General features: G+C 58.0%; 54 protein-coding genes, 1 tRNA gene and 2 pseudogenes (1 of these 57 cut by a window edge). 28 read left to right on the forward strand and 29 right to left on the reverse strand.

Annotation, left to right across the window (positions count from 1 at the left end; translation table 11 throughout):
• Together FYB76_RS14110 and FYB76_RS14115 are read right to left on the reverse strand one after the other, a co-directional pair.
• A protein-coding gene (locus tag FYB76_RS14110; protein WP_154134045.1) for a DUF2461 domain-containing protein crosses the window boundary here: on the reverse strand, positions 1-229 show its 5' portion. Its footprint begins 461 nt before the window's first position; only the first 229 of its 690 coding nucleotides appear in the window; the start codon lies at positions 227-229; its stop codon lies off the left edge, out of view.
• Positions 230-247: 18 nt separating this feature from the next.
• Complete coding sequence (locus tag FYB76_RS14115) at positions 248-1,429, reverse strand: Do family serine endopeptidase (RefSeq protein WP_034330798.1); 1,182 nt, start codon at positions 1,427-1,429, stop codon at positions 248-250.
• A gap of 49 nt (positions 1,430-1,478) precedes the next feature.
• Here FYB76_RS14115 and FYB76_RS14120 point away from each other — a divergent pair, with 49 nt between their 5' ends.
• Positions 1,479-2,243 (forward strand): Nif3-like dinuclear metal center hexameric protein, encoded by a 765-nt coding sequence (locus FYB76_RS14120; protein ID WP_154134046.1) that lies wholly within the window; start codon positions 1,479-1,481, stop codon positions 2,241-2,243.
• A 73-nt stretch (positions 2,244-2,316) separates the two neighbouring features.
• Here the strand turns inward: FYB76_RS14120 and mscL are convergent, their stop codons facing one another.
• Positions 2,317-2,754: a large conductance mechanosensitive channel protein MscL gene (gene mscL / locus FYB76_RS14125; protein ID WP_088756894.1), complete on the reverse strand. Its 438-nt coding sequence runs from the start codon at positions 2,752-2,754 to the stop codon at positions 2,317-2,319.
• Positions 2,755-3,046: 292 nt separating this feature from the next.
• Here mscL and petA point away from each other — a divergent pair, with 292 nt between their 5' ends.
• From petA to FYB76_RS14160, 7 genes are all read left to right on the forward strand, one after another.
• Positions 3,047-3,655 (forward strand): ubiquinol-cytochrome c reductase iron-sulfur subunit, encoded by a 609-nt coding sequence (gene petA, locus FYB76_RS14130; protein WP_034330802.1) that lies wholly within the window; start codon positions 3,047-3,049, stop codon positions 3,653-3,655.
• Between the two features lie 2 nt (positions 3,656-3,657).
• A complete protein-coding gene (locus FYB76_RS14135; RefSeq protein WP_154134048.1) occupies positions 3,658-5,064 on the forward strand; it encodes a cytochrome bc complex cytochrome b subunit in 1,407 nt (468 codons plus the stop codon).
• A gap of 23 nt (positions 5,065-5,087) precedes the next feature.
• Positions 5,088-5,852, forward strand: coding sequence for a cytochrome c1 (locus FYB76_RS14140; RefSeq protein WP_034330805.1), 765 nt, complete (start codon positions 5,088-5,090; stop codon positions 5,850-5,852).
• A 98-nt stretch (positions 5,853-5,950) separates the two neighbouring features.
• On the forward strand, positions 5,951-6,562 hold the full coding sequence (locus tag FYB76_RS14145) for a glutathione S-transferase N-terminal domain-containing protein (protein ID WP_017453790.1): 612 nt from the start codon (positions 5,951-5,953) through the stop codon (positions 6,560-6,562).
• A 120-nt stretch (positions 6,563-6,682) separates the two neighbouring features.
• On the forward strand, positions 6,683-7,171 hold the full coding sequence (locus tag FYB76_RS14150; RefSeq protein WP_088756896.1) for a ClpXP protease specificity-enhancing factor: 489 nt from the start codon (positions 6,683-6,685) through the stop codon (positions 7,169-7,171).
• Positions 7,172-7,196: 25 nt separating this feature from the next.
• A tRNA-Thr gene (locus tag FYB76_RS14155) sits at positions 7,197-7,272 on the forward strand.
• A gap of 209 nt (positions 7,273-7,481) precedes the next feature.
• Positions 7,482-8,084: a hypothetical protein gene (locus FYB76_RS14160; protein WP_154134050.1), complete on the forward strand. Its 603-nt coding sequence runs from the start codon at positions 7,482-7,484 to the stop codon at positions 8,082-8,084.
• A gap of 27 nt (positions 8,085-8,111) precedes the next feature.
• On the opposite strand, the gene FYB76_RS14165 is transcribed toward FYB76_RS14160, so the two are convergent.
• The 11 genes from FYB76_RS14165 to FYB76_RS14210 all read right to left on the reverse strand — a co-directional run bounded on the left by FYB76_RS14165 (position 8,112) and on the right by FYB76_RS14210 (position 13,673).
• Positions 8,112-9,128 (reverse strand): tyrosine-type recombinase/integrase, encoded by a 1,017-nt coding sequence (locus FYB76_RS14165; RefSeq protein ID WP_370516350.1) that lies wholly within the window; start codon positions 9,126-9,128, stop codon positions 8,112-8,114.
• 70 nt (positions 9,129-9,198) lie between these two features.
• A complete protein-coding gene (locus FYB76_RS14170; protein WP_154134052.1) occupies positions 9,199-9,441 on the reverse strand; it encodes a DUF4224 domain-containing protein in 243 nt (80 codons plus the stop codon).
• On the reverse strand, positions 9,438-9,836 hold the full coding sequence (locus tag FYB76_RS14175; RefSeq protein ID WP_370516351.1) for a hypothetical protein: 399 nt from the start codon (positions 9,834-9,836) through the stop codon (positions 9,438-9,440). The genes FYB76_RS14170 and FYB76_RS14175 overlap by 4 nt, the downstream gene beginning before the upstream one ends.
• Positions 9,833-9,979: a hypothetical protein gene (locus FYB76_RS26650; protein WP_008331387.1), complete on the reverse strand. Its 147-nt coding sequence runs from the start codon at positions 9,977-9,979 to the stop codon at positions 9,833-9,835. Before FYB76_RS26650 ends, FYB76_RS14175 begins: the two co-directional genes overlap by 4 nt.
• A complete protein-coding gene (locus FYB76_RS14180) occupies positions 9,976-12,027 on the reverse strand; it encodes a replication endonuclease (protein WP_154134053.1) in 2,052 nt (683 codons plus the stop codon). The genes FYB76_RS26650 and FYB76_RS14180 overlap by 4 nt, the downstream gene beginning before the upstream one ends.
• Positions 12,017-12,373, reverse strand: a complete 357-nt coding sequence (locus FYB76_RS14185) for a hypothetical protein (RefSeq protein WP_229296969.1) — start codon at positions 12,371-12,373, stop codon at positions 12,017-12,019. Before FYB76_RS14185 ends, FYB76_RS14180 begins: the two co-directional genes overlap by 11 nt.
• A gap of 85 nt (positions 12,374-12,458) precedes the next feature.
• Positions 12,459-12,680 (reverse strand): hypothetical protein, encoded by a 222-nt coding sequence (locus FYB76_RS14190; RefSeq protein WP_154134054.1) that lies wholly within the window; start codon positions 12,678-12,680, stop codon positions 12,459-12,461.
• Positions 12,681-12,785: 105 nt separating this feature from the next.
• On the reverse strand, positions 12,786-13,031 hold the full coding sequence (locus tag FYB76_RS14195; protein ID WP_006465440.1) for an ogr/Delta-like zinc finger family protein: 246 nt from the start codon (positions 13,029-13,031) through the stop codon (positions 12,786-12,788).
• Entirely contained in the window at positions 13,022-13,222 is a 201-nt protein-coding gene (locus FYB76_RS14200) for a hypothetical protein (protein ID WP_154134055.1), read from the reverse strand. The genes FYB76_RS14195 and FYB76_RS14200 overlap by 10 nt, the downstream gene beginning before the upstream one ends.
• Entirely contained in the window at positions 13,215-13,457 is a 243-nt protein-coding gene (locus tag FYB76_RS14205) for a hypothetical protein (RefSeq protein ID WP_154134056.1), read from the reverse strand. Before FYB76_RS14205 ends, FYB76_RS14200 begins: the two co-directional genes overlap by 8 nt.
• A 15-nt stretch (positions 13,458-13,472) precedes the next feature.
• The gene (locus tag FYB76_RS14210) at positions 13,473-13,673 is read right to left on the reverse strand and encodes a hypothetical protein (protein WP_154134057.1); all 201 of its coding nucleotides are present in this window, start codon (positions 13,671-13,673) and stop codon (positions 13,473-13,475) included.
• Positions 13,674-13,759: 86 nt separating this feature from the next.
• On the opposite strand from FYB76_RS14210, the gene FYB76_RS14215 reads away from it, so the two are divergent.
• A complete protein-coding gene (locus tag FYB76_RS14215; protein WP_006461602.1) occupies positions 13,760-14,200 on the forward strand; it encodes a helix-turn-helix domain-containing protein in 441 nt (146 codons plus the stop codon).
• An 88-nt stretch (positions 14,201-14,288) separates the two neighbouring features.
• Positions 14,289-14,411 (forward strand): annotated as a pseudogene (locus FYB76_RS27100) (IS3 family transposase); the annotation flags it as partial.
• A gap of 90 nt (positions 14,412-14,501) precedes the next feature.
• On the opposite strand, the gene FYB76_RS14225 reads toward FYB76_RS27100, so the two are convergent.
• Both FYB76_RS14225 and FYB76_RS14230 read right to left on the reverse strand, forming a co-directional pair.
• Positions 14,502-14,750 (reverse strand): DUF1272 domain-containing protein, encoded by a 249-nt coding sequence (locus FYB76_RS14225; RefSeq protein WP_154134163.1) that lies wholly within the window; start codon positions 14,748-14,750, stop codon positions 14,502-14,504.
• A gap of 143 nt (positions 14,751-14,893) precedes the next feature.
• Positions 14,894-15,043: an Lrp/AsnC ligand binding domain-containing protein gene (locus FYB76_RS14230; RefSeq protein ID WP_154134164.1), complete on the reverse strand. Its 150-nt coding sequence runs from the start codon at positions 15,041-15,043 to the stop codon at positions 14,894-14,896.
• Between the two features lie 162 nt (positions 15,044-15,205).
• Between FYB76_RS14230 and FYB76_RS14235 the strand changes: the two genes are divergently transcribed.
• Genes FYB76_RS14235 through arsH form a run of 4 tightly spaced genes read left to right on the forward strand, consistent with a single transcriptional unit; the run spans position 15,206 to position 17,993 of the window.
• Positions 15,206-15,541 carry a helix-turn-helix transcriptional regulator gene (locus FYB76_RS14235; protein ID WP_174616829.1) on the forward strand — a complete coding sequence of 112 codons (336 nt, stop codon included), beginning with the start codon at positions 15,206-15,208 and terminating at the stop codon, positions 15,539-15,541.
• Between the two features lie 12 nt (positions 15,542-15,553).
• Positions 15,554-16,834 (forward strand): arsenic transporter, encoded by a 1,281-nt coding sequence (locus FYB76_RS14240; protein WP_154134058.1) that lies wholly within the window; start codon positions 15,554-15,556, stop codon positions 16,832-16,834.
• A gap of 27 nt (positions 16,835-16,861) precedes the next feature.
• A complete protein-coding gene (gene arsC / locus FYB76_RS14245) occupies positions 16,862-17,290 on the forward strand; it encodes an arsenate reductase (glutaredoxin) (protein WP_154134059.1) in 429 nt (142 codons plus the stop codon).
• Positions 17,271-17,993, forward strand: a complete 723-nt coding sequence (gene arsH, locus FYB76_RS14250) for an arsenical resistance protein ArsH (protein WP_370516352.1) — start codon at positions 17,271-17,273, stop codon at positions 17,991-17,993. Before arsC ends, arsH begins: the two co-directional genes overlap by 20 nt.
• Before the next feature lie 55 nt (positions 17,994-18,048).
• On the opposite strand, the gene FYB76_RS14255 is transcribed toward arsH, so the two are convergent.
• The gene (locus tag FYB76_RS14255) at positions 18,049-18,372 is read right to left on the reverse strand and encodes a hypothetical protein (protein ID WP_077236028.1); all 324 of its coding nucleotides are present in this window, start codon (positions 18,370-18,372) and stop codon (positions 18,049-18,051) included.
• Between the two features lie 816 nt (positions 18,373-19,188).
• Here FYB76_RS14255 and FYB76_RS14260 point away from each other — a divergent pair.
• From FYB76_RS14260 to FYB76_RS14280, 5 genes are all read left to right on the forward strand, one after another.
• Complete coding sequence (locus tag FYB76_RS14260; RefSeq protein ID WP_154134060.1) at positions 19,189-19,566, forward strand: response regulator; 378 nt, start codon at positions 19,189-19,191, stop codon at positions 19,564-19,566.
• Positions 19,567-20,866: 1,300 nt separating this feature from the next.
• On the forward strand, positions 20,867-21,127 hold the full coding sequence (locus tag FYB76_RS14265; RefSeq protein WP_134040408.1) for a hypothetical protein: 261 nt from the start codon (positions 20,867-20,869) through the stop codon (positions 21,125-21,127).
• A gap of 487 nt (positions 21,128-21,614) precedes the next feature.
• Complete coding sequence (locus tag FYB76_RS14270) at positions 21,615-21,812, forward strand: hypothetical protein (RefSeq protein ID WP_154134061.1); 198 nt, start codon at positions 21,615-21,617, stop codon at positions 21,810-21,812.
• A 497-nt stretch (positions 21,813-22,309) separates the two neighbouring features.
• Complete coding sequence (locus FYB76_RS14275; RefSeq protein WP_112067915.1) at positions 22,310-22,615, forward strand: hypothetical protein; 306 nt, start codon at positions 22,310-22,312, stop codon at positions 22,613-22,615.
• 355 nt (positions 22,616-22,970) lie between these two features.
• Entirely contained in the window at positions 22,971-31,532 is an 8,562-nt protein-coding gene (locus FYB76_RS14280; protein WP_154134062.1) for a GH36-type glycosyl hydrolase domain-containing protein, read from the forward strand.
• Positions 31,533-32,029: 497 nt separating this feature from the next.
• Here FYB76_RS14280 and FYB76_RS26815 read toward each other — a convergent pair whose 3' ends face one another.
• From FYB76_RS26815 to FYB76_RS14295, 3 genes are all read right to left on the reverse strand, one after another.
• The gene (locus FYB76_RS26815; RefSeq protein ID WP_154134063.1) at positions 32,030-34,243 is read right to left on the reverse strand and encodes a S8 family peptidase; all 2,214 of its coding nucleotides are present in this window, start codon (positions 34,241-34,243) and stop codon (positions 32,030-32,032) included.
• Between the two features lie 4 nt (positions 34,244-34,247).
• On the reverse strand, positions 34,248-35,333 hold the full coding sequence (locus tag FYB76_RS14290) for an AAA family ATPase (RefSeq protein ID WP_154134064.1): 1,086 nt from the start codon (positions 35,331-35,333) through the stop codon (positions 34,248-34,250).
• 297 nt (positions 35,334-35,630) lie between these two features.
• Positions 35,631-36,203, reverse strand: coding sequence for a hypothetical protein (locus tag FYB76_RS14295; protein ID WP_195724641.1), 573 nt, complete (start codon positions 36,201-36,203; stop codon positions 35,631-35,633).
• A gap of 479 nt (positions 36,204-36,682) precedes the next feature.
• Between FYB76_RS14295 and FYB76_RS14300 the strand changes: the two genes are divergently transcribed.
• Positions 36,683-38,899: an OsmC domain/YcaO domain-containing protein gene (locus FYB76_RS14300; RefSeq protein ID WP_154134065.1), complete on the forward strand. Its 2,217-nt coding sequence runs from the start codon at positions 36,683-36,685 to the stop codon at positions 38,897-38,899.
• 228 nt (positions 38,900-39,127) lie between these two features.
• Here the strand turns inward: FYB76_RS14300 and icmH are convergent, their stop codons facing one another.
• Both icmH and tssK read right to left on the reverse strand, forming a co-directional pair.
• Positions 39,128-39,907: a type IVB secretion system protein IcmH/DotU gene (icmH, locus tag FYB76_RS14305; protein ID WP_154134066.1), complete on the reverse strand. Its 780-nt coding sequence runs from the start codon at positions 39,905-39,907 to the stop codon at positions 39,128-39,130.
• A pseudogene (gene tssK, locus FYB76_RS14310) lies at positions 39,904-40,302 on the reverse strand (type VI secretion system baseplate subunit TssK); the annotation flags it as partial. The pseudogene tssK and the gene icmH, both read right to left, overlap by 4 nt.
• 13 nt (positions 40,303-40,315) lie before the next feature.
• Here tssK and FYB76_RS14315 point away from each other — a divergent pair.
• The 7 genes from FYB76_RS14315 (at position 40,316) to FYB76_RS14345 (ending at position 47,972) form a co-directional block, all read left to right on the forward strand.
• Positions 40,316-41,527, forward strand: coding sequence for a hypothetical protein (locus tag FYB76_RS14315; RefSeq protein WP_229296970.1), 1,212 nt, complete (start codon positions 40,316-40,318; stop codon positions 41,525-41,527).
• An 18-nt stretch (positions 41,528-41,545) separates the two neighbouring features.
• Entirely contained in the window at positions 41,546-42,475 is a 930-nt protein-coding gene (locus FYB76_RS14320; protein WP_154134067.1) for a DUF4123 domain-containing protein, read from the forward strand.
• Positions 42,465-42,908, forward strand: a complete 444-nt coding sequence (locus tag FYB76_RS14325; protein WP_154134068.1) for a hypothetical protein — start codon at positions 42,465-42,467, stop codon at positions 42,906-42,908. The genes FYB76_RS14320 and FYB76_RS14325 overlap by 11 nt, the downstream gene beginning before the upstream one ends.
• Before the next feature lie 63 nt (positions 42,909-42,971).
• Positions 42,972-43,457, forward strand: a complete 486-nt coding sequence (locus FYB76_RS14330) for a DUF3304 domain-containing protein (protein ID WP_154134069.1) — start codon at positions 42,972-42,974, stop codon at positions 43,455-43,457.
• 16 nt (positions 43,458-43,473) lie between these two features.
• Positions 43,474-45,639, forward strand: coding sequence for a DUF2235 domain-containing protein (locus FYB76_RS14335; protein WP_154134070.1), 2,166 nt, complete (start codon positions 43,474-43,476; stop codon positions 45,637-45,639).
• Entirely contained in the window at positions 45,636-46,802 is a 1,167-nt protein-coding gene (locus FYB76_RS14340; RefSeq protein ID WP_229296971.1) for a T6SS immunity protein Tli4 family protein, read from the forward strand. Before FYB76_RS14335 ends, FYB76_RS14340 begins: the two co-directional genes overlap by 4 nt.
• A 75-nt stretch (positions 46,803-46,877) precedes the next feature.
• Complete coding sequence (locus FYB76_RS14345) at positions 46,878-47,972, forward strand: T6SS immunity protein Tli4 family protein (RefSeq protein ID WP_229296972.1); 1,095 nt, start codon at positions 46,878-46,880, stop codon at positions 47,970-47,972.
• A 48-nt stretch (positions 47,973-48,020) separates the two neighbouring features.
• On the opposite strand, the gene FYB76_RS27040 is transcribed toward FYB76_RS14345, so the two are convergent.
• Positions 48,021-49,544 (reverse strand): methyl-accepting chemotaxis protein, encoded by a 1,524-nt coding sequence (locus FYB76_RS27040; RefSeq protein WP_154134071.1) that lies wholly within the window; start codon positions 49,542-49,544, stop codon positions 48,021-48,023.
• Between the two features lie 286 nt (positions 49,545-49,830).
• On the opposite strand from FYB76_RS27040, the gene FYB76_RS14355 reads away from it, so the two are divergent.
• The gene (locus tag FYB76_RS14355; protein WP_154134072.1) at positions 49,831-50,094 is read left to right on the forward strand and encodes a hypothetical protein; all 264 of its coding nucleotides are present in this window, start codon (positions 49,831-49,833) and stop codon (positions 50,092-50,094) included.
• Between the two features lie 22 nt (positions 50,095-50,116).
• Here FYB76_RS14355 and FYB76_RS14360 read toward each other — a convergent pair whose 3' ends face one another.
• The 6 genes from FYB76_RS14360 to FYB76_RS14385 are packed head-to-tail and all read right to left on the reverse strand — an operon-like array spanning position 50,117 to position 56,561.
• The gene (locus FYB76_RS14360) at positions 50,117-50,602 is read right to left on the reverse strand and encodes a MarR family winged helix-turn-helix transcriptional regulator (RefSeq protein WP_154134073.1); all 486 of its coding nucleotides are present in this window, start codon (positions 50,600-50,602) and stop codon (positions 50,117-50,119) included.
• A complete protein-coding gene (locus FYB76_RS14365) occupies positions 50,580-52,355 on the reverse strand; it encodes an acyl-CoA dehydrogenase family protein (protein WP_154134074.1) in 1,776 nt (591 codons plus the stop codon). Before FYB76_RS14365 ends, FYB76_RS14360 begins: the two co-directional genes overlap by 23 nt.
• A gap of 14 nt (positions 52,356-52,369) precedes the next feature.
• Complete coding sequence (locus FYB76_RS14370; RefSeq protein ID WP_088756052.1) at positions 52,370-52,921, reverse strand: DUF3237 domain-containing protein; 552 nt, start codon at positions 52,919-52,921, stop codon at positions 52,370-52,372.
• Positions 52,922-52,978: 57 nt separating this feature from the next.
• Positions 52,979-53,734, reverse strand: coding sequence for an ABC transporter ATP-binding protein (locus tag FYB76_RS14375; protein ID WP_154134075.1), 756 nt, complete (start codon positions 53,732-53,734; stop codon positions 52,979-52,981).
• Positions 53,731-55,524, reverse strand: a complete 1,794-nt coding sequence (locus FYB76_RS14380) for an ATP-binding cassette domain-containing protein (RefSeq protein ID WP_088756054.1) — start codon at positions 55,522-55,524, stop codon at positions 53,731-53,733. The genes FYB76_RS14375 and FYB76_RS14380 overlap by 4 nt, the downstream gene beginning before the upstream one ends.
• Positions 55,521-56,561 carry a branched-chain amino acid ABC transporter permease gene (locus FYB76_RS14385; RefSeq protein WP_034334616.1) on the reverse strand — a complete coding sequence of 347 codons (1,041 nt, stop codon included), beginning with the start codon at positions 56,559-56,561 and terminating at the stop codon, positions 55,521-55,523. Before FYB76_RS14385 ends, FYB76_RS14380 begins: the two co-directional genes overlap by 4 nt.
• Positions 56,562-56,601 lie beyond the last annotated feature (40 nt).

A 56,601-nucleotide genomic window follows, 5' to 3' on the forward strand; every position in this document is an offset into this window, starting at 1 on the left:
GCTTGTCATGCGAGAAGCGCATGTCGCGGTTGATGCGGAACAGCGCCTTCTTCGGATTGCAGCCCGCGATGGCCGGATCGAACTTGCTGATCTCGGCGATGAGCTTGATGGTCAACGCCAGGAATTCCTCGCGCAGGATGTCATAGCGCGGCTTGTTCATGACGAACCAGGCGCGGTTGTTGTTTTCGGACAGTTCCCCGAGGAACTGGATCAGGTCACGCACATGCATGGATCGGGCTCTCCTGGCTCATTCTTCGTCGGCATCATCGTTCTTGGGCGGCGGCGGACGCTTGCCCACGGTGATGTTCAGCTTGGTTTCCTGTGCCTTGCGCAGCACCGTCATGGCGATCTGCTGGCCCGGCGTCAATTGCGCGATGACGTTGAGCATCTCGGTGGTATCGGCCACCGGCTTGTCGTCGATGCTCACCAGGATGTCGCCCGGACGCATGCCCGCGCGGTCAGCCGGACCGCCCTTGAGCACGCCGGCGATGATGGCGCCGGTCTTCTTGCCCAGGCCGAAACTCTCGGCCAGCTCCGGCGTGATGTCCTGCGGTTCCACCCCGATCCAGCCGCGCACCACCTGGCCGTGGCTGATGATGGCTTCCATCACGGTCTTGGCGGTGGACATCGGGATTGCAAAGCCGATCCCCAGGTTGCCGCCGGTGCGGGAATAGATGGCCGTGTTGATGCCCAGCAGGTTGCCATTGGTATCGACCAGCGCACCACCCGAGTTGCCGGGATTGATGGCGGCATCGGTCTGGATGAAGTTCTCGAAGGTATTGATGCCCAGGTGATTGCGGCCCAGCGCCGAGACGATGCCCATGGTCACCGTCTGGCCCACGCCGAAGGGGTTGCCGATGGCCAGCACGACGTCGCCCACCGAGCTGTTTTCCGGATGGCCCAGGGTGATGGCCGGCAGGTTCGGCAGGTCGATCTTGATGACCGCCAGGTCCGTCTCGGGATCGATGCCGACCACCTTGGCACTGGCCTTGCGGCCGTCGGCCAGGGCCACTTCGATCTTGTCGGCGGCTTCCACCACGTGGTTGTTGGTGAGGATGTAGCCTTGCGGGCTGACGATCACGCCCGAACCGAGGCTGGATTGCTTGTCATCCTGCTGCTGTTCGTCGAACTGGTCGCCGAAGAACTTGCGGAAGAACGGATCGTTCTGGAAGGGGCTCTTCTGCGGTCGCGCTTCGGTCGTGGTGAAGATATTGACCACCGAGGGCATGGCCTGGCGCGCGGCATGGCGATAGGAGTCCAGGGCGGGCGCGGCGGGTGTGGCTTCCTGCATCTGGATGGTGGACTGGGCAGGGCGTGCACGCGAAGTGAAGGATCCGGACAGCCAGTCCGGCTTCAAGGTCGCTACAATGAACCACACCGCCAGACCCACTGTCACGGTCTGGGCAAACAACAGCCATAAACGTCGCATAAAAGAATTCTTGGTATTTGGATTGAAAATCTGATCGGATGAGGAAGAGATGACCCGCCACATTAGCAGAAACGAGTTCGCAGTCTATCTGGGGCAGACCCTTAACGCGGCGCAATATCGCGATTATTGCCCAAACGGCTTGCAGGTGGAAGGGCGCGCCACCATTGGGCGCGTGGTCAGCGGCGTCACGGCCAGCCTGGCCCTGATCGAGGCGGCAGTGGAATGGCAGGCCGATGCCATCCTGGTCCATCATGGTTACTTCTGGCGCGGTGAAGACATGCGCGTGATCGGACAGAAGCAGCGGCGCCTGAAGCTGCTGCTGGGGCATGACATCAATCTGTTCGGCTATCACCTGCCGCTGGATTCCCATGCGGAACTGGGCAACAACGCGCAACTGGCCAAGCGACTCGACTTTGACGCCACTGGCCGCTTCGGTGAGAACGACATCGGCTGGCTCGGGCGCTGCCATGCACCCTCCGTCAAGACGGCCGCGGACCTGGCGATGCTGATCGAAAAACGCCTGGGACGCATGCCCCTGCTCATCGGCGATCCGCAGCAGGCCATCGGGCAGGTCGCCTGGTGTACCGGTGCGGCGCACGGCATGCTGGGCGACGCCATTGAAGCCGGTGCCACCGCCTACATCAGCGGCGAGATTTCAGAACCGACCGTGCACCTCGCACGCGAGACCGGCACCGTCTATCTGGCCGCCGGTCACCACGCCACCGAGCGCTATGGCATCCAGGCGCTGGGGGAGCACGTGGCCAGCCACTTCGGTATCGAGCATCGCTTCATCGATATCGACAACCCCGTGTGAGAGGCGGGGCTGCTATGCATGCTGCTTCACTTGCCGTGTGAGGCAAGTGAAGCATTCTTGGGCAGGATGGGCGTCAGGCCTGCTTCTTGAGCGAATCGCGGATTTCACGCAGCAACAGCACGTCTTCCGGCGTTGGTGCCGGCGCAGCCGGTGCGGCTTCTTCATGCTTGGACGCCAGGTCGCGCGCCTTGTTGATGGCACGCACCATCTGGAAGATGATGAAGGCCAGGATCAGGAAGTTGATGAAGATGGTCAGGAAGTTGCCGTAGGCGAAGACTGCGCCGGCCTTCTTGGCTTCCGCCAGGGGCAGGCCATAGGCTTGGCCGTTCAGGGGCAGGTAGTAGTTGGCGAAATCCAGGCCGCCGAAGATCTTGCCGACGATGGGCATGATGATATCCTCGACCAGGGAGCTGACGATCTTGCCGAAGGCCCCGCCGATGATGACACCGACGGCCAGGTCGACCACGTTTCCCTTGATCGCGAAGGCGCGAAAATCCTTGAGCATGCTCATCCCTGGTTTCTCCTTTGAAAGTTGCTGTTTAAACATGAGGCGGGCTTACAACGGGTTATATCCTGCCCGGCAGCAAAAGTAAATCGGACAAGCACTGACGCCGCACTGCAAAAAAACTGAGAACGAGAGCAGATTGACAAGGGGTTGCGCTGCGTCAAATGTTCATTTTCGCAAGCCTGTACCATACCGGCCGTTAGCTACAAAACCCTATTCAGCTTATATATAATCAAAAAGTTGCATGAGGGTCACTTAGAAGGTCCACGCTAACTTACATTTGGAGATTGGGGTCTTTATGACTGACGAGAATCAGGTCGACGCGAGTCGACGAGGTTTGCTTGTTGCGACTTGTGCGGCCGGAGGTGTAGCGGGTTTGGCCACCGCTGGAGCATTCGTCTCCACCCTGCAACCTTCTGAACGCGCCAAGGCAGCAGGCGCACCGGTGGAAGTGGATATTTCTTCACTGGCTCCCGGTGAAATGCGCACCGTTGAGTGGCGCGGCAAGCCGGTCTGGATTCTCAAGCGCACCCCCGAAATGATCGAGTCCCTCAAGAAGACCGATGGCGAGGTGGCCGATCCCAATTCCAAGCGCACCGATTTCTCCGAAACGCCCGATTACGCCCTCAATGAGTGGCGTTCGCTGCGCAAGGACATCCTGGTCGTGGTCGGCATCTGCCCGCACCTCGGCTGCTCCCCCAGTTCCCGCTTCCAGAGCGGCCCGCAGCCCTCGCTGCCGGACGACTGGCATGGCGGCTTCCTGTGCCCCTGCCACGGCTCGACCTTCGACCTGGCCGGCCGCGTGTACAAGAACAAGCCGGCGCCGGACAACCTGCAAGTCCCGCGCTACATGTTTGAAGGCGATAACAAGCTCGTCATCGGCAAGGACGAGAAAGGGGAGGCCTGATCATGGGAGCATTTCACGAAAAGAAGCTGCCGGACGATGCGCCGGTAGCAGCCAAGGCCCTGAACTGGGTCGATTCGCGCTTTCCGCTGACGGCCACCTGGAAAGCCCACCTCTCCGAATACTACGCCCCGAAGAACTTCAACTTCTGGTACATCTTCGGCTCGCTGGCACTGCTGGTGCTGGTGATCCAGATCGTCACCGGCATCTTCCTGGTGATGCACTACAAGCCGGACGCCAACCTGGCCTTCGCCTCGGTCGAATACATCATGCGTGATGTGCCCTGGGGCTGGCTGGTGCGCTATATGCACTCCACCGGCGCTTCGGCCTTCTTCATCGTGGTTTATCTTCACATGGTGCGGGGCCTGCTGTATGGCTCCTACCGCAAGCCGCGCGAACTGGTGTGGCTGTTCGGCGTGGGGATCTTCCTCTGCCTGATGGGTGAAGCTTTCTTCGGTTACCTGCTGCCCTGGGGGCAGATGTCCTATTGGGGCGCACAGGTGATCGTGAACCTTTTCGGCGCCATTCCCTTCATCGGCCCGGACCTGTCGCTGCTCATTCGCGGTGACTATGTCGTTTCCGACGCCACGCTGAACCGCTTCTTCTCCTTCCACGTCATCGCCATTCCGCTGGTGCTCATCGGGCTGGTGGCTGCGCACATCATCGCGCTGCACGAAGTGGGTTCCAACAACCCGGACGGCGTGGAAATCAAGGAAAAGACCGATGATCGTGGCGTGCCGCTGGATGGCGTGCCTTTCCATCCGTATTACACGGTGCATGACATCTTCGGTGTCTCGATCTTCCTGCTGGTGTTTTCGGCCGTGGTGTTCTTCGCGCCGGAAATGGGCGGCTACTTCCTGGAGTACAACAACTTCATCCCGGCCGATTCGCTCAAGACCCCGCCGCACATTGCACCGGTCTGGTACTTCACGCCGTTCTACTCGATCCTGCGTGCGACCACGGCGGACTTCATGGGCTGGCTCATTGCCGGGGTGGCGTGCTATGTCGCCCTGCTGGTGTTCAAGTCGCGCCTGACGGCCAAGATGAAGATCGTGGCCATCGTGATCGGCCTGGCCATCATCGCCGGCATGCTGGTGTTTGATGCCAAGTTCTGGGGCGTGGTCCTGATGGGCCTGTCGGTGGTGATCCTGGGCGGCTTGCCGTGGCTGGATCATTCGCAGGTCAAGTCCATCCGCTATCGTCCCAGCTGGCACAAGTACGTGTACCTGGTCTTTGCCATCGCCTTCGTCATCCTTGGCTACCTCGGCGTGCAACCGCCGACGGCCATCGGCACCACCGTCTCGCAGGTGTGCAGCTTCATCTACCTCGGCTTCTTCCTGCTGATGCCCTGGTGGAGTGCTGCCGGTACCTTCAAGTCGGTGCCCGAGCGCGTCGTCTACCATCCGCACTAAGCCAGCCGCCAAAGGACAAGAACATGACATTGCTCAAGAAAGTGATTGCCGCGCTGGCCTTGCTGCCGGCGCTGGCCTGCGCCAACGAAGGGGGCTTCCCGCTGGATCATGCCCCGGACCGTACCAAGGATGTTTCCTCGCTGCAAAACGGGGCCAAGCTGTTCGTCAACTATTGCCTGAACTGCCACTCCGCCTCGGCCATGCGTTACAACCGCCTGCGCGACATCGGCCTGACCGAAGACCAGATCAAGAACAACCTCTTGTTCAGTGGGGAGAAGGTCGGCGACCTGATGAAGATCTCGATGTCGCCGCAGGACGCCAAGGCCTGGTTTGGCGCAACGCCGCCGGACCTGTCGGTGATCGCCCGGGCCAAGGCATCGGAGGCCGGCAGCGGTCCGGACTGGATTTATACCTACCTGCGCAGTTATTATACGGACGACAGCCGCCCCACCGGCTGGAACAACATGCTCTTCCCCAACGTCGGCATGCCGCACGTGTTGTGGGAATTGCAAGGTATCCGCAAGGCCAAGTTCGTCGAAGAGAAGGATCCTCACGACGCGAACAAGACCATCCACAAGTTTGCCGGCTTCGAGCAAGTCAAGCCGGGCAAGATGAGCGCGGCGGAGTATGACAACAATGTCGCCGATCTCGTTGCCTATTTGCAATGGATGGGCGAGCCGGCGCAGAATACGCGCAAGCGGCTGGGTGTCTGGGTGTTGTTGTTCCTGGGAATCTTCTCGGTATTGGCGTGGCGTTTGAACGCGTCCTATTGGAAGAACATCAAGTAAAAACGTACAATCACGTATCCGCGCAGTTTTTGCGGAATTGCGTATCGGGGTGAGCGTTATGCGTCTCGCCCCCCTTTTGTTTTTAGGGCTCTGAAAAAATGATGGTTCTCTACTCGGGCACGACCTGCCCATTTTCGCAACGTTGCCGCCTTGTCCTGTTCGAAAAGGGCATGGATTTCGAGATCCGCGACGTTGACCTCTTCAATAAGCCGGAAGACATCTCGGTCATGAACCCGTATGGCCAGGTGCCCATCCTGGTGGAGCGTGACCTCGTCTTGTACGAATCGAACATCATCAATGAGTACATCGATGAGCGTTTCCCGCACCCGCAGCTGATGCCGGCCGATCCGCTCATGCGTGCGCGTGCGCGCCTGATGCTGTTCAACTTCGAGAAGGAATTGTTCGTTCACGTGCACACCCTGGAAAATGAAAAGTCCAAGGCTGCCGAGAAGAACCAGGAAAAGGCCCGCCACGAGATCCGTGACCGCCTGACCCAGCTGGCACCGCTGTTCCTGAAGAACAAGTACATGCTGGGCGACGAGTTTTCCATGCTGGACGTGGCCCTGGCCCCGTTGCTGTGGCGCCTGGATCACTATGGCATCGAGCTGTCCAAGACGGCGGCGCCGCTGATGAAGTATGCCGAGCGCATCTTCTCGCGTCCTGCCTACATCGAAGCGCTGACCCCGTCCGAAAAGGTCATGCGCCGTTAAGCAGTACCGGCTGCACCGCCGCCTGGGCGGGGGTGCAGTTCCCGGAAGTTCAGATTGCTTTCCACCCCGGCCTTGCCGGCAGATGCGGTTATTACCGGCGCATCGCACACCACACCAGTCATGCCAGAAGTCTCCACCAAGCCTTACCTGCTGCGCGCCATCTATGAGTGGTGCACCGACAATGGCTACACGCCGCACATCGCCGTGGTCGTCGACAGCAGCACCCGCGTGCCGATGCAATTCGTCAAGAATGGCGAAATCGTCCTCAACATCAGCTTCGAGGCCACCAGCGGCTTGAAGATGGAGAACGACAACATTCACTTCAGTGCCCGCTTTGGTGGTGTTTCGCGCGATATCCTGATCCCTGTGGAAAACGTGATCGCCATTTACGCCCGTGAAAACGGCCAGGGCATGGCGTTTGAAGCTCCCGTGCCGGCCACGGCCGAGGAGGCCCAGCAGGCTCCTGAGCAGGAAAGCAGTGCGCCTGTGCTGTCTTCGGTACCTGTTTCCGAACCTGAAAAGAAGCCCGCCGAGGGTAGCGACAAGGGCGACGATGATCCGGAACCACCGAAAAAGGGTGGCCGTCCTGTACTGACACGCATCAAGTAGGCTATAATCGCCGGCTGAAGTTTTTGCTGGCTTAGCTCATCTGGTAGAGCACCTGACTTGTAATCAGGGGGTGGCGGGTTCAAGTCCTGCAGCCAGCACCAGTATCTAAAAGGCTCTCCGACCGGAGAGCCTTTTTATTTTGCTCCGCAATTCTTCTTTTGCTCCGCAATTCAGACAGTTAGCTGAAATTGCTCAAAATCACTCGTATTCCGCGAATAGCATCCAGACGTATTCGTCCGCTAAGATTTATTGGCATTGCGCTATCATCAGCCAAGCTCAGCTGAGCCGGAAAATAATTCAAAGAGGGGCTATGACATTCGATATTGACGTTGCGGCCAAACTGGTCTCCACGCTGGTAACAGTTGTTTTGGCAGTGGTGAAACTCATCGCCGATAAGAGGCCGCGCCTGGTCGCTTATTTCGGCCATCGGTCAGAACATCATGTGAAGCAGAAGGTTGCAGCAAATGGAGATGTGACGCAGCCACCATTTGAAGTTTATACACACAGCGTTGTCATCGCCAATGTAGGTAAAAAGACCGCGTTTAACATCAGGCTGGGTCATCAATACATGCCGGATTCCGTGACTCTGTATCCCTACAGCACACCGTTTAAGATCGAACATAATGCAGATGGTTTTGCGGAGCTGCTGATTCCAACCCTAGTTGCGAAGGAGGAGGTGACCGTTTCCTATCTCTATTTCCCCCCGATAACGTGGCACAAAATCAATACCTATGTAAAGTCGGATGAAGGATCCGCGAAAGTCTTTGAGCCGGTGAGATACGAACCGCCGTCTAAATCCAAGATACGGGTCGTGATCCTACTCATGCTGATGGGCGCATTCACTCTGACGTATGGGATCATTCGAGTTGCTTACTGGCTCGGTACGTATCTCTACAACCTGCAAGCAACATGACAAAAGGCCGCCTTTGGGGCGGCCTCATTATTCGGTCGGCATTACCTTGCGACCACGGCGCTTGCGGACATAGTTTTCCGTCATCACCACACTCGCGTGGCCGAGCTGCTGCTGAGCCTCGCGGATATCCTTGGTCTTGTCCGTCTTGTCGGTAGCAGCCTTCGCACGCAGGTCGCGGAACTGGAAGTCATCCCCCTCAATGCCAGCAGCATTACGTGCGGCCTCGAAGCGAAAGCGCAGCGCCGCCCGGCCCAGGGGCTGACCTTCCTCATTGACAAGCAACCTTGTTGAGACCACGACACCGGATATGCCGCGCTTTCTCGCCTTGATGCGCTCGATTAGCGCCGCGAGCTTTCCTTCGATAGCAATGCGCAGCTTGTGCCCGGTCTTGTTCTGTCGCACTTCGATGCTGCCTTCACGTAGGTGCGTTTCATCGATCTTCAGCAGGTCCGCCGGCCGGCCGCCGGTGAGATATGCCAGGTCCATTGCCTCACGCGTCGGAACGTCCGCTTTGCCCCACACGGCATGGAAGGCGTCGTCGTAGACATAGGTTTCACGGCCATACTCGCGGAACGACTTGATGCCGGCGCATGGGTTCGGAAGGTCGGTCAGCCCCTCGGCCCGCGCTGCATTCCAGATGTGCGAAATGAGCGACTTCTCACGATTGGCCGCTACTCGACCTTCGTTGCCTTCCACTGGCTCACCCTTCTTGCGCAATGCATCTTGCGTTCGCTGGACCCGCCATGACAAAAACTGTTTGATGTGGATGGGCTTGATTTCTTCAAGCGGTGCCGGCGGATTATCGAAGAATGCAAGCAGTGTCTCAATCTGCCGCAATTTCTCTTCCCTCGTTTTCGGTGCATTCTCGATCAAGTATTTTTTCTGATAAACCTCGCACGCATAACGGAACGTCACCACCTTGGACACAGTGGAAGGCGGCATCGCCTCCAGTTCGGCCCACTTCCGCACGGCCTCGACATAGTTAGAGCCGAGCGGAATCTCACGACGCGGCTTGCCGCCGGCATCGTAGTAGTAGTAAATCACGCCACTGCGCTGCTCACGCGCACGCACGCCGCGTGGAAGATTCGAATTTTTCGACGGCCTGCGCCCCATGTCATGCCCCAATCACTGCTGGTTTCCATCCTTTTTTCGGGGCCTCTGCCGTGCGGCGCGATTCTACCGCCGACAGCAGGACCACCGGCCGGCCGCGCGCATTCAAGATAAAGGGAATCCCAATTGCGCGCAGGAATGCCGCCTGCATCTCGTACTTGGTCTGCTTCACGCCGGCGCGGGTAGAACCACGCCGAATGCCTGTGAGACGCTCCAAGCTTTCATCATCAAGGAACAATTCACTCATGACTGTGGTTCCCTCTTTCCCATTTCAACACCCAGATTACCGCTGTAGTCGCCCAAGCAAAGACGTTTGGTTTCACGATTCGCGGCAGTGCGGCGTAGATCTCCCGCATCATCGCAAGTGAGGATGTCCGCCAGCGGCACTCCTCGGAATTGCCCCGCCAGCTCGTTGTCCAGCTCCACCCACGCGAATTTCTGGCCGTTGCCCAGGTGCTGGCGGATGACCGACACATAGCCGGCCAGCACGCCGTCATCGGGTGTATTGAACGTGATGCGGTCCAGGGCCTGCGGTGGCAGCATGACGAAATCACGCTGTTTCGGCTGCTTGGCGAAATACTGGGCGGCGTAGCCTTCGGCACGGTAAGACACGGTGGGATTGGTGGTTGTGATTGCGTTCACTTCTGGTTCTCCTGGATGGCCGTAACAGAACACACGCCAAAGCGATCGACGGCGGCGGCGATCACGTCGCAGCTATGGGCTGCGATGGCGGTGTAGGAATGGCGTGCGCTGGCGGTGCGCACGACGACACGAAACGCGGTCATGGGACGATCCCTTTCGTTGGGTTGGTATCAATCGGAAGTTCGGTCACATCGAGCCGGCCGGCGCGCCAGTCGGCGACCTGGCGAGGCGTGCCGTGACGTGGTGACTTGTCCGGCAGCGGCACCATGCGCGGCCAGGGGCATGCCTTGATGGCGTCCCAGGCAGCCAGGGCCCGGTGCTGTTCGTCGGCCGTCAAGGCTGGTGCTGGCCATGTCGGCATGTCGTCCACCACCGGCCGGGGCCAGGGACATGCGCCCAGGGCAAGCCAGGCATGATCGATCTGCGCGGCCTGGTCGGGCTTGAACATGAACGGTGCTGGTGATGTCTTCGGTTCGAAGGACACATCCGCCGCAAAGTCAGGCCCGGCGGGCTGCGTACAGTTATTTACACGAGTCCAAGGGAACCCCGGACCCGCCGATGCGCGGGCGTCGTGCCCTTGAACTAGCGTCCATGTATGCCGAACGGACTTGAACACCACCCCGGCCATCTGGCGACACCGGACGCCATAGGGCATCACTCGCTCGCACTCTTCATAGCGGCCAGTCACAGTCTTGGTTTCCTTCGCCAGAGTGACCATGAGATCGTCGCGCTTCACCAGCGCGCCGCCCTGCGCACGCAGGTAGCTCGCCCAGCATGCACGCTTCTCGCCCTCGACCTTTTGTACGGCATCCCAGGCCGCGGCCATGGCCGGGGGAGCCTGTTTGACCATGTCTGCCGGCACGCGGCGCAGTTCGCGCCAAACGCTCACGGGAGCTCCACCCCATTGCTGGAACTGGCGAATGCCCCAGCGGGCTGCCCAGGCTTCCACGCGGGCCGAAGGTGTCAGCTCACGATCCCCCGCCATATCGGTGGTGATGAGGTAGCCTTCTTTGGTTTTGTGGTCCGCCACGCCATCGATGTTCTTGGCCACGTACTTAGCGATATAACCGGCGGCACTACCTTTGGCCCAATCAATGCGTTTCACATCCAGGCGACGCTTGAACGCCCCTGGTTCGCCGCGATCCGCGCGCCAGGCGTATCTCTTCATGACGCGAATAGCCCTGCTGGCCACGTCCTTGACGTGGGGCGTGGTGTAGTCCGGCAGTGGGCGCACGAACACCAGCATGTGCCAGTGCGGGCAGCCATCGTGATGCGGTTCAGCAATCCGAAACCCGTACAGGCCGATGCCGCGACGGGCCAGCGCCGAGCGCGCCAGCGCAGTCATCTTGCCCAGATATCGATTGGCCGTGCGCGGGTCCGAGCCGTCATACTTCGGATTTGGCTTTCCGGTGTGCAGCGTCGCATGGAAGCGCGATGGGCACGACCATGTGAGGAATAGGCCCTGATCGTTGCACTCCTTCGCGATGGTCTCGAAACCGTTGATGCGCAGCATGAGTTCCCCACGACGTATGGTCTTATTGGCAGTCGTCTTCTCGGCCAGCTCAGCGATGCTGAATTCCTGGCCAGCCTCATTGCGCACAATGGTCGCTTCCAGTGCGGCGGCATTTCTTCTGTTCTGCGCCAGGCGAGACAATACGGCGTCATTACTGGCATAGGGCTCACCGTGATAGTGCACATAGCCCAAGCGAATATTGCCGCCCTCAAAGGCACGGCCGACCACCTTGCGCAGTTGCCTGCGCCACCAGCGCGGATCCACCACGCGCGCAATGATGGCGCGCAGGTCGTCATCATCCACTTCAGGCATATCAATGCCGTAGTCGCTGCATTCTTGTTCGATGAGGTCGCGTGCGTGGGTATCAGAAATCGCTTTCCACAAGACTTTCTTGACGTTTTCGGCGGCTTTCTCGGCCGTGGCGCAAATATCGGCATCATCCTGCGACAGATCTACTCCGGCCGGCACGTACTGCTCAGCGAACTCGCGGACGAATTGAACGGCGACCGGTTCAAAAATCTTGTTCCAGTGCCATACCGACATCAGTTCCAGGGCCTGGCTCACGACACGTCCGCGCCACTTCAGCGGAATACGTGCCAGTTCCCCGGCAAACTGCCGCGATTCCACGAAGGCCCGATGCCGACGGCGTGTTTTCGCATCGACTGTTCTAGACTGCATTGAGGGCTCTTTCATACGTCGTAATGGCACGCAGCACCGCATGGCGCATGGCCAGGCGTTCAGCTTCAGTGAAGGAGTGAATAGGGCATTCCCAGCGATCTGCTGAGAGCCCGGCCAAGGCGAGGATGTGTCGACGCACTGGCTTGGGCATCGCTGCCCAGGAATGAGCGATGCCAGTTTGCAGATCGGGCCGTCTGCGATTACGCAGCAGGGAAATGGATTTACTTAGTTCAGCCTTGGCAGCTTCATTACCCGGAGGCGTGGGCACCCATGCCGCGCGCTCGCGCAGCAGGTCCGATGCCGGACGGAATGACGCATGGTCCTTAATTCGTGCACCGCGCATCATTACCCTTTCACCAGCCCGAGCGCAGCCAGAAGAGCCGGCGCAAGCAGTAACAGCACAGCGATGCTATAAGCGATCACAGTACGCATTACCATGCTCCCATCAGGCCACCGAGGCGCTGCAAGCGCTGGACGAGGCGGGCGGAAATAACGTTCTTCCCTTGCCAGATCACATTCCACTGCAGTTCGTCTTGCAGCACGGCTTTGCGCATCAGCATGCGCTGGGCGCATTGAAATTCTTTGATATCGTCGCCCATGCGAAGCCGCAGCGAGGCGAGCGCAAGCGTTGTCTGTTGCTGATCGAGAGCCATGGTGAGGTTTCTTGAGGGTGAGCGAATCCCGCGTGCGCCAAACGGCGCACGACAGGTCTTAGTAAATTTTGGGGTTCAGCGACCGGCTAGGCGGTCAGCAACAAGTCAGGCAGTACCTGTTCCTTGGGGGGCAAGGTACGCACGGGGCGAGATGGGAAGGCTCACCTCGGGATTGGGCATGGCCGACAGGGAAACGGTACGAGAAATCTCCAGCGTGGCCACGAAGGTATGGCCGCAATCGACGTTCTGGCATCGATAGGTGATTTCCTTCATCAGCGTAGACATGGTCCGGCTTTTGGCTGCACGTACTGGGCTTTGGCAATGAGGGCACGGCAGGCTGATTACACGCATGTTGTTTTCTTTCCCTTGATGGCATAGAGTGCACGCCCCTTGCCAGTAACACGTTTGATACCTTCTCGAACAGACTGGGCCAGAACGAACTCGGCCGCTTGTTCAATCGTGTCGAAACCCTCGCGGTTCATGATGACTTCCAGGGCTTCGATTAACGCAGGATGGGTGAACGGCAATTCGATATCAGGCATTGCGAGGCACTGAAAAGTGGCTCATGAGCGCCTTGGCTTGCACGTTCTGCTCGGATAAGATCGGCATCGAATAGGATTGCGCCAGGGCGATGGCCTGATGCATCAACAGATCATGAGCCAGCGTGGCCAGATTCTCGCCCTGGTACTGCGCCAGAGCTTTCATGATGTCGTAGTTGTCGTCGTTGACGCGCACTACGATGCGGCGATGACGGATTTTGCGGGGATCGTCGTACATGGCGGTCTCCGATGCTCAAGCCCGTCCGGCTTTGACGTCGTTGTCGTAGGCGGCCATGCCGCGCAAGATCAGCAGGCGCACAAAGGACGAGCGTGTGCGCAGATCCTGGCGGGCCAGCTCAGCCAGTCGTTCTTCTTCATCAGCTTCAAGGCGGAAGGTAACGGCCACCGAAGTATCGGTATGGGGGCGGCATACGGGCTTGGAGAGAGTGGGCATATGGGATAATGGTTGTACACGTCACTTAGCAATGACGTGAATATAGCGGTCATATGACCGCAAGTCAAACAATATATTGCGGTCAAATGATGGAATTTAACGAGCGTCTAAAGTTGGAGCGTAAGCGGTTAGGTCTGAGCCAAGAGAAGTTTGCTGCCTTGGGTGGCGTTACGCGTGATACGCAAATGAACTATGAGAACGGATCGCGAAAGCCCGACTCGGCTTATCTCACTGCTATGGCAGTGGCGGGAATTGATGTGTTATTTCTCTTAACGGGAGAGTCGAGCAATGCTCCGCTAACCAAAGATGAAAGCGATTTACTTGAAGGATTTCGCAGCCTGGATATCCGAGGCAAAGCTGGCGTGCTTGGAATGATTTTTGGATTGACCTCCGGCTCTGAGTCGTCGCCGGGAGCGCGGACGCCAGCCATGAACATTAAAGGTAACGTTGGTCACCAAATTCACGGAGATGTATTTGGCACCATTAAAGGCGTCGTCATGGGGAACAAGATCGTCAAAAAGAAATAGGAGAGCCAGCCGTCTTGTATTGATCGTTTCAAAGACGCTGTATATCGAGCCAGGAGGCTTTTGAGAGTACGGATGCCGCGAGTCCTGCAACGGGAAATTCCGCGACGCACTAGTCAACAGAGAAATCTTCTACACCCGCCGAGAAGCTCTGGTCGTCATCGAGCGATGGTGTCGCCAGTACGATACCGATGGGCCGTACAGCGTAATGAGATACCGCCTGCCGACATCGCAGGCAACAATGCCGGTAATGGGAACGGTCACAGCCGTCCAGAATCTACGCAGAGCGGCTTGTCGCGTACCTTTAAGCACTCCCTCTACAACCGCCTTGCTTGAACACTCGCTCAGTCGTTGCTGGACTATTCACGAGCTTTTCCATGGGCCTTCGAGGACGTGCGACCAGTTCGCCGCCGCAATTAGGGCAACTGCCTTTCAATATGTCGATAGTGCAATTAGTACAGAAGGTGCATTCGAAGGAACAAATCCTTGCCTCAGTCGATTCTGGCGGGAGGTCTTTATCGCAGCATTCACAGCTGGGTCGTAATTCAAGCATTTTTTCTCCGTTGCGGAACAACTTTTTGGCCGAATAGAATATCTCAAGAGCGTAGACGAAGATCTGCTGGGGACTCGGATCATAGTTATCACAGACCCGATGATAAATGAGATTCAAGTTCTCGCAACGATAGCTTTCGATGGCTAACTTGCCAAAATTACTGAAGTAGTAACAGGCCCAAACTTTGCCAAGGTGTCGATAGCGGCTTCCAGCTGCGCCATCTCTTCAACCAGGATCCGAACAAGAAAGCAATCTTCTCCGGTGATGCGGTGGGCATCAATAATCTCGGGCATTGTCACGAAGGTAAACAAGCAGCGTTTGATCTCCGCGTGCGTCTTCCACAGGCCTGAGTGGCAGATTTTTGCAGCAGCGCATGTTGGTTTGGTGCGGAAAATTTTATTGCACAGGTCTATTATTTCAATAATAATTGAAATATTGAATTAATGAGGCAGGCCATGGAAACAAAATCCGTTATCGCCGCGCTTAGCGCGTTGGCCCAAGAGTCCCGTCTGGGCATCTTTCGCCATCTGGTTCAGGTCGGGCCGGACGGCTGTGCAGCGAGCAAGATTGGCGAGGCGCTTGACATCGCACCATCTTCGCTGTCCTTTCACATGAAGGAGCTGTCACACGCAGGCCTGGTGACGTCGCGGCAGGAGGGGCGTTTCGTCATCTATGCGGCCAATTACGACGTCATGAACGAGGTTCTCGGCTTTCTCACCGAGAACTGCTGCGGTGGCAATCCCTGCTCTCCAGTTAGTGCATGCTGTCCACCATCAGCTGCTGCTACTTGAGGCGGAGTAAGCATGCTGGTAGCGTTTTTCATTTTCCTGATTACATTGGTGCTGGTCATCTGGCAGCCCCGGGGTCTGGGCATCGGTTGGAGCGCTTGCGGGGGCGCAGTCGTGGCGTTGTCCTTGGGCGTAATCCATTGGGCTGATATTCCAACGGTGTGGCACATCGTCTGGAATGCTACTGCGACCTTCATTTCCATCATCATCATCAGTCTGCTGCTGGACAAGGCTGGTTTTTTTGAATGGGCGGCGCTTCATGTGGCTCGCTGGGGAAGAGGTAACGGCCAGCGCCTGTTCGTATTGTTGGTGCTGCTGGGCGCCACTGTATCGGCGATCTTTGCCAACGACGGTGCCGCACTGATCCTGACGCCCATCGTCATTGCCATGCTTCAGGCGCTGCGGTTCTCGCCGCAAGCGACCCTAGCGTTCGTCATGGCGGCGGGCTTCATCGCTGACACAGCCAGCTTGCCGTTGGTGGTATCGAACCTGGTCAACATTGTTTCGGCGGACTACTTCAAGCTCGGTTTTGCGCAGTATGCCGGCGTCATGGTCCCGGTCGACCTGGCCGCGCTAGCCGCTACGCTTTTGGCGCTCGTTGTCTTCTTCCGCAAGGACATTCCAAAGAATTACGACCTTTCGCAGCTAGAAGCCCCGGCTGCGGCAATACGTGACCAGGCCACCTTTACGGCTGGCTGGTGGGTGTTGGCGCTGCTCCTGCTGGGATTCTTCTGGCTGGAAGGCTTGGGTGTTCCCATCAGTGCGGTAGCCGCCGCCGGTGCGTTGATTCTTCTTGCGGTAGCCGCGCGGGGACATGTGATCGCGACGCGAGAGGTGATCAAGGGGGCGCCATGGCAGATCGTCTTCTTCTCCCTCGGCATGTACCTGGTGGTTTATGGCCTGCGTAACGCGGGACTGACGAATCTGCTGACACAGGTACTGAATGGTCTGGCGGAACATGGGCTCTGGACTGCAACATTAGGAACCGGCTTCCTGACGGCGATCCTGTCTTCCATCATGAATAACATGCCGACCGTGCTGGTCGGTGCACTATCCATCGACGCCACAACGGCGCATGGCGTGGTACGCGAAGCCATGGTCTACGCCAACGTGATCGGCTGCGATCTCGGGCCGAAGATCACGCCCATCGGCAGCTTGGCGACCTTGCTTTGGTTGCACGTGCTGGACCAGAAGAAACTGCATATCTCGTGGGGATACTACTTCCGTGTCGGTGCGGTACTCACGATGCCGGTGCTGCTGGTCACCCTCGCAGCGCTGGCGATCCGCCTCCAATAGAACCTGACACATCACCCAGGAAACACCATGACCACCATCTATCACAACCCTGCTTGCGGTACATCCCGTAACACTCTGGCCATGATCCGCAATAGCGGGGAAGAACCAACTGTCATTGAATATCTGCAGCATCCGCCAAGCCGGGAGCAACTGGCAAAGATGATCAGAGATGCCGGCCTGACCGTACGCGAGGCAATTCGTCAAAAGGGCACGCCCTACGCGGAGCTGGGACTGGATAAGCTGGATCTCACGGACGACCAACTGCTGGATGCAATGCTGGCGCATCCAATCCTGATCAACCGGCCTTTTGTGGTGACAACCATCGGCACTCGCTTGTGCCGCCCGTCGGAGTTGGTGCTGGATATCCTCTCCAATCCGCAGCAGGGCGCATTCACAAAGGAGGATGGTGAAGTCGTAGTGAACGCGGAGGGGCAACGTGTCGCACCGGCTCGGTGATCTGCCGAACATCGCGGCAGGCGAGTTCCAAGTCCCGGCGATTGACGGCTTTAAAGAAGTCGGCGCATCTAGCCATCGGCCGCGCTTCCTATTGCTTTACGGCTCCATCAGGGAGCGCTCATACAGCCGACTGTTGACGATGGAAGCAGCACGTCTGCTGGAGGCATTTGGCGGCGAGGCCAGGATTTTCGATCCGCGCGGCCTGCCCTTGCCCGACGGCGAGCCGGATACGCACCCGAAAGTTGTAGAGTTGCGCGACCTGGCCAACTGGTCCGAGGGGATGGTCTGGTGCTCACCCGAACGCCACGGCGCCATGACCGGCATCATGAAAGCCCAAATCGACTGGATTCCGTTGTCGCAAGGGGCGATTCGCCCCACTCAGGGAAAGACTCTCGCCGTCATGGAAGTGTCGGGCGGCTCGCAGTCTTTCAATGCGGTTAATCAGATGCGAGTGCTTGGCCGCTGGATGCGGATGCTGACGATTCCAAACCAGTCGTCGGTCGCCAAGGCATACCAAGAATTCGATGATGCCGGCAGGATGAAGGCTTCGCCCTACTATGAGCGGGTCGTCGATGTAATGGAGGAACTTTTCAAGTTCACCCTGCTGACCAGGGATATCTCACCTTATCTGACCGATCGCTATAGCGAACGGAGGGAAGCTGCGGTAGCTTTGGAAAAGCGTATGAACCAAGACAAATTTTAGCTGGCGTTTCACCATTGCAGAATGCCTACTCTTGGCTGGGAGAAGATATTCCATCCTATTCGTAAGTCTTCCCCATTAACAGGATATCGGCAACCTTACGCCAGGGATTTATTGAAACTTCATAGAAATGGGGACCATTTCTTGAATTCTCCACCCAACGAACGGAGGCATTTAGAAATGCACCGATATTGCCGTTCTTCCAGCCCAATACACCGGAAGAGTATGGTGATGGAAGTAAAGCCGCGTGTAATTCAGTTTCTGCGAACCAGTCTGCGGAGAGTACATTCAGAAAATTGATGAAACTCACTTCATCCACCACAGCATCTCGTGCAGACTCAAGTTGTCTCTCCATTTCTTGTTTGATGTATTTCGCGCTCATCTAATATCCTCGTCACATAGCCCGCTTTTGGGCGATAAGCCGTAGCCTCCGATGCCAAGCCGCTATGGGTAATCCAAGGCGGATTCCCCCATGTCCTATTTTCTAGCTGACTGGCCGTTTTTTGACTACCAAACGATGCCTGGAGGTAGATATCGTTTGCTTATAGTTGTTGTCCAGGACCAGGCTAGCGGCCTGCTGCTTGAACTCCGGTGAAAACGTTCGTCTTTGTCTTGTCATCAAACACCTCTCCATGGCGAGCATTCTCGCCTAAATTGGTGTCTGGGTTAATTAAACCAATACACACATAACGATCACGACCAAGGAGTGCGTCCAGGAAAACGCAGCGGGCGAGAATGAAGAACACTCGAACAAGGGGCAATTGAGCGCGGTCACCAGATGCTAATGTGGCGGGAAAAGTCGCAGCCGGTTATGAGCTGTCAGAGCCGTCGCAATCGAGAATCGCCCAGGCTAGTGAGTCGGACATACGCCGATAGCCGAAGCCCGGGAGCTCTTACGCTGCCGCGATGAATTACTACGTGTGGCTCCGATCCTTTTCAGGTTGTAGCAACTGATAATCCTCTAGACCTGCGAAAGCGCGACTACTTCTGCGCACGCCTTTAACGGGACATCATTTCTAGGTTATTGCTATTTGATGCGCTCCCCACAGAGCTTCATCCATTAATCCTACGTGTCTGTCGGAGATAGATTCTCCGTTTTAGCGAATTGCCTGATGTTCATAAGGCAGATTTTTTCTCATACTATTTATAGCCCTCTGATATCCGACTCTGGACCCATGGCCACTATTTGGGAGGGGGCATGGACGGATTGTTTCGAGGGCGCACAATATTACTTGTCGAGGACAATGTCGATGTTCGGACCATCTTTTCAGAGGTGTTTAAAAATGAGGGTTACCGCGTTCTGGAAGCTACAAACGGTCGAGAAGCCTATGACCTAATGATGGGGTCTGATGATTCTGTGAACGTTGTTTTGACAGATTTGCGAATGCCGATCATGGATGGGTTAGAGCTGGCGACCTTACTCAAAAATAACCAGCGATTTTCTTCCATTCCGATTGTTCTCCTGAGTGCGACCCCTTTGAAAAACTCTTGGAGAGCATTGAAGGTTTTTGACGCGTTGCTTGTAAAACCCTGCCTCTTCGATGAAGTGGTCTCGACCGTTAAAGCTGTTCAGTAGAAGGGATTCTATATAGCTCACTTTTAGTTTCTGTTATCGTTGCGTAGGTCCTCGGGTGCTTCACGCGATGGGCCCGACCGTAAAAAATCGAAGATCGGCCCTAAAAATTACGCGAGATCACTTCGTCTTAGCTTCGTTTCTTCTCTTGCATCTTCGACGAGCCGTCTAATAACAACCCTCCTTCGTAAAATTTCTGCGTGAACCGTTGAGCTCATCGGCATAGTTGTTGTTAGCTCTTTGAGGCTGGCAGTGCTTTCGTTAAATCGCTTCTTCATTAGATCTCCTATTGAGAGGTGCCATTTGAACACGATTTCTGCGCCCTTTACTGCGTCGGGAAAATAATTGGACAGGAGCATGTCTCGACGCTATCACTATGACCCCACCGATAGAAAAATAAATGAGGTGCATTTCCGTTTTAGAGAAGTAATGGGAGTAAGGTCTGTGCATCCCTTTGCGAATCAAGGCCAGGTAAAAAGCTCGCTTGATTCGTTTTCCCCATCCCGACTCTGCCGCCTCTTCAGTTCATTGAGTCCCTCCGTTGAGATGCTTTGCTATCTTTCCAATTGGAGAATCATATGAACAAGATGAATCGCTTTCGAATGACGGAGCCGGTTCCCGATTACCAAAATTTTCTGGTTGCGGGAAGTGCCCTCTACGTAGACTATTCGGGGCAGCTTGCGGATATCGAATGCATTCAGCAAGTTCTTGAGGACCTCGCACGTAGTCGTGGAAAGACAAACGACCTTTGTAACCCAAGGCCTCCCATTTCGTCTGAGGACTAGAGCGCGAAAGTGCGCATATACATCGTCCGCAAACCGGTTTTAGTATTCCGAATTTGGTGCCGCCACCTTGCTTGGGGCCAGAAGTTTGGCTCTCGCCAAAACTTTCTTGAAGTTGAGCGAAGGCATCGAGCGTCTTATTTCATTCACCTGTTCCTGCCTGGAGGAAGAAATGCGAAATTACTCTAATGGCCGCTTTAACAGCGACGAAATTGTGGAAGCAATAGATAAGCATCAACGAGAACACGGCGACTGTTATTTTGAAAATAACGAGATCAAAGACTCCACAACTCTTAGTGCAAAGGCGCAGAGCTTTCGTGAAAAGAAGTTAGGGTGGCCGATGAGTCCGAACAGCTTTCGACGGGTCACGTCGGTAAAGATTAAAAAATAGCTGAGAAATTGAAATGAAATCTCGGATTGTGACGCCTATTTTTGGGTGCCGCCGAACCGATGGGCAGCCCATGCGGAGGATCTTCCCAGACCTGAAACTCTTATACATAGACAATACACAAAGGACGAATATGTCAGATACCAAACTACCTGTGGATCAAAGAAACGAAGGCCGAGAACATTTGTCGCCACGCGGACATCCGCAGCAGCATCAAGGGCATAAACCGAACCAAGAGCAAGTAGGGGGGGGCGAGGATCGCATTCGTAAACCGGCTAGCGATGTCGAACGTAATGGCTCCCAATCTCAGCAGCAAGAAGCCGCTAAAGGGCTATATGAAAAGCCTAATAAAGACCACCTTACATTGGTGAAAAAAACAGTTTCCCGCGACTGATCTCGCAACGGCTGGCTGTGAAGCATCCGTGGACTAAGTAAAGGTTAGGTATGGGGAAAAATTGATCGATGCCGAATATCGGCTTGCGAACTTCCAGGGCGAATTCGAATAAAAATACTATCCCAGGTAGCCGACCAAGTCGCCAGAAATGCCACCCTAACTCAGGATTCTTATGTCCATTTTTCAAAATGTAGACAGCTCCGGAAACTTTTCCTACGAGCTCAGATATTCGCACCACTCAGATGGGTGGCAAATGAATAGCATTTCGATTCAACGACGCGATCATCAGATTTTTTCAAAGAAGAATCTCGCAGGAGTTTACCGCGCGGAAGCGGTATTGCTTGAGCAGGGCGTCAACATGTGCGAAGCGGTAATTACACGTTTTAATCTGAAGCCGATTTTGCATGCATAGTAGTTGTACGCGCCTTTGTAACCTTTGATGGTATTGCCTGAGTCCAGTGCGATATCCCTATGAGTAGGAGAAGTTATGAGCAAGGTAAACCGGTGGCGTGAGTTTTCTTTCATAAAGACTGTTTCCTCACCAGAAAAAGGTATTGAGGCGAACTTGTCGACGAGAAATGATGAGAAATTGGCTGCCAGCCAAATCTTCGGAGCCGACGCTGTTCGAGATCAACAAGCAATCTTAGCAGCTGAGTCGGAAGGACTAGCGATTCAAGAGGACTAGATCTCGTCCGTTATCGGTCGGACAGAGAGCCTCAATTGTTGCCCTTGTCTTTCACGTCATTTTTCATTCATTAATATGGATGGACAGCATTTTAATTGAATGATTTTCGCGATCAAATATCGCGACAACGGACATCGCGGCCTGTTCCATTGAATCCTTAACCTGACCGCGATACGAAGGAATGATCGTGTCAAACTTCAATAAGACCCAAGGCTCTCATCGACTGGAGCAGCAAGGATTTACTCCCCACAAGGAGAAGACGTCGAGATCTAACGATGGTCGCTATTCTTCACGCGATGGTGAGAAGAGAAAGCAAGAGCAAGCTGATCAGCAAAGTGACGCTGGCCCACGCCGCTATGAAGGGGGTGACATCTATCGAAGGAACTACATGAGAGAGACCGAGAAGGCTGATCGCTCGCGGTAATGTTGTATGTGGGCAGGCAGTCCAATTTATTAAAGGGGCCGCAGTTGCGGCCTTTTTAAATGAGGAGATTGACATGCGATTTCATTTCGAAGATAGAGGCCATGAGGCTGGCTTCGTATGGCTGCGGATTGGGAAGATCGAGGTTATTGAAGTAACTAGTGGTTTAGGAAGCAGCCGCACACGAACAGAGTTTCAAATTCGAAACGCACCTATCAATCTAGAAGGTCAGATTATCGTCTGTCGAAAAGCAATAGCTCAATTTATTCGTGAATCTACGGGCTCAAAGGAAATGTCGATTTCAATTTTCGATGAATCGATTGAACCGTGGAAAGGACAATTGTTTGCGATAACCCCGCTGGATGATCATCTCGATGTGTAAGTGAATCGCTGATCCAGGCCCTTTCCTGACGCACACGCCAGCAATTTTTGTTGAATGGTTGTGCACCTTGCCCGTGATAACGGGCCGATATCCCAATAGTAGGAGTTTCCCATGGCAGAAAAAGAGCAAAAGCGCGGCAACCGAGAGCCGAAAAAACCTAAGAAAAAACCAGTGCCAGCAGTCCCGGTGCAGCGCGCTCATCAAGGACTGTAGTGAAAACGGTTCTTAATCATAAAAATCCTGACAACCGCTGGGCCACATCGCCTAGCCTTTGCCCCCGGGGCTATACGGCCTAGCTTCTTCACGGCGGGTTTATCGCGGGGCGTCTCTCCCCGCGGTGCCCTGAAAGGTCAACATGCGTCGATTTTTTCAATTTGCGTCCCAACGCTCCGCCCCAGATCCGTGGGCCGATACCGCACCTGTGCGCGAGGAACTGTTCGGCATCGAGCGCCTAGAGCAGCATGCGCGCAGCCTCGCGACGGCTCAGTTAGTTAGCATCCATCCACCTCGGGTTCGGTCGTTGCACAATCGGTTGCGCGAAAACGCCGTTGATCTGCTGCTGGCCTATCGCGCAGGTGCCGCAGAAGTGGCTGCTGGACGCCGTGTAGTCCCGGCCGCTGAATGGCTGCTGGATAACTATCACGTTGTTGAAGCGCAGGTGCGCGAGATTCGCACTGACCTACCGCCCGGCTACTATAGGCAGTTGCCCAAGCTGGCAGATGGTCCGTTGGCGGGCTATCCACGCGTCTTCGGAATTGCGTGGGCATTCGTCGCCCACACCGACAGCCACTTCGATCCTGCCGTCCTCCGCCGCTTTATTGCAGCCTACCAGGAGGTCCAACCACTGGACATCAGCGAACTATGGGCTGTGGCGATCACCCTACGTATCGTGCTGGTGGAGAACTTGCGCCGATTGGCCGATCAGATCACTGTCGGACGCGCGGCGCGCGCCGATGCCCAAAGGCTCGCCGACCGCTTGCTGGAACCGGGCGCAGCCTATGCCGCGTTGAACCAGGATATCGCCACGCGCGCGAGCAGCCCTGTGTCCGAACTTTTCGCGGCACAGCTCGCCAAGCGTCTGCGCGACCAGGACCCGCGCGTCACGCCTGCCCTACAGTGGCTGGATGAGCGTCTGCGTGACCAGGGCACGGATGCTGACCAGGCTATCCTGCATGCACAGCAGCGTCAGGGTGCCTCCAACGTCTCGGTGCGCAACGTCATCACCAGCATGCGCCTGATGTCTGATATCGACTGGGCAGATATGTTCGAGAGCACTAGCTTAGTGGACACGCGTCTGCGCGCTAGCAGCACCTTCGCGGAGATGGATTTCCCCACACGCAATCGCTACCGTACGGCGATCGAGCAACTGGCTCGGGGATCACCGTTATCCGAACTCGCTATTGTTGAGCGAGCGTTGGCGCTGGCGCAGGCGGCTTCGCCGAAGTCGCCCGAGCTTCTCGTCCAGAACTCCAGCAGGATAGATCCCGGTCATTACCTGATCGCCGAGGGACGCAGCGAATTAGAGCATGCCATCGGATTCCGGCCGCCACTGGTTCTTCGCATCGACCGTTTTAGCGTCCGCGTGGGGCTTGGCGGATACGTGACCGCCATCCTCGCGCTTGCGGCCATGCTGCTGGGTCTCGCGTTCTGGGCCATGTTTGGCATCGGCAGCTTGACGATAGCTCCCACAGGGCTGCTGGCGGTGCTCGCGATGGCCGCATTCATTCCCGCGACCGAGGTAGCCACAGCGCTGGTCCAGCGCGCAATTGCGTCCCGCGCTGGCGCAGTGACGCTCCCGGCTTTGGCGCTGGCCGACGGGGTTCCAACCCATTTGCGCACACTAGTTGTCGTGCCCACGCTGCTCTCCGGCGAGGCGGAACTGCGCCGGCATATCGAGAGCCTTGAAGTTCACCATCTGTCTGGTGCCGGTGGTGACCTATCTTTTGCTCTGCTATCGGACGGCCTTGATGCAGATTCGGAAGTGCTAGACGGCGACGCCTACCTGATCGGCATTGCGCAGGATGCCATCGACGCACTTAACCAACGGTATGGACCAGCACCAGGTGGTAAGCGCTTTTACCTGTTGCACCGGCAGCGCCGATTCAACGCAAGCGAAAACCGATGGATGGGATGGGAGCGTAAGCGTGGAAAGCTCCATGAACTCAATCGATTATTGCGCGGCGCAACTGACACCAGTTTTATGTCGCTGGGTGGTGCTGCCGACAAAGCTCATCAACCCGAGATCCTTGCCAGAGTGCGCTACGTCATCACGTTGGACGCCGACACCCGACTGCCCCGTGACGCAGCGCTGCGCCTGATCGGCAAGATGGCTCACCCCTTGAACTGTGTGCGCTGGAACAATGCTGAACAGCGTGTAGTGGGCGGTTACGCCATCTTGCAACCACGCGTGACACCAACACTGCCATTGGGCCGCGAGGGATCGTTCTATCAGCGCATTTCGGCCGGTTCGGGTGGCATGGACCCCTACGCGTCCGCCGTGTCTGACGTTTACCAGGACCTTTTCGGTGAGGGATCCTACACCGGTAAAGGCATCTACGACGTCGATGCCTTCGAGGCAGCGCTTGCTGGTCGTATTCCTGAGAACACGATGCTTAGCCACGACCTGTTCGAAGGCGTGTTCGCTCGCGCGGGGCTTGCCTCGGACGTCGAAGTGGTCGAAGAATTCCCTGCCCGCTACGACGTCGCTGCCAGGCGCCAACACCGCTGGACGCGCGGCGACTGGCAACTCCTGCCCTGGATACTCGGGCGACGCCATTCAGGTGCGACCCTACCGCCAGTGGGCCGCTGGAAAATGATCGACAACTTGCGGCGCTCCCTGCTGGCGCCCACGAGCCTACTGGCTCTAGCGCTGTGCGCTTGGTTGCCCTGGCCTCAATCATTACAAGCCATGGGGATGCTGGTACTGGCACTGGCAGTGCCGTTCTTTCTGCCCCACATCTCCGGACTAGCGCCAACGCGCGCGGGCATCGGGCTGGGTAGCCAACTACGCCGGTTGGCCAGCGATCTTCGGTTAGCCGTAATGCAGACACTCTGGACGCTAGCTCTGCTTCCGGATCAGACCTGGCGCACGATGGATGCTATTACGCGTACCCTGATCAGACTCTACGCGACGCATCGGCATCTGCTGGAATGGACAACCGCAGCCCAGTCCGCCGCTCGCCCGCGCCCCGGTATAACTGGCTTCTATGGCCAGATGGCCGGTGGCGTGCTGTTGGCCCTAGTATTCGCCATGGGCGTTAGCGTGTTCTTTCCTGCAGCATGCGCAATTGCGTTGCCGCTGTCGGCGCTCTGGGTCGCAGCGCCGGTCTTGGCCTGGCGCGTCAGCCGCCGTCCGCCGATCGTGACACCCGGTGCGCCCGAACTCACAGATACCTTGGCCCTGCGGCTTACTGCACGTCGCACTTGGCGTTTTTTCGAAACTTTCGTGACGCCGGCTGAGCACATGCTTCCACCGGACAATTTTCAGGAAGATCCGAAGCCAGTGATCGCTCACCGCACCTCGCCTACCAACATAGGCTTGTACTTGCTGTCGACGGTGGCGGCCCGCGATTTTGGCTGGGCTGGTGCCCTGCAGACTTGCGAGCGCCTGGAAGCGGCTTTCGTCAGCTTGCAGACATTGGAAAGGTTCCGAGGCCATTTCTACAACTGGTATGACACGCGCACGAACCAGGTGCTTGCACCGGCCTATGTGTCGTCTGTGGACAGCGGTAACCTCGCCGGCCACTTGATCGTACTGGCTAATGCCTGCGAAGAATGGATGGGTGCGTCGCTGTCGACGGATTGGACGGAGGGTGCGAGCGACGCACTCGCGCTAGCCCGGGAGTCGGCGTCTGCTAAACCTTCGACCCAAGGGGCACAGGGACAGCGACTGCTGAGCGTTCTTGCCGAGATCGAGGCAGGGTTCCACGATCCTGCCAGCATGCCACTTCCGGTATTTCAGCGCCTGGCCGATAAGGCGGCAGAAGAAGCGCAGGCGCTGGTCCCAGCAATACAAGCGGAAGGTGACGACCTGCTATTCTGGACCAATGCGCTGCAAGGGCGGATCGAGCAACAGGCACGCGACGCTAAGTCATTCGGCGTCGCGGCGAATGCTATCGATGCCCGCTGGCAGGCGTTGGCGCAACAGGCGCGTGCGCTAGCGCTAGGGATGGACTTCGCCTTTTTGTTGGATCCTGAACGCAAACTGCTTTCCATAGGTTATGCCGCAGTGGAGAACGTGCTCGATCCCAACTGCTACGACTTACTAGCCTCTGAGGCGCGACTAGCCAGCCTCTTCTCAATCGCCAAGGGCGACGTATCCACGCGCCACTGGTTCCGCTTGGATCGGACAGCCATCCCCGTAGGACGTGGATCGGCCCTGGTATCTTGGTCAGGGTCGATGTTCGAGTATCTGATGCCCTCGCTGGTGATGCGCGCACCGGCAGGTAGCCTACTGGAGCAGACCAATCGCCTGATCGTGCAGCACCAGATGGCCTACGGTCGGCGGATGAGCGTGCCGTGGGGCATCTCCGAGTCGGCGTACAACGCTCGCGACCTGGAATTCACTTACCAGTACTCCAACTTTGGCGTGCCAGGCCTGGGCCTAAAACGGGGGCTGGCTCAGGATCTGGTGATCGCGCCTTACGCGACCGGTCTCGCTACCATGGTCGATGCACCGCTCGCACAACGCAACTTTGAGTACCTGCAGACGCTTGGTGCGCTCGGGCGCTATGGCTTTTACGAGGCGCTGGACTTCACCCGTGCCCGCCTGCCCGGCGGGTCGCAGGTCGCCATCGTACGCAGCTTTATGGCGCATCACCAGGGCATGACACTTGTCGCAATCGCCAATACGCTCCAGGGCGCTCGCATGCGGGAACGCTTCCATCGTGAACCGATGATCCAGGCCTGCGAATTGCTGTTGCACGAGCGTATGCCGCGCCTCGTCTCTGTGGCGCGTGCGCGCGCTGAAGAGGTGCTGTCTGGCGCAACCAATCCACATGGTGACTTACATGCGGTACGGCACATAGACCCGTCTGTTACGGCGGCCCCTGCTACGCACCTGCTGTCCAACGGGCGTTATGCCGTCATGCTCACCGCAGCGGGTGCTGGCTACAGCCGCTGGCGTGAGTTGGCTGTGACGCGCTGGCGCGAAGACGCGACCCGCGACGACTGGGGCGCCTACGTCTATCTACGTGACACGGATACCGGTCAGATATGGTCCGCTGCGGCGCAGCCGCTGGCCATGTCACCCGACAGCTACGAGGTAGTCTTCGCCGAGGATCACGCCGCCTTTACGCGGCACGACGGCAGCCTGACGACCACAATGGAGGTGCTGGTGTCCGCCGAAGTTGACGGCGAGGTACGCCGCGTCACAGTCGTCAATACAGGCCGCAAGACTCGTGAAATCGAACTCACCTCTTACTCTGAGGTGGTGTTGGCGTCGCCCGCGGGTGATGATGCCCATCCGGCCTTCTCCAAGATGTTCGTGCAGACTGAATATCTCCCAGAGTTCGGTGCCCTAATCGCTACGCGACGCCCTCGCGGGCCGCACGAGCAGCGGATCTGGGCCGCACACTTCGCCGTGGTCGAAGGCATCGTCACGGCACCCGTGCAGTACGAATCCGACCGGGCACGGTTCCTGGGCCGAGGTCGTACATCCGCCACGGCGCAAGCCATGGCGGACGGAGCCATGCTGTCTGGTACGGCCGGTACGGTACTCGATCCGGTTTTCTCGGTGCGACACCGCGTGCGTATCGCGCCCGGTCGTATGGCGCGCCTGGCCTTCTGGACGCTGGTGGCGCCTACTCGCGAAGCGCTACTGGAATTGGTGGACCAGCACCATGACCGTAGCGCCTTCGAGCGTGCTCGGACCTTGGCCTGGACCCAGGCCCAGGTACAGTTGCGACACATCGGCGTCGAAGCCGACGAAGCCGCAGACTTCCAGCGGCTGGCGGCACCTATCCTCTATGCGGATACACGCTTCCGCCCACCGGCCGAGGAGATCGCTCGTGGTGCAGGCCCGCAGTCGGGCTTGTGGCGGCACTCGGTCTCCGGCGACTTGCCAATCGTGGTGTTGCGAATCGATGACATCGAGGATATTGCTCAGGTGCGCCAACTACTTCGTGCGCACGAGTACTGGCGAATGAAGGGGCTGAGCGTCGATCTGGTGATCGTTAATGAGCGAGCTTCCTCTTATGTGCAGGATCTGCAGTCCGCTATCGAAACGGCCGTGCGCCGGAGCCAGTCGCCCCTTCGACCACACGACGAGACGATAGCCCAGGGGGTGGTCCATACACTGCGCGCAGATCTGATGGATGTGTCAGCCCGGGCCTTACTGCATTCAGCAGCTCGCGTGCTGCTGCTAGCGCGTCGGGGCGACATCGCTCGGCAAATCGGTCTCCTGCCGGAGACGGTGCACTACGCGAGTGCGGCGCTCGAATTAGCTACCTATACCCAATCTTCCAACCTGACGAGGCAGGGGCAGAGCACAGACACGGCGCGGCTGGAGTTCTTCAACGGACTCGGTGGCTTCGATCAGGACGGTCGCGAATACGTCACCGTACTCACCGACGGACAGACCACCCCCGCCCCCTGGATCAACGTCATCGCCAACCCTGCCTTCGGCTTCCAGGTCTCGGCCGATGGCAGCGCAAGTACTTGGGCTGGTAACAGCCGTGAGAATCAACTTACCCCATGGTCCAACGATCCAGTGATCGATCCGACCGGCGAGGCGTTCTTCGTACGAGACGAGTCGAGCGGCGAGCTCTGGAGCCCTACAGCGCAGCCAATCCGCGACGGCGGTACCTACGTTGCACGCCACGGTCATGGCTATAGCCGCTTCACGCACGAGGCGCACGGTATCGCGCTTGAACTGCTGCAGTTCGTGCCACTGGACGACCCAATTAAGGTGTCGCGCCTCACCTTACACAATCTCAGCCCACAGACGCGGCGCCTATCCGTCACGGCCTATGCAGAATGGGTGTTGGGCGCCTCGCGTGCGGTTTGCGCACCCTTCATCCTTACCGAGATCGATGCAGCCAGCGGCGTGCTGCTGGCGCGCAATCCCTGGAGCACAGCCTTTCCGGGTAGAGTCGCTTTCGCCGATCTCGGGGGCCGGCAGACCGCTTGGACCGCTGACCGTAAGGAATTCCTTGGCCATCGCGGCAGTCTGGCGGCACCCGCTGCATTGCAGAGCCAGGCGTCCCTATCCGGTACGGTGGGTGCGGGCCTGGATCCCTGCGCTGTGCTGCAGTGCAGCCTAGTGTTGCGGCCCGGCGAGTCGGTAGACATCATCGCTCTACTCGGGCAATGCGGCAGCGCGCAGGAAAGTTTGGAACTAGCGGCGCGCTGGCGTGAGACTGATCTGGAGGCCGAACTGCAGCGGGTGCGTGACCATTGGGAAGGGCTGCTCGGTGCCGTGCAAGTGCGCACGCCAGACCGCGCGATGGACATCCTGCTCAACGGTTGGCTTCTCTACCAGACGCTGGCCTGCCGCATCTGGGCCCGCTCGGCGTTCTATCAGGCCAGCGGTGCCTACGGCTTTCGAGACCAACTGCAGGATGGCATGGCGCTCACATTCGCGCGGCCTGAAGAAACGCGTCAACACTTGCTGCGCGCTGCAGGCCGTCAGTTCCTCGAAGGTGACGTGCAACATTGGTGGCTGCCGCATTCGGGCCAAGGCGTGCGCACGCGAATCTCGGACGACCGCATCTGGTTGGCTTTCGCCGCGGCCAGCTATGTGATCGTCTCGGGCGATACAGCGGTACTTGACGAATCCATCGCCTTCCTGGAAGGCCCCGCGCTGCAGGTAGGCGAACATGATGCCTTTTTCCAGCCGATGCCTGCAGGCATCTCTACAACGCTGTTTGAGCACTGCGCGCGCGCATTGGACCAGAGTATCGACCTCACTGGCGAATTAGGGCTGCCGCTGATGGGGACCGGCGATTGGAACGATGGCATGAATCGTGTGGGCCAGGAAGGCCGGGGGCAGAGCGTTTGGCTCGGCTGGCTGCAGGTACGCACACTGATCCTATTCGCTCCTCTGGCAGAGGAACGCGACCCCACTCGTGCCGCGCGCTGGCGGAGCCATGTCCAGTCTGTGACGGCCTCGCTGGAGCGCGAGGCCTGGGACGGCGCCTGGTATCGGCGCGCCATATTCGACGATGGCACGTGGCTGGGCAGCCGCCACAGCGAGGAATGCCGCATCGATTCGATCGCCCAATCCTGGGCCGTACTGTCAGGAGTCGCCGATCCTGGCCACGCACAGATGGCGATGGACTCGCTGCGCTCGCACCTGGTGCTGCCAGAGGCGGGGCTGGCGTTGCTCTTTACCCCACCTTTTGACCACACACAGAGCGACCCTGGCTACATCTTGGGTTACCCGCCGGGCTTACGTGAGAATGGAGGTCAATACAGCCACGCGGCCATGTGGGCCATCCTAGCGTTCACGCAGTTACGCGGCGACCCGCAGGCGGGCGAGCACGCCCATGCCCTGTTCGCTCTGGTCAATCCTATCAACCATGCTCGGACACCTGCTCAGACGGCGCGCTACCGCGTGGAACCGTACGTGGTGGCTGCGGATGTGTATTCGGTATCGCCGCACGAGGGCCGGGGCGGCTGGACCTGGTACACCGGTGCCGCCGGCTGGATGCACCGTGCGGGTATGGAGGGGATTCTAGGCATTCGCCGCGAAGGCGAGGTGTTAATCCTCGATCCGTGTATTCCAGCCGGATGGCCTGGCTTTGAGGCAAAAATCGTCTTGGGTGCGGCACGCTACATCATCCAGGTCGAATCGCCGGGGATGCGCTGCGCCGGTATCTCGGCAGCTGAACTGGACGGCATGCCACTCACCTGCGATGGTGGCGCATTGCGAGTGCCCGTCACACCGGGTGAGCACCGGCTGGTGGCTACGGTGTGAAGGTATGCTTGTCCCACTGACCCGGCAATGAAAGCCAGCAGAAAGCGGCTTCGACTTGTTCTTCACCGCCTTCGGGTGTCCATGTATTTTTTCTCTGACGAGTAATGGACCAGCCTCTCAAATGCGACAAACTCGTCGATGCTGGCGCAGGCCAGATCTGTGGCTCACCAGGTCATCGCAGCCCGTACACGCGGGGAAAGTTATTAAAAAAATAACTTTAAAACGTATGGGAGTCGGCGCGCGCAGTTGCCCCCACCCCGCGCCTGCCCGCTACATAGGTCGGTTTTGACTCAAATTTGCATCAGCCGCCGAAGCTGGTCCAGCCTGTGGCGCAGGCTCGTTCTGTAGACATCCAATCTGACGCGTTTTGACGCACCCAGAAGGCTCTTTTAGCAGGCAGGGCAATCCACCGTACTGGCAGCGTGTTTTAACGCTCTCATGGGCAGAAAAAAGCCCGTGTTCGAAAACACGGGCTCTTTATAGTTCGGAGCGGTGAATTACGTTTTTCCACTTCCGGTTCTGATTTGGACTTCCTGGCGAATATCAACTGGCTGCAACGTTTGATAGCGCTGACGAATATTGTTATACACCCCAGGCGTATCCTCGGCAATTAGGGTAACCACCATTGCATAGGGTAGTGGAGGAAGAGAGCTGTTGTCTGTGCTCTGGCCGGACTCCCTTGCACCGTAAGTTATGTCGAAAAGTGGATCGTCCAACGTTTCAGCATTGAATCTGTGCTCTTGCTTGAGGGTCGTTTCCCACTTCTGCTCATCGGTCCGCGCCTGTAACTCCGACGTGTACATTTTCGAAGCGGAGAAAAAGGTCATCGTCTTCTTGGAAGCTCTCTTTGGACGGAAATATACGGTTAAGCCGGCACGCGTGTAATTTACGGCATGTTCAGGGTCTGTTTGACTTGCAAAACATAAGGTGGCGCGTAACGTAACACGCCCATTTAAAGGGAGCGAGGGGAACGGAATGAAAGCACGGAGGTTTTGCCCCGCGGATAACGTCCCCTGGTATATGACACGAACTTCGTTATCTTCGCACGTCAACACATCCTCAACAGTTTGGGGGAAACACCCGTAGCCGACATGGCTCATTAGCATACCTTCGGGCCGTCGCGCGTGTTGAGCCATTAGCGCCTTTACCGCTAGCATTGTCAAAGGTGAATTCAAGGATGCTTTCACACCGACTCCGATTCGAAGCGTGGCAGGTGCGCTGAAGCTGGTCCCTGATGTGTAAGTGTATTGGTTCGCCAGCGGGTTGTAGACGACGAACGGTTCGTCATCTGAGCCTCCGAACGAAACCCCATCGGGCTTGACCATCCCCGGGCTGCGGCCGGGGCCGTGAGAGCTGTACGCGGCTCTCTGCCAATCTGTTCCGTTGGTGTCGCAGGCTCCGACCGCGATTGCATTGACCATATCCGAGGGGGGCTGTACCCGGCACTCCGGCCAAGGTTTATCACCATCGTTGCCTACTGCAATGGTCGCAAATGTTTCTCCGGTCGCCAAATGTTTGTCGATCAAGGCGGTCCAAGGATGAACTTCGTCGTCTTCTATTGGCATATAAGGGCCAACACTGAAATTCACAAAGTCCAGCTTTTGCGCGGAAAGAACTCCATCGATCTGACTGAGAACCGCGTAGAGATCAACGTCTGGAACCCCGTCTTGTAACTGAAGCTCGGGGCTAATGCATCGGTAATGATTAACATTCGCATAAGGTTGTGGAAACTCCCCAGTAGTCTCATCCAAGTGCCCGAAAAGGAATGCGCTGGTCACTCCGTTGCCATGGCTTAAATATGCCGATGAAGTTGTTTCGGTCCCAGGGAGGATTGTTTCGGTTGCCCACGTACTTAGATCGGAATGTCCCAATCCGCCATCGAATATTCCCACGCGCAGCTTCTGGTCCAACGCCGGTACTGTTGGAAGCTGGCTCACCGCGACATTCGAGGCCCGCATTCCTCGACCACCAATTCTAAGCGACGGCATTACCCGGACGGCCCGAAGAAGCTGAAATAGTCCCAAAGTCGAAGCTTGACTCGGTGGAAGTGTTACAGGAACAAACGTTAGTCCGGCAACACATAAAGCGCGGCTAACCTGAGTTGTTCCCCCCAGGGAATTTACATAGCTAGAGAAGGACTCAAGAATATCTTTGTCGTCGGCAGAAGCATGCAGTACCGCTTCCAACATAATCGGCCTCTCGCTTTTGACCGAAACTAGATTCTTGTCCTGCTCAGTAAAGGGAAGGATCGACTCGAAACGACAAAAGGCTTTTTGATGTGTCGCCGCCGTTTGCGGTGACATCAGCATCGTCTCAAGGCGGGAGAACGATTTTTCTATGCCGGCGACATATAGAACCGCCGTGAAAATTGCCTCCCCATTAGATGAGCCTGTTCTAGTAAGTTTTCGAGGCGTGACATATGTCGAGCGACTACCAATGCACCGTAGTCCACTAGCAGAAAGAAGCGCATTTGGATGGTGGGTCTTAGCGAGAAATGCCGGATGCAAAACAAACTTGGCGACAGACTCACCTCTGGTCTTTACTTCCTGTGGCAAAGACGATCGCACAGCCCGGAGTTCTTCCAGTTGCTGGCCAAGGAGTTGTCGCTGCTCTCCAATCTGATAGGGATACTTTTTGGGGCCCGATGAACGCTTAAGTTCATAAGGGGATGTTAAGGTTTCTCCGTAGCCAAGAATAATATTTGTTGCCACCACTTCACTCTCCCAAATAACGTTTTATTACGCTGCTTACAGTTGGATGTGTTTTCCCGAAGTGAGTAGCGATATCTCTGCGAGAATGACCTTCGAAAAACATAAGCAGCATTTCGCCATCGAGCGGCTTAGCCATCCCACCTTTCGATAACCGCAATTTGATTGCATTGCGAACCAAATTCGGAACAAGTTCGGTTCTCTCAAGTAAAGCTGTTTTTCGAGCCGACATTACAATTTGCCCGATGGAGCTAAACGATTCGCCATGTAAGAGAGATGCCAGGCTAACTCGTACCTGCTCTGATTCGACAAACTCGGCAAGGTACTCCTGAATCAGTTGGCGGCCGGGAGGTTCGAACTTGAGAACGTGATCGAATCGCCTCCATACCGCGGGATCTAAGAGTTCTCCATGATTGGTCGCAGCTATTAATAGAGCATTGGCTGGCCAGTCATCTAAAGCCTGCAATAGAACGTTAACAAGTCGCTTCAGCTCGCCAACATCAGTTTCATCGTCTCTTCGTTTGGCGATAGCATCAAACTCGTCAAGCAGTAGGACACACGGTCTTGTCATTGCATGATCAAAGACCGCACGCAGGTTGTTCCCTGTTTTTCCCAGGAAACTGCTCATGACTGTCGCAAGATTGAGCGTTAGTAGGGGAAGTTTGAGTTCCTGTGCCATCCAATGTGCCGCTAACGTTTTCCCCACGCCAGGCTGTCCGCAAAAAAGGAGCGTGCGCGCTGGGGCAAGGCCTTCTTTTAGCAGTTCTTCCAGGCTAGCCCATTCTCTCAATACCCCATCGAGGGTCGTTTGCGTGGACTGATCTAGAATGGGTCGCTTCTCCAACGAAACGGGGAAAATAGTTTCGACCAACTCCATCCGCGAGTCTGCGTCAACTGGTATAGGCGCAAAATCGGTGGCGCCGCGCATAACATGCTCAGTCGACAGAAATTTTGACATCTCTTGAGCGAGCTCCAAATCAGTTTGTTTTAACTTGGAAGCAAAACGGCCCACGGCGAGTGCGAAGGCACTGCGAGACCCTGTCATTCCGGTCTTAACAATGTTGAGTAGCTCTTTTTTTGGAAAATTTTCCACGTAATTCTCTTTAAATCAATGAGTTGCGATTGGCGGTAAATTATTTAATATTGATTCTATTTTATATTTTCCATTATTGCTAGGCGTTTTCGGATCGCCGGCGCGATGGTGGCCCAAGAAGTCTAGTGTTTCGCAACTGGTGAGATTTCTTGCTGTGACTGAACTCCTGCTTCTCGTAAATTTGCCGTTATGGATTTTTCGGAAGGGGCTGCTAAGACAAACGCCCGCGTGAAGCGGGCGTTTGTCTTGGTAATGGACGTCAATTTTTTGCGTGGTGATCTTCGCTTGATCTGATAGTCAGCTAAAAGAACGGAAAGCATCATAGGCACGGCAGAGGCCCCACGAGAACATCCCATAACTCAAAAGGCCGAGAAAAATGCAGCCAATGTTGGCGGCGAATCCTGCCCGCTTGACTCCTGGCCGCGTTGACGCATAAAGCCACTGAGACAAGTAGGTTACGCCGGACAACACAGCGCTCAATAGGACGCCTAGGGCAAATGGAACGAGAACTTGGGAGAACTGTGGCACCAACGGGGCGGAGTTCTCGCTGAGATGCCCTATGAATGCCAGCATGGCTATAGATGCACCACCATTAAGCAAGAAGCCGGTTTTGATCGCAGCTTGCCCTGAGGAAATTACTGAGCGGAACATTTCTAGTTGTCCTTCGTGAGCCCGTTTTATCTGCTCCATTTGGCTCTGCATTTGCAACTTGAATTGCTCCACCTCCAAGGGTGTGGGATCGGATGCGGCAGTGTTTTCGTAGTTGGCAAGATAGGTTATCAATGCGTCACATACAATCGTTTCGTTGCCCTTGGCCTTAATTCCTTCGATAAGCTCTCGTAGCTCTTTTGCAAAGTCCTTTGCCTTCACTTGGCCCCCTATTTGTTTTGATTTGCAAGCATAGCATTCGCATCTGCGATGACGAATTCCGCTTCGCAATTATCAAACGACCCTGGCCCAATAAGGGCTTGCGAGGCGATAAATTTGCCAATTGCGAAGCAAAAAATGAACTAAGTATTTGATATAATTGAATTTCGCGCCGGACTTGTAATCAGGGGGTGGCGGGTTCAAGTCCTGCAGCCAGCACCAATACCGAAGCGGCTCACAGCAATGTGAGCCGTTTTTCTTTGCTCTGCAATCTCGCCGGTGCGTCGTAATCCGGCGCTAGCTGCGTGCTCGACATGGGCCGGCAACGCTGGTGCAACCGCACTAAGCTATCATCGAAGCTCTTTTGTGCGACGACCGCCAGATCCGCTCCTCGGACAACGCCATCGTCTCGACAAACTCGTGGGCCGCTGTCGCGCACACGCCTTGCCGCCATCCCTTCGGTTCATTCTCGGAATCTCGCCATGGAAATCAAAGTCAACTTCCTCGACAAGCTGCGTCTCGAAGCCAAGTTCGACGACTTCACCGTCATCGCCGACCAGCCCATCCGCTACAAGGGAGACGGCTCCGCGCCAGGTCCCTTCGATTACTTCCTGGCGTCATCGGCCCTGTGCGCAGCGTATTTCGTGAAGCTGTACTGCAATACGCGCAACATCTCCACCGAGAACATCCGCCTGTCACAGAACAACATCGTCGACCCGGAAAACCGCTACCAGCAGACATTCAAGATCCAGGTCGAACTGCCACCCGACATCGAGGAAGCAGATCGTCGCGGCATCCTGCGTTCCATCGAGCGCTGTACCGTCAAGAAGGTGGTGCAGCAGGGGCCTGAGTTCATCATCGAGGAAGTGGAGAGCCTGGACGCTGACGCGCAATCCCTGCTGACACTCAAGCCCGAGGCTGGCATGAGCACGCACATCCTGGGCAAGGATCTGCCGCTGGAGCAGACCATCGCCAACATATCCGGCTTGCTGGCCGAACTGGGTATCAAGATCGAGATCGCTTCGTGGCGCAATATCATTCCCAATGTGTGGTCGCTGCACATCCGCGACGCTCACTCGCCCATGTGCTTCACCAACGGCAAGGGCGCGACCAAGGAAAGTGCGCTGGCCTCGGCCCTGGGCGAGTACATCGAGCGCATCAGCAACAACCACTTCTATGCGGGTTCCTACTGGGGCGAGGAGATCGCCAATGCCGAGTTCGTGCATTACCCCAACGAGCGCTGGTTCAAGCCCGGCCGCGGCGATAAATTGCCCAAGGAAATCCTCGATGCGTATTGCCTGGACATCTACAACCCGGATGGCGAGCTGCGCGCTTCGCATCTGGTCGATACCAATTCCGGCAACGCAAAGCGCGGCATTTGCTCGCTGCCCTACGTGCGGCAGTCGGATGGCGAAGTGGTGTATTTCCCTTCCAACCTGGTCGAGAATCTGTTCGTCAGCAACGGCATGAGCGCCGGCAATACCTTGCCTGAAGCGCAGGTTCAGTGCCTGTCGGAGATCTTCGAGCGGGCCGTCAAGCGTGAAATCCTCGAAGGCGAGATCTGCCTGCCTGATGTCCCTCAGGACGTGCTGGCAAAGTATCCCGGCATCGTGGCTGGTATCCGCGGACTTGAAGAGCAGGGTTTCCCTGTACTGGTCAAGGATGCTTCGCTGGGCGGCGTCTATCCGGTGATGTGCGTGACCTTGATGAACCCCCGTACTGGCGGCGTGTTTGCTTCCTTCGGCGCTCACCCGAGCTTTGAGGTGGCGCTGGAACGCAGCCTGACGGAACTGCTGCAAGGGCGCAGCTTCGAAGGGCTCAACGATTTGCCGCAGCCGACTTTCGAGAGCAATGCCGTTACTGAACCCAACAATTTCGTCGAACACTTCATCGATTCTTCCGGCATCGTGTCGTGGCGCTTCTTCAGCGCCAAGGCGGATTACGAATTCGTGGAATGGGATTTTTCCGGCCAAGGCGAGAATTCCAACGCGCAGGAAGCGGCTACGCTGTTCGGCATTCTGGAGGAGATGGGCAAGGAGGCCTATGTGGCTGTCTACGACCAGCTCGGGGCGACCGCGTGCCGCATCCTGGTGCCTGGCTATTCCGAGGTGTATCCGGTCGAGGACCTGATCTGGGACAACACCAACAAGGCGCTGCTGTTCCGCGAGGATATCCTGAACCTGCATCGTCTGGACGACAAGGCCCTGGCTGCCTTGCTGGACCGCCTGGAAAACAATGAGCTTGATGACTACTCCGACATCGCCACCCTGATCGGTATCGACTTCGATGAGAACACAGAATGGGGGCAGTTGACCGTCCTTGAACTGAAGCTCTTGATCAACCTGGCCCTGCGGCAGTTTGAAGAAGCGCATGACCTGGTCGGTGCCTTCCTGCAGTACAACGACAACTCGGTGGAGCGCGGTCTGTTCTACCAGGCGTTGAATGTCGTGCTGGAAGTGGAGCTGGATGATGAGCTGGAGCTGTCGGACTATGAGACCAACTTCCGCCGCATGTTCGGCGACGCGCGCATGGATGCGGCCATCGGTTCGGTGAAAGGCAGCGTGCGCTTCTTCGGATTGACGCCGACCAGCATGAAGCTCGAAGGCCTGGATCGCCATCAGCGCTTGCTCGATAGTTATCGCAAGCTGCACAAGGCGCGTGCTCTGTTTGCGCAGGCGGATTCTGCATCGGCGGCCTGATGCAGTTGCATGTGCGTTGATGATGACGGCTTGGTTGCGTGGGTGACCAAGCCGTTTTTTTATTGCGCAGAGAAACCGGTTGTTATCGACGCCAACAACGTTCAGTGATGTTTCGCCTGATTACAACCCGTGGTTGAGCTCCAGGCGGGGCACCTGGTCCGGCACAATGAACGGATAAATGTTGGCCATGACGAATCGGGCCGAATCCTGGTCAGGCCGACATCTTCCTCACGGCAGGGTAATGGTCAGGTTGGCCGTGCGGGGCGCCAGTTTGACGATATCGGAATAGCCTGCCAGTCCATTTTCGGTGCCGCTGGTCAGCATCCAGTTCAAGCCCAGGTAGGCGAACAGGGCAATGAAGGCAAACAGTGAAGCCACCACCCACAGCGGCACGTCATTGCGCAGCTTGTTGACGATGGCGTCAGGCCGCGCCCAGTGTGGCGCGAAGCCCGCGCTCTTGCCTTTGAGATGAGCAATTTCATCACCCAGCCGCGCGGTCAGGTAATTCAGTTTTTCCGGGCCTTCCAGCGCGTACTTCCCCTGAAATCCCAACAACAGGCACATGTGAAACACTTCCAGCGCCTGGATGTGCGCATTGCCACGTACCCTCAGGTCTTCCAGCTGCTTGAAGAAATTTTCACCCGCCAGCTGATCGCCGAACATGGTCAGCTGCAGCGGCCGGCGCTCCCACGCATCGCGGATACCAAAGCTGGAGCGCAGGATGATTTCATCGACCGAGGCGCAGAAAGCATATTTGGCGGCATAGACATCTTCGGGTGAGACATCGAGCTTCTTGGCATTGCGCTCCACATCCCCCAGAAACTTCTGCATCTTCACCGCGAAGGAAGCTTCATCCAAGGGCGCGCTGCCGTTCTTGAGCATGAAGAGCGCGTAGAAACCGTCATACATCAGATCCAGCAGCGAGCGCGCATTGACCGGCGCGGCCGCCATCTGGGCCGGGGGCAGATGGTCTTGATCGAGCAGGGAAGGGGCCGAGGTCATGTTCATTGCGTCACCGCCAGGAGTTCGAGTTTGAGGTCACGGATACCGGAAGGTACATAAATGCAGATCGATTGCGCCTGCAGCATGCGTTCGTACATGGCGCCCTTGCTTTCCAGCGTGAAGTAATAGGTATCAGGGCGCACGGGCAGGGCGGCCGGCACTTGCGGCGAGTGCACCAGCTTCACGCCTGGCAATGCCGCCAGCACGAATTTTTCCACATCGTCGGGCGCGCCGATCTTGAAGCGCAGGGGTACCACATCCACCAGTTCGATGGCCGGGAGGTCGGCATTGACGGCGAGGTAGAAGCTGGTCTTCTCGTCGATCTTGCCGGAGTCCAGCATGCCCAGATGGTAGGAGGGTTTGCTCTCGTGCAGGGCGATGGCGAAGTAGCGCGAGGATAGTGTTGCTTCCATCATGGAGGAAAACAAGATCGTTGGTTTGTTGCCCCTGGCGGGCAGCATCAAGCAGAATTACGGTGACCGATCCTTGGCAATACCGCCTGCCGTACAGCGGTGCGTCCATTTTGCTGCCGCTCACGAATTGCGTTTCTATCAGCGTCTCGATAGCCTGGAGAAAACGCGGGGCGAGCAATATCTTTATCCAGGAACGAGTGAGGACGTCACTGGAGGAGCACCGGATGGTACGCTCAATTTCCGTGGAGAGCTCCAACGGGTGCCGTTGCGTGACATGCTCAACGAGGCATTGATTTCGGGGGCGATGATGGACAGGATGGAGGATCTCGCGATCTATAAACCCATTACCTTTCAGCGGTTCTCCCTGGCGGCCCCCATCGTCGACGACAAATCCAGCTACCGCATGATGGAGCTGGTCAACGCCTATCGCGCCGTCGTCCCGCGCGCGCCAGGCCTGGATTTTCTCAAGCACATGAGCGTCTTCATTTCCTGGCTGGCCGTACGTTACCAGTCAAAGGAATTTCGCGAATCCGTGACCACCCATGCAGACGCGGTGCGCGCCGCCCAAGATCAACGGCGCGAACGGCGTGAGCGTGCGGAGAAGGCGTTCGCAGAGGCGCGCCGCACGGCCTCGACTGACCGCGAAGGCTATGGCCGGGCGATGGCCGAGTTGTTCGCGGCTCAGGATGATGAAACCCGCAACATGCCAAACACCATCCTGGAAGTGCACCGCCCCTTTGTCAGCGTCTGGGAGCGCCTGGATAAGGAAGCTCAGGAGGTCATTGCGCAGCGGGCCCGCTACCAGAAACAGCAGGACGACGAACCCCAGCGCAAGATGAAATGGCAGAAGTACGTTGACGAGCATGCGGCCATTTTCGCGGACCCCTCGGGCCAGAAACCGACCTACAAACCGGCACGTCCTTTGATGTCGCCCGGAGAGCTGACGCTCGCCGATGCCTGGATCAATGCCGCCAATGGCAAGAGCCCGCTGCCCGACAAAGTGATGGCCCTGTTCGATCTGCTGGTGCATGACACCATGCTCACCAGCTGGCACGACCATGTTCTCTCTGCCACCTTGTATTTCCAGACACGCGCCATCGATACCTTCGGCAAGACCGATGCCAAGAAGGAAGAGGAGACCAGGAAGAGCGACGACATGAATGCCGCAGCGGTGCGGCGGTTGCAGGGCAATGCGCTTGTTCTCCCGAACTAGAACACCGGGACTGATGCCATGAGTGATGTGCCTGACGATCCGCTGGCGCTGTTGCATTGGGCGCAGGCATGTCGTGAACGCGGCCACCAGGCCTTCCTTCTGCTCGATACGGCGCAGGCCGAGGCGAGCCATCTCAAGCTGCAGTCCATGCACATCCCTTATGCCTCGCTGTTCGAGGGAAAGCGCGAAGAAGCCCTGCCTGAGATTGCGCCCCTGCTGCTTCCCCTCTCGGGACTGGATGAGAGGCGCGCACTCGTGCTTGTGCGCTGGGTTTCGCAACTGGGATTTGCCGCGCCCTGCCTGAGCTGGTATGAAAGTACGCTTGGCCTGCAGGACTTTGCAGCACATCTGCGCAACTTCCATCACGCGGGCCTCAGCGATGGACAGGCCATGATGATGCGCTGGTATGACACGCGTATCCTGCCGATCTGGATGCAGGCGTTGACCAAGGATCAACTGGTGCTCTTTACCGGCGGCATGCTCAGCCTGGCTTTCGTGGACCGTTTCGGCGAAGCCCGGACGCTCTATCAGAGCGAGCAGGTGCACACGCCCAGCCAGGCTTTGCCGTTGGACGCACCGCTGGTGACGCTGGATGACCGTCAGTTCGGGCTGTTGGTGGATGCCGGAGATCTTGATGCCCTGCTTACGCATTTGCGCTTCGTGATCCCTGATGAGACGAACGCATTGCCTCCACGCACGCTGGTGGAATTCGTCGCGACCTATCAGCAGCGTGCGCGTGAAGCTGGTCTGGATGATATTGATCGGCAGACGCAGTACGTATTGTTGGCGCTCTACACCAGCGGCGCTGGCGTTGAGCATCCGGCCGTGAAGGCCTTGATGCAGAATCCGCCGGATTCCCTGGCAGGCTATTTCGATGCCTTGCAGGCCATGCCTGAGGAAGTCTGGGAAGCGGGACCATCTCTTTGGGAGAATGAACATGTCGCATGAACACTGGCAGAAGCGGATTGTTTTTCCGCAATGGGCACTGGTACTGGGAATGGTGTTCCTGCTCGCCATGTTCAGCCCGCGCGCGCACGCCCAGACGAATGATGATCTGAAGGCCTTGGTGGCCCATCTGAAGTTCGTCATTCCCGATGAAACGGCATTGGTCGAACCGAAAAAACTGGAACGCTTCGTCGAGCAGTACCAGAAGCGTGCAGTTTCTGCAGGGCTGAAGGATATCGATCGCCAGACCGCCTACGTGCTGCTGGCCTTGTACACCTCGGGCAAGGGCCTCGAACAGCCCGAGTTCAAGCAGGTGATGGCGCATCCGCCGGCTTCCTCGGATGCATTCAGCGATGCCCTAATCGGGCTTCCGCAACGTGTGTACGATAGCGGGCCGCCGTTGTGGGAGAACGCTGCGCATGCGCGGGCTCGATGAAGATTGACTGCGGACGCCTTTTGCATGATCCGTGAATTCCTTGGATATTAATAAATAATTTAAATGAAATATCTTTTCAGAATGCCCATGGGCTCTTTTGTCCGCCCCATGTTCCTTGCTCTGCTTCTTCTCAATGGATGCGGAGAGCCGCCGGAACGTGCAGAGGCGATGGATATGCAGGCCTTTAACCATACCGCTCACGGAATTGAAGACTTTGATGTCACCGTCATCCCCGGGATGCGTTCTGGCGGCGGTTATATTGCTGCCGGATCAGGTGGCGGTGCAGTTTGCTGCATCAGTGTGCCGCATGACTGGAAACCGGGGCTCATGGCGACCATCCATGTCCGCACTTACAACAGTGCCGGAGAAAAGCAGGAGCCGTCCTGGACTGTGCCGGTCCCGCAATACACACCGGAGAATGCCGGTCACTTTGCGGTGCACTTCCTTCGGAGCGGGCAGGTCAAGGTCTTCGTGACGAATTTGGCCCCATGGCATCCCGACTATCCCCTCAAGGGCGAAGAGGCCCAAATGAAGTCCGCGACCAGCTAGTCCAAGGAAACTGATCATGACCATGCTGTATACAGGAAAGGCCGTGCCATCGGACGGTAAACGTAAATTCTCCGCCAGGGAGGCTTCGCAGCGTGCCAAGGCACTGGCCTGCTTGCGTGCGCCAGGTAGCACCGCGTGCAAGGGACAGGTATTCGTCGGTTTGTTCTTCGATGGCACCGGCAACAACGACAAGTGGGTCGAAGACAAGCAGACCAAGACGCAGCGAGAGCGCAACAAGCACAGCAATGTCGCGCGCCTGTATGACGCTTACATCGGTGATACCAGCAACGGCTTTTACAAGATTTACATGCAAGGGGTCGGAACCCCATTTGCAGAGATCGGCGATACCAGCAAGCTGGGAACGGATATCGGCGGGAATGCCTTTGGCTTCATGGGCGCCGACCGTATCAATTGGGGTATCACTTATCTGCTCGATGCGATCCACAACTATCTGACAGGCACTGGTCTTTTCAGCGGTAACGGGCAACGGCGTGAACTCGTCAACTTCATGAGTTCTTCCATGCTGGCGGGGGGCAACGCCTATGCAGCGACGGCGGACATGAAAGTCGGACAGTGGAACGTGCCCGGCTATTTGCTGAACGCACCGGAGCAGATGCGCCGCGCCGACATCTACAAACAGTTCATCGACAAGCTGACGGCCGCTGTCAAATCCAGCCAGCGCAAGATCGTGCAGATCAATGTTTCGGTATTCGGCTTTTCGCGCGGAGCGGCTGAGGCTCGCGCGTTCACGCATTGGCTGCACGAACTCTTTACGCCTTCGGGTGGTGCCTTCGAAATCGCCGGTGTGCCAATTCGCATCGGTTTCCTCGGTATCTTCGATACGGTCGCCTCGGTTGGCATCGGGGATGTAACGCCGATCACCTTCGGCCACATGGCCTGGGCGCACAATACGCAATCCATTCTGCCCGCGGTTGAAGAGTGCGCGCATTTCGTGGCGCTGCACGAACAACGCGCCAGTTTTCCGCTGGAGTCCTCCACAGGGTGGAAGAATGTCGGCTATCCCGGTATGCACTCTGACGTGGGTGGCGGCTATCTGCCGGGAGAGCAGGGCAAATCCATGCCTGACTGGGGCTTGTCACCGCAGCTTTCGCAGATTCCCCTCATTGACATGCACTTTGCCGCACTCAAGGGCGGCGTACCGCTCCTGACCTTGGCCGAGCTGGCGAAAGATCCTGCCAGCGCCAAGGGGTTTGCCACCGACGCGCGTTTGGTCAAGGCCTACAACGACTGGCTGGCAGGTAACGGCATCAAGGCCGGCAGCATTCGCGAATTTACGCAGGCCCATACCCGCCAGTATCTTCGGTGGCGAGGATCACTGCATGAGGGGAAGGGCGGCTTGCTGTTGAACAAGCGCTTCTATCGGGATGCTGCGACCCCTGACAAGAAGGATCTGCTGGAAGCCGATGTCGAACTCGGGAAAATGATCCGTGACTGGCGCGATCGCTGCAATCTGGATCTGGATCAGCGCATGGGGCAGATGGCCCGGAAATATGCGCGCCGCGTCTCGCCGCTGGCGGGCGTCCTGACGGATGCAGCCAAGGAGCGCCTGACTGCGGAAGAGAAAAAATTCTACGACATCCTGTGCGCAGGCCCGGTGCCTCCGGCCGCCTCGGTAACGCTCTTCGACGACTATATCCATGATTCCCGCGCCGGCTTCCGGGTGGCGGGCAAGCACGAACCGATTTTCATCACTGGTGGCTATGCCCGCTTCCGACAGGTATTTTTGCAGGGCGAAGGCGATTCAGCCACGCGCAAGATCGGCGAACTGGTCGAGCGCAAGGTGGCGGAGCGTGCTGCGGACATGGCTGAAGACGCGCGTGACATCAAGGATTACACGGTGCGTACCTATGATCGCGCCCGCGACCGCATCGTCAGCGGCTACCATGCCGTCGAGGATGCCGCCGTACGCGCCAAACGCCAGGTTGAGGATAAAGCGCTGGCGGCCAAGCGGGAGATCGAAGAACAGGCTGAAGCGGCCAGAAAGAAATTGCAGGCGGCTGCCGAGGCGGCAAGAGACCAGGCCAGCGCACTGAAAAAGAAAACCGTGGCCGAGATCAAGCGCGAAGCCGACGAAGCCCAGCGCATCTATGATGCCGCCCAGCGCCACGTCATGAAGAAGTATGAGGAGCTGGGCGCAATGTGGCACAGCATCGTGGATTGACCCGACTCGATCTCCAATTGATCGCCTTTGGAGGCCGCCTGCCTCGCTCAGGCTCTTTCAGGTTTTCTATGCGAATTTGCCTGTTTTCTGTTTTAAGTGTGACGGTCTTCATGATGTGTCATTGGGCCGCCCTTGCTTCTGCTGAAACTCCGTGGAGCAGGGATTGCGTTGGCCATCTGGAAATTTCCTTGCCGGAAAAGGCCGATGTTGCTGCGACCGCATTTGAGCAGCTGTTTCAGGCAAGACGTACGCTGTATAGTGAATTTGAAGACGGCCAAGTTGCAGCATATAGCAAGTATGAATATGCAGGCACGATGGAAGTGACGCGTCGTCTGTCTGCCGACGAGAACAGGCGTTTCTTGTCCGATATACGTAAAACCAGCATGCGACTTAAGGAGGATGCTGAAGGCTACAGGAAGTTGAATGCAGATGCGCCGGAAGCCGAGTACGAGGAGCACAAGCTCCATGCGGGGGATGGGCTTGGAATGCGACGTTTTAGATACCTTTATGCTGCCAAAAGCATGGGCCTTCATGCGGTAAGTTGGGGCTTGACTTCGCCCGACGACCGTATTCCCGAGTTCGTTCAATTCATGAACAAACTGATCAACGCGGTCGAATTGCGTGATAATTTCACCGTGCCGTCAGCTCCCGGACTTTGCATGCCTCACGTGTTCATTCCCATTGATGGTGCCGAGATTTATGGTCATTCAATTGCCACTACGTATCGCCTGAAGAGACATCCCGACGTCACCGTGTTGCTGGAAGATACCAGCGCCAGACGTCCTTACCCATCACAAGACCCCGCGAAACTGACGGCAGTCTACAAGTCCAATTTCTTCTGGACCCAAGACTACCGAAGCTATGACTCGATCAAGAATCTGCTGACCTTGCGGCGTCACAACACGGTTGAGTTCGCCGGGCAGAAAGGTGTGGAGTCCATGGTGAGCATGATTCGCAAGGACAAAGCAACAGAGGACTATGGATATCTGGTTGTCACCGACGGCGATCCAAACGCCGGAAATCAGAAGCCCGAACTGATGCTGTACGTGATCCGCGACGCCAAGAACGCTGAGAAGCGCGGTATGAAACCGATCGGAAAGGATGAGTTTTTCAAACTGGCCCGAGAGATTGCGACTTCGGTCAAGCTACGTTCCTTACATTGATTGCAGATCGTAATTTGGTTGGAATTGCCGTGCGTAGGAAAAGCCCTCATTTACACATGCCATTCGAGAGTTGATATGAAATTTCATCGCTTGGTTGTCGCATGTCTGGCTGTCTTGCCTCTTTTTAATTGCAGTGCCATCGCATCCGATGCGCGTTTATGGACTAAAGATTGTGTGGGCTATCTGGAAATTTCGTTGCCGGATAAGGCTGACGTAGCCGCGACAGCCTTCTCCCAACTTCTCCATCCTGCCCGGACCGTATATAGCGAATTCGAAGATGGTCAAGTTGCTCCATACAGCAAATACCACTATGTAGGCGCCATGCAGGTCACGCATGCCCTTTCGGAAGAGAAGATCCAGCGTTTCTTGGCCGAGGCTAAAAGGACTCGCGCGCAGTATCAAGCGGATGCTGAAAGTTATAAAAAAAATGATGCCAATATGCCCGAAGCGGCATACCAGGAATTCAATCTGCCGAAGGGTGATGGGGTTGCAATACGGCGGTTCAGATATCTCTATGCAGCCAAGACCATGAATCGCCATGCGTTCAAGTGGGGGATGAATGCGCCAGATGATCGCATTCCAGAGTTCGTTCAGTTCATGAGCAAGCTGCTAAGCACAGTTGCACTTCGTGAGGACATGACGGTGCCGTCAGGCTTCGGACTTTGTATGCCGCACTTGTTCATTCCGATTGACGGCCCGGACAGGTACGGTCACACAATTGCAACGACCTATCGGCTCAAGAACCATCCAGACGTGACCGTAATGCTGGAAGACGCCAGTGCAAAGCGCCCGTTGGAATCGCAGGATCCGGCGAAATTGACGGCACTCTACAAGTCCAATTTCTTCTGGACCCAGGATTACCGAAGCTACGAATCGATCAAGAATCTATTGACGATGCGCGGCCACAACACCATTGATTTCGCCGGACAGAAAGGTGTGGAGTCCATGGTGAGCCTGATCCGCAAGGACAAGGTGACGGAAGATTATGGTTATTCAATCGTGACCCAAGGCGACCCCGACGCCAGGAATGAAAAGCCCGAGCTGATGTTTTACGTGATTCGTGACGCCAGGAATGCCGACAAGCGCGGAATGAAGCCCATCGATAAAGAAGAATTTTTCAAACTGGCCCGCGAGATTGCAGCTTCGGTCAAACGTCGCGCCATGCCCTGATTCCTCGCCAAGTCACCAGCGATAGTTGCACGATGCATCTTTCCCCCTTCAAGCCATCCTCCCCACCCCCAGCCGAAACACGCTCACCGACTCCGCCAGCCTGCGCGCCTGTTCCTTGAGCGCTTCCGTGGCTGCCGCAGCCTCCTCGACCAGCGCCGCATTCTGCTGCGTCACCGTATCCATCTGTGCAATGGCCTGGTTGACCTGTTCGATGCCGGCTTCCTGTTCGCCGCTGGCGGCCGAGATCTCGCTCATGATCTGCGTCACGCTGCGCACGCTCACCACCAGTTCCTCGATGGTCGCGCCCGCATTCCTGACCAGCTGGCTACCGGCTTCCACTTTCTCCACGGAGGTTCCGATGAGGGTCTTGATTTCCTTGGCCGCTGTCGCCGCGCGCTGGGCCAGGCTGCGCACCTCAGAGGCCACCACCGCAAAGCCGCGCCCCTGTTCACCGGCGCGCGCGGCCTCCACTGCCGCATTGAGCGCCAGGATATTGGTCTGGAAGGCGATGCCATCGATCACGCTGATGATGTCCGCAATCTCGCGCGCCGACGCCTGGATCTCGTCCATGGTGCTCACCACATCCGTCACCACCAGCCCGCTGCGCGAGGCTACTTCCGACACCGAGCCCGCCATCGCATTGGCCTGGCGCGCATGATCGGCATTGCGCCGCACGGTGGAGGTGATCTGCTCCATCGCCGCCGCCGTCTCTTCCAGCGAACTGGCCTGTTGTTCCGTGCGCGCCGACAGGTCGAGATTGCCACCGGCGATCTGGGTCGAGGCCGTCACGATGGTATCGCTGCCGGTGCGCACACCGCCGACCACGCGCTGCAGGCTGCTGTTCATCTCCTTCAAGGCTTGCAGCAGTTCACCGGTCTCATCCTTGCGCTTGACCTCGATACGGCTGCCCAGGTCGCCTGCCGCCACCGTCTTGGCGATGGTGACCGCCTCGGCGATGGGGCGCGTAATCGAGCGGGTGGCAAGCAGCGCCAGCAGTGCGGCCAGCACCACTACCACCGCACCTACGCCCAGCTCGACCACTTCGCCGTTGCGGATGGCGCTGGAGATTTCCTGGCCGGTGCCATTGGCGTTCTCACGCGCAATCGCCAACAGGCCCGCAAAACCTGCGCCCAGCACCTTGTCGGCGCCGCTGATGGAAGCATCGATCTCGTTGACCGCTGCCCCGGCGGCCTTCATCGCCTGTGCCTTGGCCACGGCTTCACGGTAATTGCGTTCGCCCGTGCTGATCTTCTGCAGCAGCTCTTCTTCCTTGGGGTTGTCCACGCCCAGCTTGCGGTACTCGCTCATGAGGCGGGCGATGGCGTCCATATCGGCCAGGAAATGCTTGTCATAGTCCTTGCCGCGCACCACGTAGTTCTTGAAGTTCTGTACGCCGTCGCCCAGCTTGATGTAGCCCTGGGTGGCGTAGTCCTGCTTGGTCAGCACGGTGCCGGAAAAATCACCCCAGTGCTGGCCGATCCGGGTCAGCGTGAGCAGGGACGCGGTAATGAGTACGCAAGCCAGCAACGTGACCAGCAGGAAGGAGCCGCCAAGACGGGTGCCGATTTTCATGCCTGTTCCCTGAAAATTATTTATAAGATTTACCAATTCTGAGGGTGGCTGGTCGTGGGGAAAGCCCGATGGAGGCGGGTAAAAGCCTTGCAGCTCATCATTTGTCATACCAGTGCTGGCAAATCGACAAGATGCCTGGGAGCATTCTTTCGCCTTCCGCAAAAGAGCGTTGCCGGATCCCCGGTTTTTCCACCGGAATGGAAACAATAGAATGTCTGTATGGGAATCAAGCATTCATAAGCGATACGCACCGTGCAGCATCCGCTTGCATTCCAGGGAGCAGAACATGAACAAGATCTTCACACGCCAACTCGCCCTGGCCGCCACGCTTGCCTTAGCTGGCATCGCAGCGCAGGCAGCCTATGCCGCCGAACCCGCCAAGGCCGAGCCGGCCTCGACCATCAGCATTCCGGCGCAGCAAACGCGCACCGCCGCTGCCGAGCAGCCACAACAGCCAGGCCTGACCCGCGCCCAGGTCATCGAAGACCTCAAGCAATACCAGCGTGCGCATGCCAACCCCAGCTATGCCGAGCTGGTCTTCCTGCGTTGAGAATGGAATGAAAAAATGCCGCTTACTGCGGCAGGAACATCTTCTGCAACAAGCCGATGAGCTGGGCGCGTTCGGTGTCCGAGAGCATCTCGGTGGCCTTGAGCTCCAGCTCGATGGCGGTCTGTTCGGCCTTGGTGCACATGCGCATGCCGGCAGGGGTCAGCGCCAGGACCTGTGAACGCCGGTCTTGCGGATTGCGCTGGCGTACTACCAGGCCGCGCTGTTCCAGCTTGTCCAGCAAGGTCGCCAGGTTGGGCGGGGAGACGTTGATGGCCTTGGACAGGCGCTTCTGGTTGATGTTGGGATTGGCCTTCAGCAGGCTGAGCACCGTGAAGTCGACTGGCCGCAGCTCGAACTTCGCCATCCGCTTTTCGAACAACGGCATGATGGTGATGTAGGCGCGGCGGCAGTTGTAGCCGACCAGGCTCAGCAGCAGCTGCTGGTCCAGCGCCGCGCTCGGCGCTGCATCGTCGTCGGAATCGAAATCAGCCGGCTTCTTGGGCAGCATGGTGGTCCAGGTCGGTAGGAAGGGGCGGCAGCCCGGTCGCCAGGCAGCCTTCGATCACGCTGGACAACTGGTGGACTTCCGCAAACACAAAGGCGAAATGATAGCACGCGGCATCCCGCTTGCCGCCGTACCAGGCCGGGTCCGAGGCCATGGCCGAAAGCGCCCTGCGGCCCGCGCGCAGCCACATCCAGCCCAGCGCCACATGGCCGGTCAGGCGCAGCATTTCATCGGCAACAAAGTAGGGCAGGGAGGGCGATTGCACCGCCGCCGTGGCAATACGCTTGGCAAGCCCACTTAATTTATCCACAGCGTTGGCCAGCAATCGGGCCTGATCACCAAGCAGGGTTCCCTCCTCGATGTCCGCGCGCACCAGCGCGAGGAAATCATCCAGCCGCTTCCCCTCATCGCCCAGCACCTTGCGCATCAGGAAATCGATCGCCTGGATCTCGTTGGTCCCCTCATAGATCATGGTGATGCGGGCGTCGCGCATGAATTGCTCGATCCCCGTCTCGATCACATAGCCATGTCCGCCGAAGACCTGCAGCGCACGGCTGGCACACTGGAATCCCAGATCGGTGAGGAAGGCCTTGATGACCGGCGTGATGAATTCCAGCCGTTCATGATGGCGGCGGCGCTGGGTTGCATCGGGATCATGCGCGGCCAGGTCCAGCAAGAGGCCAGCCCAGCAGGTCAGCAGGCGCGCGCCCTCGATGCGGCAGCGCTGCTCCATCAGCAGTTTCTGCACGGCAGGGTGGCGCACGATCAGGTCATTGCCCGATGAACCCGGTGCGCGCGACTGGCGACGTTCACGCGCATAGGCGCTGGCGCGCTGCCAGGCTGCTTCGGCCAGCCCCAGTCCCTGCGCGCCCACATGCAGGCGCGCGGCATTCATCATCACGAACATCGCTGCCAGGCCGCGTCCCGCTTCACCCACCAGCCACGCCTGCGCCTGCTCGAAATGCAGGCTGCACGTGGCGCTGCCATGAATGCCCATCTTGTGCTCGATGCCGGTGCAGTGCACGCCATTGCGGCTGCCATCGCCCAGCACGCGCGGGGCCAGGAACAGCGACAGCCCCTTGCTGCCCGGTAGCGCATCCGGCAAGCGCGCCAGTACCAGGTGAACGATGTTGGGCGTCAGGTCGTGCTCGCCCCCGGAGATGAAAATCTTGTCGCCGGTGAGGCGATAGCTGCCATCCTCCTGCGGCACGGCGCGTGTGCGCAATTGCCCCAGGTCGCTGCCGGCCTGCGCTTCCGTCAGGCACATGGTGGCCAGCCATTGGCCGCTGGCGATCTTCTCCAGATAGCGTGCCTGCAGCTCGGGCGAGCCGTGCGCGGCCAGGCAGGCATAGGCCCCATGCAGCAAGCCGGGATACATGGTCCAGCCATGATTGGCCGCGCTCAGCATTTCATAGAGGGCGCAGTCCAGCACATGCGGCAAGCCCTGGCCGCCGTGCTCGGGTGCGCAGGCCAGGGCCGGCCAGCCGCCTGCGCAGAATTGCGCATAGGCGCGCGCGAAGCCGGGCGGCGTGGTGACCGTTCCGTTTTCGAGACGGCAACCCTCGCGGTCGCCGATACCGTTCAAAGGCGCGACCACGTCAGCGGCGAAGCGGCCGGCCTCTTCCAGCACCTGCATCATCAGTTCGCCATCGATCTCGGCGTGTGCAGGCAAGGCGCGCAAGGCCTGCGGTGCCTGCAGCACCTCATCAAGGACGAAGGCGAAGTCGCGCAGCGGGGGTGTGTAGTGCATCGTCATCGGCTCCGTCCACCTCAGTTGAGCAGGTAGGCGTCATATACCACCGCGTTGCCCAGGCGCATGGCGTAGCCCACACCCATGGCGCGGTTGAGCCAGTCGTACTTCTTGGAGGCGGTCTCGAAGTTCATGAACAGGCGGAAGGTATAGCGCGACGGATCGACCGGCTTGCCCTTGGCGACCTCGGCCATCACCTCCGGCGGGCCGTAGCGCACGCCACGGGTTTGCAGGTAGACCAGCTCGCCGTCATCGAGCTTGAGCAGGTAGCGGGTGTCGATGATGGCCAGGCCATCGGCCGTCACGGTTTGCCAGTCGGCACCGTTGTTGAGGATCTCGCCATTGATGAGCGGTCCCTTGAAACTGCCGCCGGTGATCGGGATGATGCGGCGGCGGCCCAGGTCGGAGGTCTTGCCCAGCTCCCAGATCGGCGCCACCAGGTCTACCGAGAAGCGGGCCAGGAAGGCCAGCTTGGGTTGCGGCGGCACCAGGGTGGTGTTGTCGGCATCACTGGCCGCATGCACCTGGAAGGACAGCGTCAGGGCAGCCAGCAGCAGGAAAAGCTTTTTCATGTCGGTCTCCTCGTTCTATGTGTTTTTGACATACCGTGGTGCAGAAAACGTCAAGCCTCAGGAAGCCGCCACCACCTCGGCTTCCAGCTTCTTGCCAAATCCCAGGTAGGCCTGGATCACCTGCGGATCTCCCGCCAGCCTGGCGGACTCGCCCTGCATGGTGACCTTGCCCAGTTCCAGCACATAGCCATAATCGGCCGTCTGCAAGGCCGCGCGCGCATTCTGCTCCACCAGCAGCACCGAGATGCCGGCCGTGCGCAGTTCGGAAACGATATGCAGGATTTCCTTGACGATGCGTGGTGCCAGACCCAGGCTGGGTTCGTCCAGCATCAGCAGTTCCGGCTTGGCCATCATGGCGCGGCCGATGGCCAGCATCTGGCGCTCGCCGCCGGAGAGCGTACCGGCCTGCTGGGCGCGGCGCTCCTTCAAGCGCGGGAACAGCTCGAAGACGGTGGCCAGCTGATCCAGCGGCTGTCCCTGCCGCAAGCGCAGGCGGCGAAATCCCCCCAAGAGCAGGTTGTCTTCCACGCTCATGGTGGAAAACAGTTCACGCCGCTCCGGCACCAGGGCGATGCCCGCCATCACGCGCTGTTCCAGGCTCCAGCGTTCCACCGGCTTGCCTTGATAACGCACCGTGCCCTGCGCCGGCAGCACGCCCATGATGGCATTGAGCAGCGTGGACTTGCCCGCGCCATTGGGCCCGATCACGGTGGCGATGCTGCCGCGTTCCAGCTTCAGGTTGATGTCGTGCAGCGCCTGCACCTTGCCATAGCTTGCGCGCAGTTGCGCGACGTCGAGGACCAGTTCACTCATTCGATTCCACCCAGGTAGGCTTCGATCACGGCGGGATGCCGCTGGATTTCTTGCGGTGTGCCTTCGGCGATTTTGGTGCCGAATTCCATCACCACGATGTGGTCGGTCAGTTCCATGACGAATTCCATGTCATGTTCCACCAGCAGGATGCTCATGCCATCGGCGCGCAACTCCTGCAGCACCTTGGAGAGGGCCTGCTTTTCCAGGTGGCGCAGCCCTGCGGCCGGTTCATCGAGCAACAGCAGCAGCGGATCGCAGCACAGGGCGCGGGCGATCTCCAGGATGCGTTGCTGGCCCAGTGCCAGGTTGCCAGCCTGCTCATGCATCAGGTGCTGCAGGCCGACGCGATGCAGGGCGCGTGCGGCTTCATCGAGCAGCGCCTGCTCTTCGGCGCGTTCCAGATGCAGCATGGCGTTGACCGTATTGCTGAGGAAGCCTTGCTGGCTGCGCATGTGCGCGCCCAGGGCCACGTTCTCCAGCACCGTCATGCCCGGCAGCAGCCGCACGTGCTGGAAGGTGCGGGCGATGCCCAGCCGTGCGATGGCGCGCGCCGGCAGTCCGGCGATGTCGCGACCGTTGAAGCTGACGCGCCCGCCGCTGGCATGCAGCAGGCCCGTGACCAGATTGAAGGTGGTCGATTTGCCCGCGCCATTGGGACCGATCAGCCCGACGATCTCGCCGGCCTTGACCTTGAAGGAGACGTCATTGACCGCCACCAGTCCACCGAAGCGCTTGTTGATCTGGTCCACCTCCAGCAGCGGCGCACCGCGTGCCGGGCCGTTGCGCTTGTCCATCGGCGCGGCCGTGGCCACCCGCAGTGGTGCCGGCGCGGCCGGGAAGGCACGCAGCCACAGCGCGCGTACCCAGGGCCAGAGGCCGCCGCGTGCGTATTTGAGCAACAGGATCAGGATCAGGCCGAAGACGATGCTTTCATAACTGCCGCCATCGCCCAGCAGCGCCGGCAGCAGCACCTGCAACTGGTCCGACAGCAGTTTCAGTACCCCCGCGCCCAGCAGCGCACCCCAGATATGGGCAATGCCGCCGACCACCACGATGAAGAGATATTCGATGCCCATCGCCAGGCTGAAGGGCGAGGGATTGACGGTGCGCTGCATGTGCGCAAACAGCCATCCCGACACCGATGCCAGCAGCGCGGCAAAGACGAAGATGAGGATCTTGTAGCGTCCCGTATCCACGCCCATGGCCTCGGCCATCGAACGTCCACCCTTGAGGGCGCGGATGGCGCGGCCCGCGCGCGAATCCAGCAGGTTCAGCGAGACCCAGGCGGCGGCCAGCACGATGGCCCAGATCAGGTAATACAGGTGGCGTTCCTTGGCCAGGTCCAACCCCGCCAGTTGCAGCGCGGGGATGCCGGAGATGCCGTCATATTTGCCGAGGAAGTCCACCTTGCCGAACAGGAAGTACAGGCTGATACCCCAGGCGATGGTGGCCAGCGGCAGGTAGTGGCCGGACATGCGCAGCGTGATGCGGCCCAGTACATAGGCCGAGACACCGGTGATGAGAAGGCCTACCGGCAGCGTCAGCCACGGCGACACGCCGTGCACGGTGGTCAGGTAGGAGGTGGTGTAGGCCCCCATGCCGACGAAGGCCGCCTGTCCGAACGAGGTCATGCCGCCGATGCCGGTCAGCAGCACCAGGCCGATGGCCACCAGCGCATACAGGCCGATGTAGTTGGCCTGGATCACCCAGAACTGCGGCGTGGGCAGGATGGGGAACAGCGCCAGCACGACCAGCAGCGCGTAGAGAGGGAGTCGTTTGTTCATCATCATTCCTCATCCTCGTCATGCGCGGGTGTGACCAGCGAGCGCCACAGCAGGATCGGCAACAGCGCCAGGAACACGATCACCTCCTTGAAGTCGCTGGCCCAGAAGGAACTGAAGGATTCCAGCAAGCCCACCAGCAGCGCGCCCCCTGCGGCTGCCGGGAAACTCGCCAGCGCACCGATGGTGGCGGCGACGAATCCCTTCAGGCCGATCAGGAAACCCGAGTCATAAAAAATGGTGCTCATCGGGCCGATCAATACCCCCGACAGAGCACCGATAAACGCTGCGACGGCAAACGACAATTTGCCCGCCAGCGTCGTGGAGATTCCCATCAGCCGTGCGCCCAGGCGATTGACCGCCGTGGCGCGCAGCGCCTTGCCATACAGCGTGCGCCCGGAGAACAGCCACAGTGCCACCAGCAGCGCGGCAGCCGCCACCACCACCACCACGGTCTGGGCACTCAAGGTGAGCGCGGCGAGGTTCCAGCGTTCATCCCAGAAGGCCGGGGTACGGAAGCCCTCGGCCCCGAAGAACACCAGCCCCAGTCCGGTCATGGCCAGGTGGATGCCGACCGAGACGATCAGCAGCTGCAGCACGCTGGCATCGGCCATCGATTCATAGACCACCTGGTACATCAGCGGCCCGAGTGCGGTAATGAGCAGCAGGGTCAGCAGTACCTGCACCGGCAGCGCGAACTGCTGCGGCGCGGCCCACCAGACCAGTGCGGCGATGGCCAATGGCACGCCCAGCGTGCCCAGCAGGGTACGCGGCAACAGCGCGGCCTGGCCCGCGCGCAAGAGCTGTGCGGCCTGCATGCCGGCCGCGCACACGGCCAGTACCAGCAGCAGCCACAGTGGGCCGGGGCGCTGGCCTTGTTGCAGCATGGCCAGGGTGAGCGCGCCATAGGCGACGAATTCCCCCTGGGGAATGAAGAGGATGCGGGTGACCGTGAAAACCAGCACCAGTGCAATGGCGATCAAGCCATAGACGATGCCGTTGGTCAGGCCATCCAGGGTCAGGATGGCGGCAATGGAGGAGTCCATGTTTCGGGTGTGGTGCAGAAAACGTCAGGCTGGAAAACGG

Source organism: Herbaspirillum sp. CAH-3 (assembly GCF_009668275.1).
GTDB classification, from domain to species: domain Bacteria; phylum Pseudomonadota; class Gammaproteobacteria; order Burkholderiales; family Burkholderiaceae_D; genus Herbaspirillum; species Herbaspirillum aquaticum.

Coding starts and splice junctions, on each gene's coding strand:
- FYB76_RS14115 (WP_034330798.1), bottom strand. CDS start 1,429: ATGCGACGTTTATGGCTGTTGTTTGCCCAGACCGTGACAGTGGGTCTG.
- FYB76_RS14120 (WP_154134046.1), top strand. CDS start 1,479: ATGACCCGCCACATTAGCAGAAACGAGTTCGCAGTCTATCTGGGGCAG.
- mscL (WP_088756894.1), bottom strand. CDS start 2,754: ATGAGCATGCTCAAGGATTTTCGCGCCTTCGCGATCAAGGGAAACGTG.
- petA (WP_034330802.1), top strand. CDS start 3,047: ATGACTGACGAGAATCAGGTCGACGCGAGTCGACGAGGTTTGCTTGTT.
- FYB76_RS14135 (WP_154134048.1), top strand. CDS start 3,658: ATGGGAGCATTTCACGAAAAGAAGCTGCCGGACGATGCGCCGGTAGCA.
- FYB76_RS14140 (WP_034330805.1), top strand. CDS start 5,088: ATGACATTGCTCAAGAAAGTGATTGCCGCGCTGGCCTTGCTGCCGGCG.
- FYB76_RS14145 (WP_017453790.1), top strand. CDS start 5,951: ATGATGGTTCTCTACTCGGGCACGACCTGCCCATTTTCGCAACGTTGC.
- FYB76_RS14150 (WP_088756896.1), top strand. CDS start 6,683: ATGCCAGAAGTCTCCACCAAGCCTTACCTGCTGCGCGCCATCTATGAG.
- FYB76_RS14160 (WP_154134050.1), top strand. CDS start 7,482: ATGACATTCGATATTGACGTTGCGGCCAAACTGGTCTCCACGCTGGTA.
- FYB76_RS14170 (WP_154134052.1), bottom strand. CDS start 9,441: ATGAGTGAATTGTTCCTTGATGATGAAAGCTTGGAGCGTCTCACAGGC.
- FYB76_RS26650 (WP_008331387.1), bottom strand. CDS start 9,979: ATGACCGCGTTTCGTGTCGTCGTGCGCACCGCCAGCGCACGCCATTCC.
- FYB76_RS14180 (WP_154134053.1), bottom strand. CDS start 12,027: ATGCAGTCTAGAACAGTCGATGCGAAAACACGCCGTCGGCATCGGGCC.
- FYB76_RS14185 (WP_229296969.1), bottom strand. CDS start 12,373: ATGATGCGCGGTGCACGAATTAAGGACCATGCGTCATTCCGTCCGGCA.
- FYB76_RS14190 (WP_154134054.1), bottom strand. CDS start 12,680: ATGGCTCTCGATCAGCAACAGACAACGCTTGCGCTCGCCTCGCTGCGG.
- FYB76_RS14195 (WP_006465440.1), bottom strand. CDS start 13,031: ATGCGTGTAATCAGCCTGCCGTGCCCTCATTGCCAAAGCCCAGTACGT.
- FYB76_RS14200 (WP_154134055.1), bottom strand. CDS start 13,222: ATGCCTGATATCGAATTGCCGTTCACCCATCCTGCGTTAATCGAAGCC.
- FYB76_RS14205 (WP_154134056.1), bottom strand. CDS start 13,457: ATGTACGACGATCCCCGCAAAATCCGTCATCGCCGCATCGTAGTGCGC.
- FYB76_RS14210 (WP_154134057.1), bottom strand. CDS start 13,673: ATGCCCACTCTCTCCAAGCCCGTATGCCGCCCCCATACCGATACTTCG.
- FYB76_RS14215 (WP_006461602.1), top strand. CDS start 13,760: ATGATGGAATTTAACGAGCGTCTAAAGTTGGAGCGTAAGCGGTTAGGT.
- FYB76_RS14225 (WP_154134163.1), bottom strand. CDS start 14,750: ATGCTTGAATTACGACCCAGCTGTGAATGCTGCGATAAAGACCTCCCG.
- FYB76_RS14230 (WP_154134164.1), bottom strand. CDS start 15,043: ATGCCCGAGATTATTGATGCCCACCGCATCACCGGAGAAGATTGCTTT.
- FYB76_RS14235 (WP_174616829.1), top strand. CDS start 15,206: ATGGAAACAAAATCCGTTATCGCCGCGCTTAGCGCGTTGGCCCAAGAG.
- FYB76_RS14240 (WP_154134058.1), top strand. CDS start 15,554: ATGCTGGTAGCGTTTTTCATTTTCCTGATTACATTGGTGCTGGTCATC.
- arsC (WP_154134059.1), top strand. CDS start 16,862: ATGACCACCATCTATCACAACCCTGCTTGCGGTACATCCCGTAACACT.
- FYB76_RS14255 (WP_077236028.1), bottom strand. CDS start 18,372: ATGAGCGCGAAATACATCAAACAAGAAATGGAGAGACAACTTGAGTCT.
- FYB76_RS14260 (WP_154134060.1), top strand. CDS start 19,189: ATGGACGGATTGTTTCGAGGGCGCACAATATTACTTGTCGAGGACAAT.
- FYB76_RS14265 (WP_134040408.1), top strand. CDS start 20,867: ATGTCAGATACCAAACTACCTGTGGATCAAAGAAACGAAGGCCGAGAA.
- FYB76_RS14270 (WP_154134061.1), top strand. CDS start 21,615: ATGAGCAAGGTAAACCGGTGGCGTGAGTTTTCTTTCATAAAGACTGTT.
- FYB76_RS14275 (WP_112067915.1), top strand. CDS start 22,310: ATGCGATTTCATTTCGAAGATAGAGGCCATGAGGCTGGCTTCGTATGG.
- FYB76_RS14280 (WP_154134062.1), top strand. CDS start 22,971: ATGCGTCGATTTTTTCAATTTGCGTCCCAACGCTCCGCCCCAGATCCG.
- FYB76_RS14300 (WP_154134065.1), top strand. CDS start 36,683: ATGGAAATCAAAGTCAACTTCCTCGACAAGCTGCGTCTCGAAGCCAAG.
- icmH (WP_154134066.1), bottom strand. CDS start 39,907: ATGAACATGACCTCGGCCCCTTCCCTGCTCGATCAAGACCATCTGCCC.
- FYB76_RS14315 (WP_229296970.1), top strand. CDS start 40,316: ATGGAGGAAAACAAGATCGTTGGTTTGTTGCCCCTGGCGGGCAGCATC.
- FYB76_RS14320 (WP_154134067.1), top strand. CDS start 41,546: ATGAGTGATGTGCCTGACGATCCGCTGGCGCTGTTGCATTGGGCGCAG.
- FYB76_RS14325 (WP_154134068.1), top strand. CDS start 42,465: ATGTCGCATGAACACTGGCAGAAGCGGATTGTTTTTCCGCAATGGGCA.
- FYB76_RS14330 (WP_154134069.1), top strand. CDS start 42,972: ATGAAATATCTTTTCAGAATGCCCATGGGCTCTTTTGTCCGCCCCATG.
- FYB76_RS14335 (WP_154134070.1), top strand. CDS start 43,474: ATGACCATGCTGTATACAGGAAAGGCCGTGCCATCGGACGGTAAACGT.
- FYB76_RS14345 (WP_229296972.1), top strand. CDS start 46,878: ATGAAATTTCATCGCTTGGTTGTCGCATGTCTGGCTGTCTTGCCTCTT.
- FYB76_RS27040 (WP_154134071.1), bottom strand. CDS start 49,544: ATGAAAATCGGCACCCGTCTTGGCGGCTCCTTCCTGCTGGTCACGTTG.
- FYB76_RS14355 (WP_154134072.1), top strand. CDS start 49,831: ATGAACAAGATCTTCACACGCCAACTCGCCCTGGCCGCCACGCTTGCC.
- FYB76_RS14360 (WP_154134073.1), bottom strand. CDS start 50,602: ATGCTGCCCAAGAAGCCGGCTGATTTCGATTCCGACGACGATGCAGCG.
- FYB76_RS14365 (WP_154134074.1), bottom strand. CDS start 52,355: ATGACGATGCACTACACACCCCCGCTGCGCGACTTCGCCTTCGTCCTT.
- FYB76_RS14370 (WP_088756052.1), bottom strand. CDS start 52,921: ATGAAAAAGCTTTTCCTGCTGCTGGCTGCCCTGACGCTGTCCTTCCAG.
- FYB76_RS14375 (WP_154134075.1), bottom strand. CDS start 53,734: ATGAGTGAACTGGTCCTCGACGTCGCGCAACTGCGCGCAAGCTATGGC.
- FYB76_RS14380 (WP_088756054.1), bottom strand. CDS start 55,524: ATGATGATGAACAAACGACTCCCTCTCTACGCGCTGCTGGTCGTGCTG.
- FYB76_RS14385 (WP_034334616.1), bottom strand. CDS start 56,561: ATGGACTCCTCCATTGCCGCCATCCTGACCCTGGATGGCCTGACCAAC.